Origin of the sequence: Flagellimonas sp. HMM57 (genome assembly GCF_021390175.1) — a bacterium.
Lineage (GTDB): Bacteria > Bacteroidota > Bacteroidia > Flavobacteriales > Flavobacteriaceae > Flagellimonas.
This window is the reverse complement of sequence record NZ_CP090004.1, coordinates 3,632,462-3,690,132: the sequence shown is the minus strand read 5'-3', so window position 1 is coordinate 3,690,132 and position 57,671 is coordinate 3,632,462. Positions and strand designations below refer to the sequence as shown.

Genomic DNA, 57,671 nt, shown 5'->3' with positions numbered 1-57,671 from the left:
TTTTAAAATGTGCTCTTCAGATTCTGGGTGGGCAATAATTACCGCACCAAAGTTTTTTTGGTACAGATCCAATAACTTATCCATGCAAAATGCTTCGTGTACAATACAACTACCATCCCACAATAACATATCCCTGCCTGTCTGTTTGATGATATATTTGCCCAAGTTCCTGTCCGGCGCAAAAATAATAGGTTTGTCCTTTGGTACGGACCGTACTATTTCTAGGGCGTTTGAAGATGTACATACTAAATCGCTCATTGCCTTTATTTCTGCCGAACAGTTGATATAGGTAATTACAATATGATTTGGATGAGCATCTAAAAAGGCTCCAAAAGCTTTTGGTGGACAAGAATCGGCCAAGGAACAGCCTGCTGTAAGATCTGGCAATACAACTTCCTTTGTGGGGTTGAGAACTTTTGCCGTTTCCGCCATGAAGTGAACCCCAGCAAATACAATGATTTCCGCGTCAACCTCAGAAGCCTTTCGGGACAATCCCAGACTATCCCCAACATAATCCGCAACCTCCTGTATTTCGGGACGCTGGTAATAATGTGCCAGAATTATAGCGTTTTTCTCTCTTTTTAATTGCTGTATTTTTTCTACTAAGCCCACTGTTCAAGGAAAATAAATATATAACTGGGAAAATTAAGAACCTCCCACAAAGGCAACAATGATAAAAATCATAATAGAGTATAAAATGGTCTTTTTATTATATTTGGCCCTTAAAAAAGTTAGATGCTCTCCAATGCCTGCAAATATGCCATAAGGGCAATATTATATTTAGCAATACACAGTGATAAGACCCATAAAATAGGGGTGAAAAAAATTGCTGATGAAATAGAGATTCCAAAAGCTTTTTTGGCGCAATTGTTAAGACAACTTACCGCCAACAAATTGATATCCTCCGCCATGGGGCCTGGTGGTGGATTCTTTCTTGATCCAAAAAACAGGGAGAAATCAGTTTGGGATATCATATCCTGTATTGATGGAACCTATAAACTGGATCAGTGTTTTTTAGGTCTTTCCGAATGCAATGATGAGAACCCCTGCCCTGCCCATTACATTGTATCTCCTTTCAAAAAAAAATTATTGAGCGATTTTAGGGATAAAACAATTTCCAAGCTAGCAGAAGAAATAGAAAGAAAAGGAACGTTACTCTCTTTAAAGGGTTTTGAACCTAGCTGATACCAATTTAAATGTTATCCAATTCTGAATCTATCTGGCCCAAGGTATTTTTTCCCTTTTCCAAATCCTTTAAAATTTGAAGCCTGGAACTTTTAAAAGTAGTTTTTAAGCTCCCAAAAATATGCTGATAGTAGGAAATTCCTTCATTAAGGTTCTTTACAAATGTTGACAGGTATTTTTTTCGTCTGTTATCCATAGAATCTTTTACTTCATCTAGTTTACTTTGTAGAAAGTCAATATAAATATGAAGTTCTTTTATAAACATATTTGGACGATCAGTTCTTGTAACCACATTGGATGCTCCATAGATATGATCTGTAATTTCTTTTAAACTCATCTCCTTTGAGAAATATGCCATGTTTGGCCCTGGGCAAACCGAAACGCCGTCTCCTTCCTTTTTTGTATCCAAATCATACTTTAACAGCGCAGCCGTTCCCAATCCGACACAGGCACATGTTTTTTGCACGATTTTATCGTATTCCTTGCTGTAGGTTTCTTTGGAAAGCCCTTTCGTATCCAATTCCTTGATCTTTAGGTATTGATATTGACGCGATGCGGTACAGATGCCTTTTTCTGTAAATTCCTTGTTTAGGGCAACATGTTTTTTAGGACAGGAACTTCCTGGCCGACCCTTCACTATTAAAGCTAACTTTTCATCGTCTTTTGTATTTCCCCTAAGGTTATTAAAGGGTACGCCCAACGGAGATACATCACTCAGGTATAGATCATCTTCTTTAGCGCTGACCAATTTATCCAATGTACTTTTATCTACAGTAGTCGCTTCGGGTACCAAAAGAAATGGAGATCCCCAACCTACTGAATCTACCTTGTAATGATCTAATAAAAACTGATGTTCCTCTGCTGTGCCCACGCCTCCTTGTGCAGTAATTTTAACTGGTAACGGCGATTTGGGGACAAAGGCTTCTTTATGGGAAAGGGCTTCGATGAAAATTTGATGTATTTCTTGAATCAATTCTTCTTTCTTGTCCCTAAACTGGGCCAATATAGGTCCCATAAGATATCCATCCGTCGCAAATGCATGCCCCCCACAATTAAGTCCGGATTCAATTCTATATTCTGAAACCCATAATCCTTTCTTTGCAAGAAACTTTCCTTGTATCAAAGCAGACCTGTAATCACTCACTTTTAAAACTATTTTCTTTTTGATTTGCCCTTCCATGTCAGGATAAAAATCCTCGAATTCTTCCATATAACTATATAGCCTTGGGTTCATCCCTGCAGAAAGTATTACCGAAGAGGATAGCTTACTATTGGCATATCCCCTTAGAGCAGCATGGGCATCATTATATTCAGTAGGCAATTGCTTGTCTTTTACGTAGTTTTCCTTATCCACTTTGGTCATAATATTGACATCTATACTACCCATGGAAAGATTTGTTTCCAATACATCCCTAAGCTCTTCCAAATTAAACCCATTTGAGGTCAAATTCTTAAATTTCTCTTTTAGAACCGAAGTATCCGGCAAGATATTAAAGTGCTGTTTTAACTCATTGCTGTACCCTGAAGTAATATCTTTAAGTTTTTTAAACTTTTTTTCTGCTAGATCGTTAATCAAATTAAGGTAGGAAGTAATCCTTTTGGCTCTGAAATCCTCTATGCTTTCTGTAATTTCGTGATAGGGTACTTCGAACATATCACAGTACATTTTTCGTATTTTTTCCAATAAGATATCATCGACCAAGGAAATAACCGAGTCTATGCCCAAATGAGAAACTTTTAAGGGAGTGTCAATGGTAAAGCCTATCCCCATCACAGGAATATGAAATGAATGTAATTGCATTGGGACTAATTTGTTTTTAATTATGTAGTCGCGGATTTTCCGTCAGACCCTTGTTATAGCAGTCTCGTCTTATAATTCAGCTCACATTTTTAAAGGGCTTGAATCCTGGTTAATACGAATACCTTATTGCTCCCATCAAAAATCATGAATGGAATCAGGATTAAACACGACAATTATCATGTTTTAAAACCTACTAAATTTTAAACAAGCTGGTCTAATTATGCTTCCTGTGTATGGTAATGTCTCAATTGATGCTCTTTCTGCCGATTGGAACTAAAACTGGACACGCGTTTTAAATAGCCTATCACCCGGGTAGCATGATCTACATTTTGGGAGTTGCAGTTACTGCATTTCAACAAAGTACGTTTGTCGATATGCGAACATTCGTTGCAAACCGTAATCTTTATGTTAAAACAGAAGTAATTACATCCTGCCGCTGCCGTTGCATGGATAAGCTTTATAAACCCTTGTTTATTGGGAGTTTCCTCCAAATTAAGGTGTAATGCCGACCCCCCGTCCAAGTATTGTATGATTTCCTTACCGTGCAACATAATTTTATCCAACGAATTGGTTTTAGGGTCTTCAACTACATAGAAATAGGAATTGTAACAATCCCTGGGAACAAACAAACCGTCTTCCCTGTCCCATTTGGCATTTTTTACACCTAAGTTTTCGGCAGGAACGAATTCAGTATTGAACATATATCCATATTGTTCCTTTGCCGCCCTATTCTCTTTATAGATAGCTTTAAGGTATCTATTCACAAAACTTTTATACGATGCATGATTGCCCACTTTTATGCCTTGGCTTTCGGCCGCTTCTACCATACCATTGATTCCTATAGTCAAAAATTGTTTGTCCATAGCTATAAAACCGGCACGGTACACAGGAAGTAATCCCGCTTCATCGTATTCATTCATAAGCTTTCTATAGGCTACTTGATATTTATGCACTTTCCGAACTTCTTCAACGATATCAGCTTTTTTTTGAATTAGCCTGTTCATGTTCAACGTTATTACGTTTATAGATCCCGTTGCCACACCACCGGCTCCAAGGGAATAACTAAAAGTACTGTCACTGATTTCGTTTCGTAGTCGGCAGCAAGACGCCAGACTATCCGCATTTTCGGATTGGTAGATGAAAAAAGAATTTCCTTCGCTCAATTCATGTGCACACATATCGGTAAACTGTGTATCAACTGGAGTACCATTTTTCACCAACATCGCCGCTGTGACGACTGGAAAAGTCAGTATAGCTTTCTTACGTTCTTTATTGAACCATCTCATAAAAAATGCCTGTAGTTTTCGTATACTTTTCCAACTTGGTCTGGTCATATCGGGAAATACAAAATCCCCGAACATACTTTTAAAATAGGCTTCATCATAAATGGAGAGATTCCAAAATACAGACTGATATCCTCTGGCAGCGGCGGGTTGATTAATCGCATAGATTACATGTTGTAAGTGATTTTCGATTAGTTTTTTGTGAGTATTCAGATAATCTACACCATAGTCCTTGGCTGCAAAATGGTCAAAATACAATAAGAACTCAACTGTGGCCAAGGCACCTGCGAATTGGGAACTTACCGCAAAAACTAGATTCACGAATTCGCCACAATAGCTTTCCAAATGTTTGGGAGCTTTACTTTCTCCCCCAAGCTTTGTAAGTCCGTCCAACAAAAATGGGTACATGCTTATGGATACACAATATGGTTTTAAAGAAGTTTCGTCGTGTATATATATTTCATGGGATTCTATTTGTCTTGTATATTCATTTGCCAGCTCATCCCCGAACAAGGAAGCTATCTTTTGTTTTACCAGTGCCCGGTTCACCTGTATGTTAATATCCTTATTTAGTTCAGCTTCCATAGTCGCAATGTTTTTTGAAGTTACATTGGCATTGGCATCCATTTTAGAACCATCCGCAGCATTGGCTGAATGTAAATAATCGTTAATAAAGTTGATTTTTTTTGCTATTTGACCGTCTGAAAGTCGTAACATAGATTTTAAGTTTTAAGGAATAGATGATTAAGTCGTTTTTTTGTTTTTACTTCGATAAACTCTTGATTGGTAGTCTTGCTCTCCAAACCTCCTAAAGATTTGTCCCATCTTCCAGTCTTGACCCAGGTCAGGTGCTTTAAGATTTCTAGATCTAATTGGTCTTGACCCGTGTAAACACAAGTTTTATATCCTTTGTCTTGGGCATATTTCAAACTGCTGATCAATTCATTTTTATGCCATTCCCCTCCCATAAAAATAACACAGGTTGCAAATCCATAATATTTATGGAGTATGTCTTCATATAGTTTTTGGGTCAATTTTGTACCACTTCCCTTCTTCCATAAAAACGGAGAGTGACATCCTTCGCACCTCAGAGGACACCCAGAAATTGAAAAACAAAGGCTTACTTCGCCCGGAACCTCTTGAAGTACAACATTGAAATTATGACAATACATAATAAATTAATAAATGACCTTTTAATCATTTATAAAATTAAAAAATAGAATCTCCTATTTTTTTAGTACGGAAAACTAGTTATGAAAAGTGTTATTAACATTGAATGGTTTTTATAATCTCAAAAGTTCCAATTACAATCCGGCATCTTTGCCTCACGAGACATGGGATGTAAAACTGTAAAACCCATAGTTTAGCAAGAATTATTCTTTCTATACAATGATGGTGTTGTACCTTCAAATTTCTTAAAAGCTACATTAAAGGAAGATAGGCTGCTAAAACCTATATCAAAGGCAATCGATGAAATGGTATATTTTTTATTGGCAGTGTCCAAAAGCATTTCTTTCGCTTCTTGAATTCGATAATGATTAACAAAATCGTTGAAGTTGCGCTTGGCATATTGGTTTATAATTTCTGAAGTTTTTTGAGTGCTTTTCTCCACCATCTTACTTAAACGAACCAGAGAAATATCCGATTCTAGATATAATTTTTCAGAAACCATCAATTCGCGGATACGTTGAAACAACGCAACGTTTTCATTCTGTGCAAAAACAGTTCCATCTATATGGGTAGCGTTTAATTTAAATGCCTTGTAACTCAAATAATAGATAACCACGGAATACATAACAGGTCCTACAATGTATGGGACAGTGTCCTCTATGAGGTTCAAAACATATGAAATCCAAATCATACCAAAACCAACAATTAGAATTCGTAACCATTGAATTATAACCATCTGATATTTTGTTCGTTGCATCTTTGTATGGATATTGATAACCTTACGCACCAACATGCCAGATTGAAAAATGTAACACGCTAAATGTAGATAACTGAAAATAATTGTGCTTGCAAACAATGCAACCGCCATGCTATTATTTTCATTGAACCAATTATTACTTACAAACAAGCTGATGACAAAAATCACAACAAACGGCGCTAATTCCAATATATAAAAACTGGGTAGTTTAAAGTCTGATGTTGTCATTGCCAAAATATACCATCGTAACAAAGGTCCTATGACCAGAAGAAAGGATAATCCAGCAAATATAAAAATGGGCTCGAGGTCATTTCCAAAATATAACATGACCGATTTACCAACGCGAAATGCCATAAAGATCAATAGCAATCCCAGCAAAAGATTTGATTTTGTTCTTTTTTTATTAAAAAAACATAGGTAAAAGGCAAAAAAAATACCATGCAAGAGCCCAGAACCACTAACCAGTACAAGAAGTATATCTAGAAAAGGCAATCTATTATTTTTCTCGAATTTAACAATATCTTGGTTTCTAGGCTTCCATTTGCTTAATAAAAGAGACTAAGGCTATGATATCAACAAATCGACCAATATCTCCTTTCATTGCCGCAATTATGCTATGTTTTGCAATGAGAACTCGATTAATGGGCATTTTCTCGTCTTTTAATATTTTCGTTATTAGTTCCTTTGCGCTTTGTGCACCATATTTCTCATATGTAATCAAAATGTTGACCGCATTTTCTTCATCAGTAATTTCCCTGAACTTTGGTTTATGTCCCATTTGTTCTATCATGGTTTCCGCAACTGACCAAACGGACCAAGGGTTCTGACCCGTTACCAAGTTGGCATCGTGACTGATCTTATCCAGATACATCTCCCCTTTCTTGAATCTAGCACCTTGGGCTATCAACTTATCTTGCAATAAAAATGGAAATATTGATGCTGCTTCCGGAATAAGCAACAATTCTTCATCATTGGTAAAAGCGCTCACTCTTTTGTTTTCCAAAAGGGAACGACCATTGTCCAAAGTTACATTGACCAAAGCCGCTGGACCATGACATACGGCACCAATAACTTTATTGGATTGATAATAATCACGAACCATGTCTTGAATGTTTTTATTTTTTGGAAAATCGAACATTGCTCCTTTGCCCCCAACAAAGAAAACTGCTTCATAATTTTCTTTGACCACGTCTTTTAATGGAATGGTGTTATCAACTTTATTCTGAGCTGTGGCGTCATTTAAAAAGGCAAAATCATATACGCCCATATCTTCATCATCGATAACCACAGGAGGTTTTCCCCCTAATGGACTCGCAATGTCCACTTCAAAACCGTTGGCTTTGAACACATAGTACGCACGGGCCAACTCGGTGAGTTCGTAGCCAGTGCTCTTATCGCTATTCCCCATGGTCTTGGTACTTGTTACGACCGCAAGAATCTTGCCCCGTACCGGTAGGATGTTTTGCGATAGATAAGGTAGGTCTTCTATTTTTGTAGCTGCTATTTCAGTATTCTTAGGAGGAATTAAACTTTTAAACCATAGCCCAAAAGAAAGAATCAATACAAACAGTACTGTTAAGACAAGTAGCGTCCATTTAAAAATTGGATATTTTTTAAGCATAACATTATTTTTTTGATGTGGGGCTAAATACGCCGTTTCACACCAAAAAAACATTGTAAATGATAATTCCGTCAGAATTAAGTTTGTTTTAAATTCCACAAAGGAAGAAAGATTGTTTTTTACCTAGACCATGATGCGCTTCTACGACTGCAACTAGTTGGAACCAACATTCAATCTTATCTGGATAAAATTCGTATCTCCACTCTTCGATTTATTTTTCCCTTTTCTACATCCCTTGTTCTAATCAAGGGCTTTGTCTGTCCCCAACCTTTTATTTGAATATTGTCTTTGGATACACCTTGTTTCACGAGATAGTTTTTGGTAGATTTTACCCTTTCTTCGGAGAGTATCTGATTTTCTTTGGCATTCCCGATAGCGGTATGCCCTTCAAGCAGAATTTTCATTGAAGGTTTTGTTATCATAATTTGGGCAAGCTTGTTCAACTCCTTTTTAGCTTCTGGCTTAATAATAGCCTCGTTCAAATCAAAAATCAGATTTTTTAGAACAAAGCCATCCTTATTTTCAATCATTAAAGCCATATCTCCATCGCCAATTAGTACTAGCTCCTTCTCTTTTCTAGTATCTATATTTTTTTCAATGTTCGTGGAGTAATCCAAAGAGTCAGCGACACTGGTAAAGCAATTCGACCATACGACTTTGTATTTCCCAGAACCGGTAATGGGTATTTCGGTTTTATTGTCAAAATTCAATTTCTCTTCATTTAAAAACCAGGTAATTTCATTTAAGTCTCCAAACCCACCAGGCTTGATCAATGTTGTCTTTAAGAATGTACCAGTATCCTTTGTTACTCTTTTTAGTGTGATTCTTTTCTCTAAGTCGGGATTGCCAACTTTTAAAACAGCAAAAGCGTAATCTGCAGAACACCCAGGTCTTTGTAAACTATTTTCACAGGAATATTCCAATGACCCACCATAGGTAATATAGTACATACCATCTTGAAGGGGCGCATTAAAAATAAGCTTGGATTTTTTCTTCAGGGATTCATATCCATAAAAGCTCTTGGTACATAATGAAATGTACCCCTAAGTCCCCAATATATCTGAACAATACAATCTGGGCAATAATCTCCCTTTCGTTTAGATTCGATTCTGGTGGTAATGGTTACTACATCCCCTTTTTCCACCTCCAAGAATGTAATTTTCTTACCATTCATGGTTACATTCGAAAATGTAATTTCCCTATCGGCATAATTCATTTTCTTGATTGATGGTGGAATGTTAAAGTCGTTCTGTGACCATACGTTTTCGAAGCTGAAAACGGATACTAGCATCAAACAAAACAATACAACTCTCATAACCATACATAATAGTGCCCATACCAGTATGCGTAGGTAGAAATTCGCTTTTGTAATTATAATTAGCCTAGTACATATCCCTTAAATAGATTGGACTGAACAATTGCCTAATTAGGTAATAAGGATTTAAGCCGCAATTATGACTTAGCTCCATCGCTATCTAGAATGAACCAACTTACTAAATTATCTATTGCTGATCGTGTAGCTCAATAAAACAGATTAGAGGTTAGATTATTCGTTTTAATACTTAAAGAACATCGCTTTTCTAAGCAAGAAAAATTCAAAATTGTCAGTTGATCAAAATCTTTTGTTCATAAATACCATCTTTTACAGTAAGCTTAAGGATATACATGCCACTTGGTAAAACATTTTCCAAAGTATGTGCTTCAACATTATCCTCAAGAACTGTACTATGTACCAATTGGCCTGAAGGCGTAAAAATCTGTAGCTGTTTTATACCATCCACTTTTGGTAGTATAACAGTAAAATTACCATCATATGAAGGATTTGGAAAAATAAACATATTCAAAGACTCTTCTCCTTTAAAATTTTGAGAGACATCTTCGTTAAGATTAGTTATGGTCAAAAGTTGTGGTGTAAAAACCAAATCTTCAAACGACGGAACAATTGAACCCGACCAATTCTCGTTTTCAGTAACTGAATATTCCCCATTGGCATTGGTAGTAACAGGACTGCTGAACCCGCTCAGAATTACGTTTTCCAAAGGATTCCCTTTTTTGTCTCGTACTGTTCCAGAAATGGTATATTGTTTGGCTGCTACAGTACCTATAAAATTGTTGCCGGTGCTATCCACTTGAATGTTGCTTACCTGTCTGGCCGAAGGCGAAAAAGTGTAGCCCTGCAATGAAGCCGAAATGCTCCCCGACCAACCCTGGCTCTCCGTTGCTGAATATTGTCCGTTCGCGTTGGTGGTCACAGAGGTGCTGAACCCGATTAGGATGACGTTTTCCAATGGGGCTCCATCGTTATCGGTCACCGTTCCCGAAACAGTAAACCGATTTGTTACGGCCGTACCCGTAAAATCGTTGCCGCTGCTATCCGCTTGAAGGTTGCTCACCTGTCTGGCCGAAGGCGAAAAAGTGTAGCCCTGCAATGAAGTCGAGATGCTCCCCGACCAACCTTGGTTCTCCGTTGCTGAATACTGTCCGTTCGCGTTGGTGGTCACAGAGGTGCTGAACCCGCTTAGGATGACGTTTTCCAATGGGCTTCCACTGTTATCGGTCACCGTTCCCGAAACGGTAAACCGATTTGTTACGGCCGTACCTGTAAAATCGTTGCCATTGCTATCCGCTTGAAGGTTGCTTACCTGTATCATCGAAGGCGAAAAAGTGTAGCCCTGCAACGATGCCGAGATGCTCCCCGACCAGCCCTGGCTCTCCATTGCTGAATACTGTCCGTTCGCGTTGGTGGTCACAGAGGTGCTGAACCCGCTCAGGACTACGTTTTCCAATGGGCCTCCACTGTTATCGGTCACCGTTCCCGAAATGCTGTAACGGTTGATAATAGGCGTGCCTATAAAGTCATTGTTTGTACTGTCCCCCTGCAGATTGTTGATGGATATATCTGTGGGCGTAAAGGTATAACCAGGCAAAGAAACGGAGATATTTCCGGACCAATCTTGTTGTCGAGATGTCCAATACCGGCCTGTCACATCTGTCGTTATTGAAAAGCCAAAACCACTCACCGTAACATTGCTTAAAGGGTTGCCCTTATCGTCCTTGACCATACCCGAAATCTGATGCACAATTCGGGTACCGACAAAATCATTACCGCTATCATCTCCTTGTAAGGCATTAATCTGTATGCTGGTAGGTGAAAATGAATATCCTGGCAAGCTAACTGCGATAGTACCAGACCATCCAACGGCTTCCAAAACGGAAAACTCGCCATTGGCATTCGTGGTCACTGCGTTGCTAAAACCACTCAAAACAGCGTTTTGCAACGGATTACCATTGATATCCTTTACAGTTCCTGAAACACTGAACTGATTTACCGTAGGTGTTCCAACAAAATCGTTACCCGATAAATCCCCCAGAAGATTGTTAACGGATACATTGGTCGGCGAGAAGGTATAGTTTTGAAGCGTAGGGCGAATATTGCCCGACCAGCCTTGGACCTCCTCTGCCGAATATCGACCATTGGTATCCGTGGTCACGGTTGTACTGAACCCGTTTAATATGACATTTTCCAGTGGATTTCCGTTGTTATCGGTCACTGTGCCCAAAACATTGAATGTAGGTTGATTTTGTGATTGGAGTACCACGGTTTCTGTAACGGCATTGCCATTAACGAACAACGAACCTTTAACCGTTTGATACCCCAAAGCATTCACCGTAAAGGGGTAGCGCCCATCGGGCATTTTCCCTATAACTACCATACCGTTTGCATCTGTATAGTAGGTGTTTCCCTCTAGTAAAATCTCAGCATATAGTATTGGTGAAGACATTACATCTTCAACCCTAAAATCAACATCATATTGACTTGTTTTTTGAACAAAGACCAGTTGTCCTGTATACGTTGGACTACTCAGTACAAAACCACCACTTTGTGAATGATAGCCATCAATACTTGCAAAATAGCGATATGCAGATTGTCTTATTCTTAGGTTTGGTATATGAATTTGACCTTGACTATCTGAAATGTATTGTTTTCCTTCTAAATCCAACTGGACACCTGCCAAGGGCATTGTTCCATCACTGCATTCAAAAGTTACACTTGCAGGTTTTGCCAGAGGTATACTATAAAAAGTTACGGTAGGGTCAACTAAAATCTTTATAGTGTTGGGAAGATATCCTGTAGCTGACACAGTGAACTCATATGTAGCCGATTGTACCAAATTAAATATTGTTACCAATCCATTGGCATCGGTAGTCAACGATCGTCCATAAAATTCAACAGTCGCATTCGGTATTGGGTTTCCGTTGAAATCCCCAACAGATAACCTAATATTTACCGTAGGGCCCGATAGCACTATTTCTATGATATCGTCTTTGGTAACAACTATACTAGGTTCAACCGTACCATATGGCGCTGCAAATACACGAAGGGTATAACTTCCATCAACCAATTGAACCAAAGCTTCTCCTTGGGCATTTGTATTTGTAAACAGTATATCTGGTCCAGTTATAATGATTCCTGCATTTTCAATAGTACGTAAACCATCGGTAACCCGTATGGTAATAGCTCTTAGCGGACCTGTTGGTGGTGCCAAGACAATGGTTTCCGACAGGTCGTTACCCTGTATAGTACTGGAATGGGCAATGGAAGTAAATCCAGATGCCGACACCAAAAAATTATACGTATCGTTAACCAAATCTTGAAACAATACCACACCTTGGTTATTGGCTTGATACGTAATACCATCAAAGGTTATTTCTGCCATTGGCAAAACATTGGCACCATCTGTAACCGTCAGTTCCAAGTCGTACACTTTTGAAAGCGCTATCCTTTTAAATAGGTTATTTGTGGACAATGTAAAAGTATCCGTTTTGGTCTCATATCCCGGAACGCTTACGGTATATTCAAAAACCCCGTTCCCAGTGAAAGTAAATTCACCAAAACTATCCGTAAAAAATGTTTGGGGCGTTTCTCCCTGCTTTTGAATAACGATTTGGGCATTGGATATGGGTAATGCTCCTTCTGTCACTAAAAAAGTACAGTTTTGGTCCTTGAATTCGGTTCCACTGTACAATACTACTTGGATGTCAACATCACTCCCGTTTACTTCCAGTATATCGTTCAATGGAACATAAGAAGAGGAGTGGCTTATGATGTAGGAATAGGTTCCGTCAGATACACCGCTAAGCTCTACAACACCATTGGAGTCCGTCCTGAATAGGTTTCCCTCCCACTCTAGCAATGCGTTCGCTACTGGTACTTGAACAGTGTTAATGACCGTTATCTTCACTTTTCGATTCCCCACATTGGGCACAAAAACGGCCTTGAGGTTATAGTTTCGGTCTACCTGATTTATATTCAATGGGTTACTGGTCCATTGTTCTTGGGTATCTTCGTCCAGCCAGTGACCAAAGGTATGGCCTTCATTGGGATAGGCGGTTATGGGAGGGAAATCCACTCCTGGGAGAATCCGTTCAATAGGTTCTTTGTCGATAGTGCCGTTACCATCATCGGACAGGTTAAAAACGAAAGGATTTTCCCATTTTAGGATAGGACGTTTGATACCATCTTGACCATAGGCAAATTGCCAAAGGTTGACCATATCAAATTTTTGGTTCATAAGAAAAGCATAAGAGAAGCGGTCGGTCGAATAACCTTCTGCACCTCCATCACCAGAATTTGTGCCTTTTTGTAGACCAGTGGTATTACGGTCATAAATTGATCTTGGGGATACGTTTCTACCTATATGGCTTACGATGGCCCCAGCTGTAGCATCGGAGAGAATCCTACCTGCAGTATAACTACTGTTGACCCTTACAATAGTATTACCAGATGAACTAAGGTATCCAGCCATTCCCCCTATAGCATCCTTTCCATAAGTTCTGGCCAAACTATAGGAGTTGTCAATACCACTATCGATTCCGTTCCCCAAAAAGCCCCCTACTTCGCTGTTTCCTGTAATTAAGCCAGTAACATAAGATAAAGAGATTTTAGTACTTTTTATATCTTGACCTACAAAGCCAGCTGTTTGGTTCTTACCTGAAATATTCACGTTATCCAGACCCACTTTGGTTATCGTTGCGCCATGTGTATACCCAAAAAGTCCAATACCACTTTCTCCAAGCCTGTTGATATGCAGATTTTTTATGAGATTTCCATTTCCATCAAAACTGCCCGTAAAAGGTCGGTTTTGATTGCCTATAGGGATAAATCCTTTACCATTGTTCCAGCTTTTTGTTGGGGAAGCATCAATATCGGCCGTAAGTACATAATGTCTGTTCAGTAAAGAGGGTATGGTATTGATGTCCTGCAATTGGTTTACGTTTGCTATTTGATATGGGTTTGCAGCTGTACCGTCACCACCTTCAAATGCAGTATCTTCTGTAAAAATAGCATTATAGGTTTGGCTCTCGGTAATCGTAAATGCATGCGGATTCGCAGTTGACACTACATTCCCATCCCGCAGCCAACCTGAGAATGTATACCGTGATGCTGGTGTATACCCCAAATTAACCTGTTCATTGGGTTTGTAATACCCAATACCCGATACGGATGCTGCTGGTTCTGGTAATACGCGAATATGGACATAATACGGAGCAAGTTGCATTTTTAAATAAGGTCTAGCCACATTATCAATACTAGAGATAATGCTCATTTCCCAAACTTCATCCAGTTTCCAACCTGCAGTTACAAAGTTTTGTCGTATGGAGAAATCCCCAGTATCTAAGGCAGTGACACCTTGACCATCACCTTGACCCACTGCTTGAGATTGTCGCGTGCTGTTCAAATCAAAAAAAGAATTTGTGATATTACCGCTAGAATCATTAAAGCCACAAAAACCTCCAGCGAGTTGTTGACCATTGACTTCCCCAATGGCATAACAATTTTTTAAGGTTCCCGAATCCAAAACACCCACAAAGCCTCCTGAAATTTGTGACCCATCTATAATACCTCCCGCCCAACAGTCATTGATTTGATCACTATTCGAGACTCCTATGAATCCTCCAGCAATGGTTGCGGATACTTCCACCATAGCATACGATTCAGCGACATCTGAGTTTAAGGAAATACCTATAAGACCACCACTTGTGGTATTTTGTCCAAAATCACTGACTTTACCACTTACATGGCAGTTTTTAATTTTTGAACTACGGCTTTCAACCACCAATCCAGCTGCACCATTTTCACCCGTTAAATCAACATTGGTGAGTTTTAGATTTTCTATGATAGCATCTTCAATATAGCCAAAAAAGCCTATGAAGGACTCTCCAGGACGATTACTATGTATGCTTGTTATATTATATCCCAGCCCATTAAAATAACCAGTAAACGGAGTCTTTTGCCTTAAACCGTTAGGTGAGTCACCAATTGGAGAAAATCCACGGCCAGAATTCCATGTTGTCGTATTTGAAGCGTCTATGTCTTGGGTCAATACAAAATGTTTATCCCAATGCTCATCATTCTCGGAAAGAAAGCGAAGATCTGTAAGGTTACTGATCTCAAAAGGCGATTCGTAGGTACCGTTTCCACCAGAGAATTGGGCATTGCTATGTATTGGAACAAGCAGTATTAAAAACAGAAAAGTAAAAAATGTAACTGTCTTTAGCGGGTAGTTTTTGGTTATAGTTTTCATGTTTAATAGGTTATAATACTTCAGATTTGGGTATTTCTTCATTTATCTTAACCGTGTTCTAACAACTAGTGTATACTCAAAGTTTTTAAATTGTCAATTAGTAAGATGCCTTTCATTTATTTAGGTTGCTTTTTCTTTCTTCTTAATTAGAAAAATCTTATACTATTGATTGTATTAATACTATTTACTAACCATCATTTATTCTCATCAATAAAATCGATTACCACTTGTGCAAATAAATCGGGCTCAAGGAACATTGGTGAATGACCTGAATTTTCAAAAATGATCAATTCTTTAGAACTTGAGCCAAGATTTTCAAAAGCGTCTTGGGCAAATTTTGGCGGTACTACCATATCGTATTTCCCCCATAATATTAAGGACGGTATTGTTATTTCGTTGAGTCTATCCGTGTATGAAAGCTTTTCAAAAATATCTTGGTCCCTGACCAATATGGCTTGTGTATCCCTTCCATTCCAACCGACTGTTATGGGATTGTTTTTGAAAAAGAAAGTAACTGCCAGCTCACCTTGAATACCACTACCAACCTTAAAAACTACCTTATCATCGGCCAGTTTATCTTCTGCTTTATAGGCTTCTCTATTCATTTCATAAAAATCGTCATCGGAATAGGTAGTAGTATCCAGCTCATTAATCTTGTTTTTTGCGCCTTCCCAATACGAAATACTTCTATTTGCTTCGATTTGTTCATTGGCCACTCGTTCAAAATTTTTGGGATATTCAAAATAAACTCCTTTAGGGTCATGCGCTCCATCCACATCTATCCAACCGCTAAACGCATCTTGGTCTTTTAACATGACTGCAGTCCCCAATGTTCCTCCCCAGCTATGCCCCATTAAGAATATTTGGGAATCATCCCCATATTTATGCCTGATTACTTTTACCAAGGCCAAAACATCTTCGGCCATAATATCTACACTAATACCATCTTCCGAATACCTACCTTGGGACATACCGGAGCCGCGTTGGTCAAAATATACAACGGCGCATTCTTTTTCAATCTTACTTTTAATGGTTCCCGCCCTATAGGTTAACCCATCACCTCCCGGACCGCCATGCAAAATGACAAGAAACACCTTTTCCGTTGCATTGCCATAAATATGGGCTGGCATATCCGCACCCTCGTGCCTAACATAAAGCGTGTCCTTTAAATCACCTATTTCTTCTTGTGAGCAAGAAAGTATAAAGAGAAATGAAAGCAAGAAGAGTGATATTACAAAGCCACTATTGATTATCCTTCGCATGTTTCTTTTTCTTTTTGATGTTAAAACGATACCCATACTCTATTGCGATTGAGGGTAAAAAACTAGCATTGTAAGGTGTCCGAAGCATGTAAGTAGCATTTAAATATCTGCCTGTTAACTTTTTCCCTTTTCGTAATTTCCCTAAACCGAATGAAATCGAGGGCGCAAAATAATTTCGCCCGGGCAGAAAAACCTTATCCACCCTATCACCCGAAACTTCATAGGTTTCAGGTAAAAACGACCTATAGTAGCCCAAAGGATTAAATTGGATATTAATTTGTTTTCCCTTTGTATTAGTCCTACGCCAAAGAATTCCATAATTGGTAAAAACACCAAGTTCAGTTCTTGGGTCCCAACTCAAGCCAACAGTTCCATTAAGCAACCATTGTTTCGTTATAATTTTTGTTCTCTTTTTTTTCTCTTTGGTTCGTACCTTTTCTTTCCAGAGATATTCGGCTCCAAAAGTTAGACCAGGGTTCCAATAAAAATTACCGTAATAACCTGCCCTAAACTCAGTCTTGTCCATAAAGCTGTTAGGCTTATCTTGGACTTCATTCTCAGAATCCACTGAATTTTGACCACAAAGGCCACTGCACACAAGGCACAGCAAGGAAAAAAACCAGCTTTTTTTCATTTTTGATTGATGATTGACCAATAAAAGAACTACTTATATTCCAAAATCACTTGTCAAAAAATCAATATTTTATAAAATCGATTTTTGACCTAGTGGAACTTTTGGCATTTTGAAGTCACAAGGCTACTTTAACCCCATCATGATGAATGGTAAATCATCCTTAAAAAAAAGCAGCCTTTCAACTTAATAAAAATTGAAAGACTGCTTCAGGTTATCGTAATCCTAAACCGACTAGTTCATCTGGGCTTTTATGGCCGCTTGTGCAGCGGATACCCGTGCAATCGGAACCCTAAAGGGTGAACAGCTCACATAATTCATTCCATTTTTATAACAAAACTCTATGGAACTAGGTTCGCCACCATGTTCGCCACAGATACCTACTTTTAGATTTGGTTTTGTACGCCGACCATAAGATGTTCCCATTGTGACCAACTTACCTACGCCTTCTTGATCTAAAGCCTCAAAAGGATCTACCTTCAAAATTCCTTTCTCTAAATAAATGGGAAGGAATTTACCGGCATCATCACGACTGTAGCCATAAGTGAGCTGGGTAAGGTCATTGGTTCCAAATGAGAAGAAATCTGCATGCTCAGCAACAGTATCGGCCAATAGGGCAGCCCTAGGAATTTCAATCATTGTCCCCACTAAATACTCAACTGTGTTTCCATATTCTTCAAAGACTTGTTGTGCTGTGGTTCTTATAATTTTTTCCTGTTCCAAATACTCGTTCACAGTACTCACCAACGGCACCATAATTTCTGGTTTGGACTCAATTCCTTTTTCCTTCAGATTTAATGCAGCTTCGATAATCGCTCTTGTCTGCATTTCTGTTATTTCTGGATAGGTATTTCCTAAACGACAACCGCGATGGCCCAACATAGGATTGAACTCCTGGAGCTCAGCCACTTTGTTTTTAACCGCCGTAAGCGAAATATGCATGTCCTCGGCAAGTTCTTTTTGCGTGGCCAATTGGTGTGGAACAAACTCGTGCAATGGCGGATCGAGCAAACGAATGGTAACAGGAAGGCCTTCCATAGCTTCAAAAATACCTTCAAAGTCTTTTCGTTGCATAGGTAAAAGTTCTTCCAAAGCCTGCTTTCTACCTTTCGTTGTATCGGCCAAGATCATCTCGCGCATGGCCTTGATCCTATCTAGCTCAAAAAACATGTGCTCGGTTCTTGTAAGACCAATACCTTTTGCACCAAAACCTAAAGCAACTTTTGCATCTTTGGGTGAATCGGCATTTGTCCTTACATCCATAGTGGCATATTTGTCCGACAATTTCATGATTTCGGCAAACTCTCCACTCAACTCAGGTTCGCGGGTTGCTACCTTTCCTTCAATGATGTTTCCTGTTGATCCGTTTAGGGAAATCCAATCCCCTTCTTGATAAACTTTGCCATCAACGGTAAGCGTCCTGTTTTTATAGTTAATTTTTAAGGCACCAGCACCAGATATACAACATTTCCCCATTCCACGGGCAACGACTGCGGCATGAGAAGTCATACCCCCTCTTGCGGTCAAAATACCCTTGGCAATATTCATTCCTTCCAAATCTTCTGGAGATGTTTCAATTCGTGTTAATATGGAATTCCTAAACTTTTTTGCTTCATCTGCAAAGAATACGATTTGGCCCGTTGCAGCTCCCGGAGAAGCAGGTAATCCCTGTGCAATGACATTTGCCCTTTTTAGTGCATTTGTGTCAAAAACTGGGTGCAACAGTTCATCCAATTTATTTGGCTCGATTCGCATCAAGGTTTCGTTTTCATCTATGGAACCGTCTTTCAACAAATCCATGGCAATCTTGACCATTGCTGCACCCGTCCGCTTACCGTTTCTGGTTTGGAGAATCCAAAGCTTTCCATCTTGCATCGTAAACTCCATATCCTGCATATCCTTGTAGTGGTTTTCAAGGATTTCTTGGTACTTATTAAGCTCTTCAAAGATGGATGGCATCAACTCTTCCAATGAAGGATAGTCTTGTATTCTTTCGTCCTCCTCTATTTTGGCCAATTCCGCCCATCTTTTCGACCCAAGTTGAGTAATCTGTTGCGGCGTTCGTACTCCTGCCACTACATCTTCACCTTGGGCATTAATAAGATATTCCCCATTGAATACATTCTCCCCAGTTGCGGCATCTCTTGTAAAGCACACTCCAGTTCCTGAATTCTCGCCCATATTGCCATATACCATGGCCTGAACATTAACAGCGGTACCCCAATCGGCAGGATATCCATGCATGTTTCGGTAATAAACCGCTCTATCTCCATTCCAACTGTTGAATACGGCAATTACACTGCCCCATAGTTGTTCCCATGGATCCATAGGAAAATCATGCCCTACACGTTTCTTTACGGCATCCTTGAAATCATAAACAAGATCTTTTAAATCCTGAACCGAAAATTCGGTGTCCAATTGAATTTCCCGCTTCTCTTTAAGATGTTCCATAATTTCCTCAAAAGGATCTATATCGTCTTTTGATTCAGGTTTCATTCCTAAAACAACGCCACCATACATTTGAATAAATCGGCGATATGAATCCCAGGCAAAACGTTCGTTCCCCGTTTTTTCAATAAGCCCTTTTACAATCTCATCATTCAATCCTAAATTAAGGACAGTATCCATCATACCGGGCATTGATACACGAGCTCCTGAACGAACCGAAATTAAAAGTGGATTCTTTTTGTCACCAAAAGTTGCACCCATTACCTCTTCAATGTTGCGTACGGCATTTTGAACATCCTCCTTGATCAAATCCAACACTTTTTCTCTACCAAGCTCATTATATTCGGTACAGACCTCTGTAGTTATGGTAAAACCAGGTGGTACTGGAATACCTATAGTGCTCATTTCGGCAAGGTTGGCTCCTTTTCCTCCTAGTAGATTTCTCATTTTGCTATTTCCATCGGCGGACTTGTTGCCAAACCGATAAACCCTAGTACGGGTTTTTTCCAATACTTCCATATTCATTTTAGTTTTAAGGTATGCTTTCACAAAAATTCGCTTATAAAATTAGGTTCAACCAGCACCAATTTTCATGATTTATGTCATATGTGAACGGAAAGCTTTGTAAACCAAGCCAAATATGTAATTGGAGTGCCTTTTTGGCTTTGAAAAATAGAAAAGACCTTTACATATCTTAACTTTTATTTGACATTAGATTTCTTGAATATGATAAAACTGACAGATGTTTTAAAACAATCATGCTTACTTTTCTAAAGAACAGTATAGTGTCGAAATCACTTCACAATATTCTCTTTTTCAACAAATAGTAAAAGGCTTACGTGAAATCGACAATTTTAAGAAGCATTTTGTATTTGTCTTCATGCAGGATATTATTTAAGCCATATTTTTGCACACAGTTTAAAAATAAGTTCTTGTTATGGACAAAAAATATGGTCGCCTGCTACATGACTATCTACTGAAAACGGGAATCGAGGAAAATATAGTTTCGTATGTAAACCTGTTCATACTTTTTATTGGTATTCTTGTGTTTGCATGGTTGCTCGACTTTGTTATCTGGAAGGTGCTTAGATCACTTTCCGTGCGTACTGCAAGACGAACAAAAACCAATTTTGATGATTTTTTAGTCGCTAATAAAGTCCCTAGATATATTGCACACATTATCCCTTTGTTATTGCTTTTTGAATTAATGCCCCTTGCTTTTTTAGATTTTGAGTATGGCGGCTCGTTAATGCAAAAAGCTCTTTCCATACTTGGTGTTCTGTTAGCGTTGTTTTTAGTAAAAAGTTTATTGTCCAGCATCAAGGATTTTTTAAGGACATTGCCCCATTTGAAGGACAAACCTTTGGACAGCTATATTCAGGTTTTCATGATTTTTGCTTGGATCGGTGGGATTTTGACTGTTTTTGCCATTGTTACAGATACTACTATATGGAAATTCTTTACGGCACTTGGTGCAGCATCCGCCATTATTCTTCTAATCTTTAAAGACTCAATTTTAGGGCTTGTAGCAAGCATACAGGTTAGCATAAACGATATGGTACGCATTGGTGATTGGATAACTTTTGAAAAATATGGGGCAGATGGTGATGTTATTGAAATTACCCTTGCGACCGTTAAGGTTCAGAATTTTGACAAAACCATTACCACCATTCCAACCTATGCATTGATTTCCGATTCATTCAAAAATTGGAGAGGGATGCAAAACTCTGGCGGAAGACGGATTCGTAGGGCATTGATCATTAGACAACAAAGCATTAAATTTTTAAGCCCTGAAAATGTGGCGTCTCTCAAGAAAATTCAACTTGTAACGGATTATTTGGAAAATAGAACCGAAAAAATAAACTCGTTTAACGAAGAGCGGGGAGCCAATAAAGATTTGGCAATCAATGGAAGAAACCTAACTAATCTTGGCGTTTTTCGAAAGTACATCGAAAGCTATTTAGAGGGACACTCAGCTATCAATAAGGATATGACTTTAATGACTCGTCAACTGAGTCCGACATCACAGGGAATTCCTTTAGAAATTTATGCTTTTAGCAGCGATAAACGATGGGAGAATTACGAGTATATTATGTCAGATATCTTTGACCATTTGTTAGCCGCCCTACCCTATTTTGACTTAGAAATTTTTGAACTGCCCACATCGATGAATCTATCTGCAGAATAAGAACAAAAACATTTCCCACAATTGCAATCTTGTATTTTAAATGGATATGAAAGTTAGTTACGCCACCATATACCATTTTGTGTTGAAAGTTCAGCTAAAAGTATAGATTCACCTATTCTAGGGGTAATTAGATTTACGTCCAAAGCTTTACTCTTTTTGGTTGCACGCTCTACAGGGTCTGTCCAAGAATGCAACGATAATTTGAAACCACCCCAGTGTATTGGCATGATACATTTTGCCTTAACATCTATACCTGCCTGCACGGTTTCTTCTGGAAACATATGAATATCTGGCCATGACTCATTGTACTGGCCACATTCCATCATTGCAAAATCAAAAGGACCATACTTCTCTCCTATAACCTTAAAGTGATCACTGTATCCACTATCACCGCTAAAGAATATGTTTTCGCTTGTAGATTGAATCACCCAAGAACTCCATAACGTACTTTGCCTGTCATTGAACCTTCTTCCCGAAAAGTGCTGTGCCGGGGTACAAACGAACGTCAAGTCACTAAAAACTTCTTCTTGCCACCAGTCCATCTCTGTTATGGCAGCAGAAGATACTCCCCAAGCTTTTAAGTGCACATCAACTCCCAAAGGCACATAAAAATGCCCAACTTTATCTTTTAGTTTTCGAATGGATTCATAATCCAGATGATCATAGTGGTCATGAGAAATCAAGACTGCATCTATTATTGGGAGCTTAGCTATGGCTATTGGTAGCTCTTTGCTAAAACGTCCGCTTCCCAACCATGGATGCGGTGCTGGCACATCACTCAGCATAGGATCTATTAAAATATTTTTTCCGTTTATCTGTAAAAGAAAAGCAGAGTGCCCAAACCAAATTAATCGAGTATCTCCATTGTAGTCAGCAATCGCTGTTGAATCTATCTTCTGAACTTTCAAAGGCTTATCTGGGCTTCCATTAGGAACTTTGGTAAAAAAAAACTTGCGCATTATTCCTAATGTCTCAACAAAACTCAAATTTTTGGGAACATCTTTTTCGTTTACAAATTGCTTTTTCTTATAGTTCTTTGATTGCGCATATTCTTTTTGGAGTTCCTTTGTAATTTTCCCTCCAAAACTTGGGTAGAAATTAACAAAGATTACATAGGTCACTATTAAAATCCCAATAATGGACAGAACGGTCAGGAGCATTCGTTTAAAGTATTTTTTTAGTCTTTTCAATTGAATCTGTGTTCAATCAATTAACACTTGCAATGCTGTTTTCATCGTAAGATACACGATAAATGGCATCACCAAAATCATCAGATATGAGCATAGAGCCATCTTCTAGGAACAGTATGTCAACAGGTCTACCAAATCGCTCTTGGCTTTCCTCGTCCAACCAGCCATCCAAGAACGTCTCATAGCTTACGGCCTTATCACCGTCCAACTTTACCACGGAGATTTTATAACCCACTTTCGAAGAACGGTTCCAAGACCCATGTTCGGCAATAAATGCATAATCCTTGTATTTTTCTGGAAACATGTCACCAGTATAAAACTTAACCGCCAGTGGTGCTACATGGGCTCCCAAAGCTTGTACTGGTGGAACGAAATCAGAACATGGATGCTTGTCACCAAATTCAGGGTCCTTTACAGTGCCGCCATGACAATAAGGGTATCCAAAGTGTTCACCAATTGTGGTTACTTTGTTTAACTCACATGGGGGAACGTCATCTCCCATCATATCCCTGCCATTATCGGTAAACCAAAAGTCTTTTGTTTCTGGATGCCACGTAAAACCGACCGTATTGCGAACACCTTTTGCAAAAATCTCCCTATTGGTTCCATCGGGGTCCATTCGTGTGATGGAGGCAAAACGTTCATCTTCACTCTCACAAATATTACAAGGTGCGCCAACGGGAACATATAACTTACCATCTGGTCCAAATGAAATGTATTTCCACCCATGATGGAATTCCGTAGGGTAATCGTCATAGATAATTTCTGGTTTTGGAAGGTTCGATAAATCCTGTTCAATATTCGAATATTTGAGCAATCGACCGACTTCAGCAACATAAAGCGCACCATCTTTGAATGCAACGCCATTGGGAACTTCTAAAGTTGAATCCAAGACCATTACCTTTTCAGCTTTATAATCCCCGTCCAAGTCCTGAAGGGCATATACTGTTTTTTCATTTCGGGTTCCTACGAAAAGCGTCCCATTATCCCCAAGTGCCATAGATCGGGCTCCATCTATTCCTTCAGCAAATACGGATACCCTAAATCCTTCGGGCAGGTTTAAGTTTTGAATTGGCAAACTGGTTGAGTCCACTTGTTCCTCTATACTTTCGCTGACAGTTTCTTTTGGTTCGTCTTTTTTTCCGTTGCATGAAACTATAAAGGAAAAAAGTAAACAATTGAAAATCAGTTTTAGCATCGTAAGAGTTAATTTCATGACATTTTTATTTAAGCTAATCTAATTGGACAAATATGGATAGTAAAGCTATAACAAAATCACCAACGTTTCACTGATCTCTTTTAAGTTGCGAATCAGTGAAAAGAAAAATCGAGGACTATTTCTATTAATTTACAGTAATTACTTCTTTTAAGGATACAGGTTTTCCTTCCTCAGTAAAACCTTCCAAAGATATTTCAAAGTCGCCTTGCACGTCAGAGGTATAAAAAGTTATCTCATTTTCTTCTTCTTCAATCCGCAAGTTAGGCATCCATAATAGCTGTCGTCTTTGATCAGGGATTCTTAGTAACTTGACTGAAGAATCTTGACTGTAAACTTGACGAAAATAACTCTTTACCACAGCAGGTTTATGCAAATTCACAATCATTAAGTTTTTATTGTTTGAGATTTCAGGGTAATTCGAATCAAAGGTTTGGACATCAATTACACCATCAAAAATCTGTGCCCCTTTTCTGTACTGATTTCTAACTATAGTAATGCTTTTAATCTTGGTAGCATTGAAATTACTTATAAACTGATTTTGATTTTGTAAAACCAGCCCATCGACTAGCAATAAAGAGGGGTACTCGGAAAGGGCAAATTCACCGTTCTCACTTCGCAAACCAAATTCATACTTATTATCCTTTCCTTTGTTTATCCAAACATTCTTTAATATTTCCAATGCAGTTTCTCTAACCGTGGCAAACCTAGTGTAATCGTCCAACACAAAGGTTTCACCATGTTTACCATAAAATTTTTCAGATAATGAAGATGTAATTATGGTATCTGGCTTCACTTTAAAATATGCATTTTCTATTTGATTTTGAATACTGTACTCTAAGATTTTTGAATTCATGTCAGACATTAATTCAAAAGACTGGAATTTGAGTTTTTTATAATCGATAGCATTGGGCATATCGACCATCTCGATCTTGTACTCAAAACCCTCTACATCAAGTATTTGTAATAATGCTTTTTCACTTTGATATTCTTTACTTACATTAAAATAAAATCTTCCGTCCTCATCTGTCCGAGCAATTTTAAGTTGATAATCTTCTCCTGGAATAGAAAGACTTACTTTTAAATTATGAACCGGTTGCTCTGGACTCGTTGAAATTACCTTACCGGAAATAAGTTCACCTCGCAATTCGGGAAGTATTAATTCATCAATCAAATCATTAGATCTTGAACCTTCAAAAATATGACTTTGCGTACTGTTTTTTAAATCTGGAAAAAAATGCTCTGTCTTATGTACCGATAGTGAATAATTACCTTTAGGTATTTTTTGAAAGTCATTGTTCAATGTCATACTTACCGCTTCTCTTTTAGAAAAATTCTTTTTCCCATCAAAAAGCTTGAGCTGTTTTTCGCTGATTTTTAAATCAACATCATAAGGTCTATTTTGCTTTGCTTCAATGTCGCTTTCGCGATTCATCACTCTTTTTTGATTATTATTATAAGGATTTATTATTACGATATCAGCCTTAAAGAAAGTATCCTGTCCCCAATTTCTCATCCATTGAGTATAAGCGACAAGCTTATAGTTTCCAGAAATTGTGGAAACAGGTAAAAAGAAATCTCCTTGCCCCAATCCTTTATCCAATCTCACTTTTTGTTTAAAAACTCTTTCACCATTTTCAGCAATAAGTTCAATATAACCAATCTTGCTAATGTTGCTAAATCTATTGGTTTTTGTTTCTAAACAATAAAACTTATAATACAAATATTCACCTACCAGAGCGAATGATGTGTTGTAATGAATAAAAACTCTTTCTCGCCCCGTATCATCCAATAGGTAATTGTTATCGATGTTCAGAATATTTTTCTGAGCATGACCAACACATAAAATTAAACCAAAAAAAGCTATAATAGTAGTCTTCATATTCTTGAAGTTTTAGTCAATCCAAAAATCAGGTTTGACATTTGTTCCATAAAAAGTACAATCCACGCAACCAATTGGTACAACAATATAGGATACAGGAAAAGGTGGCAGAAATCCCCTAATCTCAGTTGATACATATTGATACGTACCATTCTTGATCAGTTCAAAAAGGGCCAAATCATTGTCAGGAAATTCTTCGGGAGTACAATCAATAATGTATTCGGGCTGGTTGTCATCAGGGAAAAAGTCCTCTAGGTTTATAAAAATCCTTTTAGAAGTCATGGAAGAGACCTCAAAAAGACCCAATACCCTCTCACTTGCATTATTCTCGGAAACAATGTTGCCCCTCACAAAACCCGGTTGCGTCTGTGCGAACAATGTGGTTATGTTCGAGAATTCCTGTAGGTCCTCATAAAACGTTTGCGCTGCGTTCGATTGCACATATTGGTTTACAAGGATGCTGTATCTACTCCGTAGAACAAAGTCTGTCTTGGGTATGAATCTTACCTGAAAATTCTCAATCCTACTTTCAGAAAGGTTTTCCGATGTAGTTATCAAAATCGAATTCGATAAATTAGTCCCATAACATACACTTTCTTCTCTTGTTTTGGGAACAACATCCAGTTCTGGAGGGTTCTCTGAAACCACTACAAGTTCCATATCAGAAGGAAACGGAACATCTATCCTGTAGGTTTCTTCGTAATCATACCTGTAAAAAACAGATTCATTTTCCACATCAAAACCATTGGCCATAATCGCGATGCCCTCCTGTCCATTTTCCAAAACGGTCCTTTCAGCTGTAATGCTTTCCAGTTCGGCATCGGCCGAAATTGAAATCGGGCCAGAACTGAAAACACTGCCTCCTGAGGTTGTCAGCTTCAAAGAGTAAGAAACGTTAGGTTGCGCACCGAACATTTGGTCCGATACATAGGTGCCCGGTTCTGTTTCACTAAAAACATAGCTGTTCCCCGTATCATCGACAACCGTAACGAGTGCATCGTTTTCCTGTTGCACGGCATTGCCCGTGATAAAGGTTCTTGAAACGAAAATCTCTTGTTGCTTTATCTCACTGGTTATGAAGGCATCTATGACCAGTATGTCCTCGAAATCTTCCAAAGATGTATTGAAAGGCTCCGTGCATCCAAGAACAAGGAAAATAGAAGCTATAGCAAAAATAGATTTGATCAAACTTAAATTCTTCACCATACAAAACAAAAGTTATAATAGCTTGAAAGTGCAAAAAATGGTATGACACATACAGCACCCGTGCGTTCTGTTTCCCATTCTTGTTTCAGCCTACAAGAAAATTGATAAAAATTGTTTCTAGTAGAAATCCTCTCCAATAATTTCATTAAAAATATATTCTTACCCTTAATCAAATTAATCCAGCAATTAAATAACATTTTCATAATCAATTAGATTAATCTATCCAAAAATCAGGTTTGACATTTGTTCCATAAACATTGCAATCCGAACAACCGGTTGGTACAACAAAATATACACCAAAGTCCTCTCCTGCGTATTGACGTGCACCATTCTTGACCAGTTCAAAAAGAAAACTGTCATTTTGAGGGAACTGTTCTGAAGCACAATCAATGATATATTCGGGCTGGTTGTCATCAGGGAAAAAGTCCTCTAGGTTTATAAAAATCCTTTTAGAAGTCATGGAAGAGACCTCAAAAAGACCCAATACCCTCTCACTTGCATTATTCTCGGAAACAATGTTGCCCCTCACAAAACCCGGTTGCGTCTGTGCGAACAATGTGGTTATGTTCGAGAATTCCTGTAGGTCCTCATAAAACGTTTGCGCTGCGTTCGATTGCACATATTGGTTTACAAGGATGCTGTATCTACTCCGTAGAACAAAGTCTGTCTTGGGTATGAATCTTACCTGAAAATTCTCAATCCTACTTTCAGAAAGGTTTTCCGATGTAGTTATCAAAATCGAATTCGATAAATTAGTCCCATAACATACACTTTCTTCTCTTGTTTTGGGAACAACATCCAGTTCTGGAGGGTTTTCCGAGACTATCACAAATTTTCCACCTGTAGAAAACGGAACATCTATCCTGTAGGTTTCTTCGTAATCATACCTGTAAAAAACAGATTCATTTTCCACATCAAAACCATTGGCCATAATCGCGATGCCCTCCTGTCCATTTTCCAAAACGGTCCTTTCAGCTGTAATGCTTTCCAGTTCGGCATCGGCCGAAATTGAAATCGGGCCAGAACTGAAAACACTGCCTCCTGAGGTTGTCAGCTTCAAAGAGTAAGAAACGTTAGGTTGCGCACCGAACATTTGGTCCGATACATAGGTGCCCGGTTCTGTTTCACTAAAAACATAGCTGTTCCCCGTATCATCGACAACCGTAACGAGTGCATCGTTTTCCTGTTGCACGGCATTGCCCGTGATAAAGGTTCTTGAAACAAAAATCTCTTGTTGCTTTATCTCACTGGTTATGAAGGCATCTATGACCAGTATGTCCTCGAAATCTTCCAAAGATGTATTGAAGGGCTCCGTGCATCCAAGAACAAGGAAAATAGAAGCTATAGCAAAAATAGATTTGATCAAACTATAACGTATTTCCATTTAAACTAAAACTTAAAGTTATAGGTTATAGCAGGAACTGGAATTGTAAATATAGAAGTTTTTTGACCTCTTACCTCGCCATCCTCGGTCAAGAAGAATACTGAAAAAGGATTGTTCCTCCCCAAAACATTATAGACAGATATTGTAAAAAAGCTATGGGCCAGTTTTTTTACTTTATGGTTCCCCTCAATATTTAACCCAATATCCAACCTGTAAAAATCAGGAATACGGAAACTGTTTCTGTCACTAAAAACAACGAACTCCGAATTGTCAAAAGTGAAGCTTCCTACAGGAACCGTGACCGGTCTCCCGGTTTGATAGGTAAAGTTGGTAGAGAAACTAAAACGTTTTGAAAATTTATAATTGGCCACTAAACTCAAATCATGTGGCTTATCAAAATTTGACGGAAAAAAATCACCATTGTTTATTTGATTTTCTGGAAACTGACTATCAAATCTAATAAGTGAACGTGAATAGGTGTATCCAAGCCAACCATTTAGTTTTCCCGTATTTTTTCGAACCAAGAATTCTACTCCGTAAGATTTTCCTTCACCCTGTAAAGTTTCTAAAACTATATTTTCATTTAATAGCACTTGAGCTCCTGTCTTAAAATCCAATATATTATCTGATTGCTTATAAAACCCTTCTAAACTCAGTTCATATTTGTTATCGTCGAAATTTTTGAAGATCCCCAAGGTAAATTGATCTGCACTTTGTGGTCTAATATTTAAATCTGAAATTTTCCACGTATCTATAGGTGAAACCGTCGTATTATTCGAAAGCCTATGTATATATTGATAGGTTCGACCATAGCCAGCCTTAAGAGATAAGCTTGGATTAATTAAATATCTTGCGGAAATACGTGGTTCGGGATTAAAATAGTTTTCAACAATCTCATTTTTGGCGAAACTTAATGTGTCTATGGCTGTGGCTTGATTTTTTGGCTGACCTTCCTCAAAAATCACTTGAGTACTCTCACCCAGTGATGCAAAATGAGATACTCTTATTCCAGCCTCTAGAGAAAGTTTTTTTGTCAAGTCAATGTTTGCCGATAAGAAAGCTGCAGATTCCAATCCTCTTTCTCTTGGAATGGTTCTTGGTTCAGTAATTGAATTACCACTTCCTATTGGGTCTAAGTTCCCAGGATCTATATTATATAATTTACTTGCAAGACCGTAAGCATATGTTAGTTTGGATTTATTTGTATGGTTCACTTTTAGCTTAACCTCACTCTCATTGACTCGATAACCAAAGATGAAATCATTATTTGAATTTCCATCAAACTCAATGTTAAAGTCATATTGACTGTTAGATGCCACCAAACTCCCAGTTGTTTTATCATTAAAAGCATGGTCCCATTTAACGGATACCAATCTATTTTTATAAACGAAAAGTGAATCCGAAGTAATGCTAAAATCATCCCTACTGTAGTAACCTGTAGCCTTAATATTATTGTTGCTGTTGATTTTGTGGCTGTAACTACCTAAAAAGTCATAGAACGATGCTTCACTGTTTTCTAAAGAAGGTTCATCAAGAGATCTTAAAATCCAATTGGCATACGCACCCCTACCGCCTAACAGAAGAGAAGATTTTTCTTTTAGCACTGGAAGTTCAATCAAAGCGTTACTTGTTACTGGACCAATCGATCCTTCCGCTTTAATTTTTTGAGTATCCGCATTTTTTGTCTTTATATCAAAAACAGAAGATAATCTACCACCATATTCGGCTGGGAAACTTCCTTTGTAGACATCAAGACTACTTATGGCAAAAGGGTTTAGTCCAGAAAATATGCCAAAGAAGTGCTGCGGATTATAAACTACTGCATCATCCAATAGAATCAAATTCTGGTCGGATTTACCACCTCTCACATTGAAACCGGACGAACCTTCACCAGCAGTAGTGATTCCAGGGAGTGAGGTAGCTACTCTTAAGACGTCTCTTTCCCCTAAAACCAACGGAATGTTTTTGGATTCCTCTGCGTCAATACTCTCAGAGCCACTTGTAGTATTAGCAACATTTTTGTTTGCGTCAGCCTTGACTACAACTTCATCCAATAGTTCTATACTTTCATTCAATTTAAAGTCTAGATTACCATCATTGTAAATAACAATACGCTTTTTTGTGTTCTCAATACCTAATGCTATCATTTCTAGCATGTGGGTGCCTATAGGCAACTCTATTTCATAATAGCCATTTGCATTAGTCAAAGCCGTCAGGTTTTGCTCCCTAACAATGAGTTGTAAATCAGGTATAGGTTCTTTGGAAGTAATATTAGAAATTATTCCCTTTAAAGTAGCTTTGTCAGAGCGTTGGACCTTACTTCTTTTCCCTATCCTAAAGGTTTCTATTCGTGACGGTATATCAGAATCGGCTTTTGTGGAAAAAATGGGGGTATCAGTTATAGTAGACACTATATTGTCAGTGTCGGTCGAGTCATGGGCTACACTATTGTCAAAAACTTCTGGAAGAGAATCGTAGATTATCGTGTTTTTTGTCAAAACCACCATATCCTTCTGAAACATAAAAAAGTTCACTTCAACCTTCTTTAAAACATCTTCAATTATGGTTTCAATGGTCCTGGATTCATAGTTGCCTGATATCAAAGCATCGTCAAACCACTCTTCCAAATAATAAAAACGATAATTCGTTCTTTCTTCAATTATGGATAGAGCTTGAGGAATTGTTACTTCATTAAAGGATATAGAAATTTCTTTTCCATTCACCTGAGCAATGCATAAATTACTGATCAGGCAAAAAAATAATAGTATTGTTAATCTCATGTAGTGTACTCTATATAGTGTTTGATTCATTAATTTCGTATAAACGCTTTAAGAGTAATTCAAGGAAAGTATCATGGTCGGATTTTAGAAGATTTCTATAACTTTTAAAATAATCTTTGATTACATTTTTTCTATCAGGAAATATTAAAATCAGTTCACTTCGGGTATTTACAGGCAGGAAGTTATCCCCATAGTTTAGATAATATGACTCCTTAAGATTGAATTCAAAAAAGACCTTGCTATTTTTTGATTTCTCACTTCCTTTTTTGATGTACTTTTTATAAAGGCTAAAAATATCTTTACTAAGCAACACCTCACAAAAACCAATATTTTCTGTGCTATCTAAATTATTTTTTGTTGTATTGACAAAAAGCCTGTCATTAATAACAAAACGATTGACCTTACTATTAATAAGTCTGAATGTAAGACTTCCTGAAGCATTTTTCGGGCTTACAATAACATGGTCATTTAGTAAATCGTATTTAAGGGAGATGTCATAATAATTCTGTCCATCATACTGGACGTATCCTTTTATAAATTCATTTGCACCAAAGAATTGGTGCTTTTCCTCTAAAACAATGAACTCATTGTTATATTGAACACCGTTGTAAAGACCTGAAACCTCTTCACCAACTATGCTATCGAAAGTTTTATATAAATTTTCATTTTTAGTATCCAACTGAGCTGTGATAGTATTGGTGAAAAAGCCCAAAAAACCAAAAGTAAAAACAAAGAACGCTGAATTAGTCATGCCCTAAAAATAGTGTAAGAATTTAAACCTTTTTAACATAAACAATTTATTAACACTTTAAAACCCATTAATATTCCTTATGACCACTAACAGGAATATTTATATATAAAATTTTACATAGTATTAAGATTTGAAAGTCCTATTTAATAAAAAATATATGTATGCACTTGTCAAAAAATCACTTTTTTAAAATATTATTAATTCAATCCAAACTGAGTATATAAACTAGAAGAAAGTAAAGTAGGTTTTAAACAAGATTATTTGGTAGAGTATGCATAAGCTTGACCACTATACGATATCATATTCCTGTGAGAGCTATTGACATTGATGCGGCTTTGTAAATTAGGATGTAAATTTACACTTACATTATACGTTTCCGTATTATTATTGATTTGAAAGTCAATTTTATAACCCTTGCCGCTATCTTGCTTCTTTATTTTTAAATTCTTAGGTATTCCACTAAACTGAATACCACCATTAGTGCTATTGTAAGCTGCTCCCATTTGTCTTTCACCAAAATAAGGTAGTTTTGCCATTACACTGTCACCCAGAATTCTAAAATGACTCGAAGTACCCATCAAATCAATTTGATTTGCAGTGCTGCCCAGAGGAAGTAAGCCAGCGTTAGCAATGCTGTTAAGACTATTACTTACCAGAGGTCTAGCCCAGCGGGGCCTGATTTCAAATGATTTTTTCGCAATTAGTTTATCCAGCTTCTCTATTTCTTCAACAGTATTTTTTTGCTGGGAAGCACATCCAACCAACATGAACGACAATAAAAAGAATCTGTATTTAAAAAAAATGTTCATGAGCAATAAAAATTAAAATTAGACTTAAAAAAAGCTAATAAAAGAGAAGTGACAGTTTTGGAGTTCTTAAAATTAAATCTTCTTTACACGAACTGCATTCATGCCCTTCATACCTTTTTCGAGTTCAAAAGATACTTTATCGTTCTCAGCAATTTCGTCAATCAAACCACTGACGTGACAAAAATATTTTTCTTGAGTCTCAGAATCAATAATAAAGCCAAACCCTTTTGAACTATCATAAAAAGAAACTTTACCATTTCGTATTGGGTCAAACTCCTCCTCTTCAATGTCTTCCTTTTTAGGAATACCAAGAGTGATGTTCTCCGCCTCAATAGCAACTTTTTGTGTAGGGTCTGGTGGTGTATCCGTTAGATTTCCGTTGTGATCTACATAAGCAAATTGAATTCCGGATTTACCACTTTCTTTGGCTTCGGCCTTTCTGGCATCCTTCTTTTTTTGCTTCTCTTCCCTTTTCTTTAAACGCTTTTTTTCTCTCTCTGATTTGTTATAAGTCTGTTGTGATTTAGCCATAAATGTTACTCCTGATAATATATTATAAGTTAGTATATGTTAATAAGAGTCTAAAGATAGCAAATGGTTGGGTCGAAATATTTGTTTTTCAGGATATTCATGCAATAAAATATCCTGAAACGTTCATTATTAACATTTCTCTATCATTAATTGGGACTAAAAATGATAAGATTATTAAAATGTTAAGATGGCAGTATTCCAAAACTATCGCTTAAATCGCTCAAAAATAGCCAAGGTCTTTTTTGTGTTGATAAAGTAAACACCTGTAAGTAAAACTATTGCTGCAAAAATGGATTGGACGGTAATTTGTTCGTTCAAAAAATACCATCCTAGAATTAGGGCAACTATAGGGTTTACATAAGTAGAAGTAGCGACTTTCTCAGGAGATACCGATTTTAATAAATAATTGAACGAAGTAAATGCCAAAATACTTCCAAAAACCACAAGCAACAGCATAACAACCTGTACTTTTACGCTCCAGACCAGTGGAGAACTCCAACTTTCGCCAAAACCTAAGCTCATCAATGCCAGAATTATTCCCCCTGTGAACATTTGATACCCCGTATTAACAAAATAATTGGTAGGTAAATCTGCCTTGGCCACAAAAAGGCTACCATACCCCCAACTTAGCATGCAGAAAAATATCATTACCATACCTAAAATAGAACCCTCTTTACTAATTATCTGCTTTTGGCTCACCAATAGGTAAATACCGATAATTCCAAAAATGACACCTATCACAGACATGGGCTGTATTTTCTTACCTTGAAGAATTCGCATCAACAGCAAAATAATAAGCGGTTGTGCTGATATTTCCAGAGCTGCAAAGCCGGTATCAACATACCGTAATGCCCATACCACCACTCCATTACCGAAGCTTAAAAACAAAAAGCCTGCAATAGTCGAGTTCAATAACTGTTTTTTTGTAATCGTAATTTTGATACCCAAAATTTTGGCAAGAACAAATATTAAAAGGCCTGCAGTTATAAATCTAAACGAAGCCAACATAAACGCAGGTAGCTCCAATACTGCTATTTTATTCAGCAAATATGTAGAGCCCCAAATAACATAAATAGCAAAAAAGGCCAAGATAACCAATGCTCCGTTTGAAGACTTTCCCATTAAAACAAAGTTGATTATTACATTGCAATAATACGAATGTTTGGTAGCGTATAAAATTTAATGAAAATGACCTTCATTTCTACTTTCTGAAAGCCTATTGAAAGATTTAGGAATATTGGTCCATGTCCAAAAGGTAGGCGGCCATATCACTTTCCAATTGTTTAAAGCGTTCTAGGTGCAACTGCAATTCTTTATTTAAGTTTTCTGCCATTCCTTTTTTTTGATTCAACAACCTCATAATTTGATTTTGTTGCCCTGAAAAAACCTTGAAGTTATGTTTTAGGTCATACATTTTTTCAAAACAATAAGAATTATGTGGTTCACAAGTATATGAGTTTAGTTTTTTGGAAAGTCTTTGAATGATATTATTATTTCGCTCAATTTTAATGAGTAGCTCTTGAATATGTACAGTTTTTGTTTCATTAATATCATTCATGGCATTTTGTTTATACTTTCATAATCTCTCAACTTTACTTAAAGTTAATAATTATCCTACACAACTCTAAAAAATTAACTTCATTTTAAATATTTAACATTTATACTTGTAATATTTAAGAATTATAAAAAACTGATAAACAAATATTTATGATTTTAAAATTATTAAACCATTAATTATAGCAAATCAATGACAAATATCGTAGGATTTTTTGTAGGAAAGATAAAAGGTTAAACAAAAAAATCTTTTCTCCATAAATCTTTTAAAAAGAATTCTTATTAAAATCAAATCTGTAATTTTAAAAGCAAAATATAGTATGAAGTCGCTCTTGTTTTCGCTATTTTTTGCCGTTAGCTTATCCATATCCTCCCTATTTGGTCAAACAAACAAAATCGTTGATGCGGAAATTTCATTTGAATTCGTTTCCAAAGAAACTAAAGGAACTATTGCTGGTTTTAAATCGGAATCAGTAATAGACTTTGACAACCTCGAAAATTCCGTTCTTAGAGGTTCCGTTGCTTCGGAAACTTTAGATACCAATAATGGCCTACGAAATTGGTCTCTAAAAAGTGGTAAGTATTTTGATGTTGATGACTATCCAAGAATACGATTTGAAAGTAAACAAGTGAAATCTGAAGGTGAAAAGCTAATCGTCATTGGCAATCTTACTATTAAGGATATTACCAAGTCCATAACCATAACTTTTAACCAAAGTGGAAATCAACTTATTGGCACCACAAGTCTTTATTCTATTGATTATGGCATCAAAATCAAGAAAAATAGAGCTGATAATCTAGTAAAGGTCAAAATGGTTTTTGATATTGATTAGCATATACTGATTTACCTCTCAAATAAAGCATTATAAATTTTAGAAACGCCCCAATTTCCCAGTGGGAAATACAATGCAAAAAAAAGGGCCATTCCTAAGCTAAAATTACGGATGTTAAAAAGTTTATCTAAAATATTGTTTGGATAGGCATAGGAAGTCTCCAAGGCGTACCCTCCAAACTCAAGAAGTCCCATTGCTATCAGTCCATAAGCATATTGCGTATGAAATGGTAATCCTCGCAAGAGCAATGAAATGGGTATCATATAGATGATATAACAAGTGATCACTTGCCACCAAAACGTAAACTTAGCTATTTCCATTTGAGCGCCAAACCAGTTCATGCACATTCCCCAAATAAAATAAACCAAGCAGTATGTTAGTGCTAATCGTTTATCTATCCTAAACTTGCTCGATGCATAGTTCAAAAAATCTTTCATTTTTCAGCTAGTTTGCCATCTATAATCAGTAACGCGTCCTTAACAGTCTGCATGCCGTCCATATCTTCATTCTCCAGCATAATGTCAAAAGCATCTTCAACATCCAAAACAATATCTACCAAATTAGCGGAATTGATGTTTAGTTCTTGCGTGAAATTACTTTCCAACGTGATGTCGTTTACGGAAACATCATCCGGCAAATAGGTCTGTATGATTGCTTTTAATTTTTGATATCGTTGTTCGTCTTGCATCTTAGATATTTGGATTTAATCTTGATTAAACGCCTTAAAAATAATACAGGCATTTACATCCCCAAAACCAAAACTTGCTTTGGCTATGATTTTAGGCTCAAAATTGATTGTAGCTTTTGGAATTTTTGAATCATCCACCACTTTACTTATTTCTGGATGTACATCTTCACAATTAATGGTCCCAAATAACTGTTTTTCTCGAAATTGCAATAACGTTGCGATACACTCGATACTACCAGCTGCTGCTAAACAATGCCCAAACAAGCCCTTGAAAGAATTGATATATGGAAAGTTGATGTTTGAAAGTCCAAGGGCATTACTCCAATTTTGTATTTCTACTGTATCCTTTGTCGTAGCAGTCAAATGACCATTAATCGCATCTATTTCTTTAGAAGTAACCCCTGAATCATTTATGGCTGATTTGATACAACGAACAACGGCCTCGTTATTTGGGGCGGTCATGGTACCGCCTCCGCGTTGGCCACCGCTATTTACGTTCCCGCCTAAAATTTCCGCATAGATGGTGGCATTACGTTCTAGGGCACTTTCCAAGGATTCTAAGACAAGAGCCCCAGCCCCACTACCAGGGACAAACCCAGAGGCAGAGGCACTCATCGGCCTACTCGCTCGCTCTGGGTCAGTGTTGAATTTTCTGGGGAGTATGCGCATAGCATCAAATCCGCCCCAAACATAAGGCCCACTATCGCTACAACTGCCTACCAATACACGAACAGCTTTTTTGGATTTTATACGTTCATACCCCATTAATATAGCTTCGGTACCCGTGGTACAAGCAGAAGAGTTTGTCGTAACTTGATTTCCACACCCCAACATACCGCCCAAATAAGCGCTGATTCCACTAGCCATGGTCTGAATTACCGAGGTACTCCCCAATCGTCGCACATCGCCTTCATCAACTTGATAAATTGCCTCCCGAAACTTATCTACACCCAGAATTCCGGTTCCGAATATGATTCCACTATCCCAATCGGGGCCAGTTTCAAAAACTATGGGCAAACCTGCATCTTGCCAAGCATCCTTACCTGCTATAACACCGTAAATTACACCACTTGCATTAAGCCTTTTCAATTGCAAATCAGTAAAGTATTTATTTAATTCAACATCTTCAATATTCGGTTTACCAGCAATTTGACACCCAAAGTTTAATTGCTCTAATTCTTTGTAAAAACGTATTCCACTAATTCCATTTTTTAACGCTTTTGTGAATTCAGGAAGACCGATTCCGTTAGGCGCACATACGCCCATACCGGTTACTACAACTCTATTTTCCATTCTTCCCTTGTTTAAACATCCCTGCCAAAACACCCTTGCACATCAGTTTGCCTTCTGAGTTAAAGAGCTTTACTTTACATTTTAGCTTATTGAACCGGAAATACACCTTTTCTGAAACAACCCTTATCATTTCATCTGGGAATACAGGTAGATAAAATTCCATTTCCGAACTGCTTAAAGCTATTTTTAAATCTTTTTCAGCTCCGGTTATATTCTCATTTTTAAGCAGGTATATACCAAGGCACACGACACCTATTTGTGCACAGCACTCAGTTAGAATAACCCCTGGCGTAACAGGGAAGTCTTTAAAGTGGCCTTCGTAAAAAGAAGAGTTCTTATCAAAAGTGAACGTACCCTCAACCCCATTTTCATCAATGTCATTGATACTATCAACAAAGAGGAAAGGAGCTTTGTAGGGCAATAGTGCTATTATTTCTTTTGTTGTCATCCTTTATTGCAAACTTTCCCCTCCATCTACTTTTAAAACAGTTCCTGTTATCCATTTAGCCTCTTTCAATGTTAGAAGGTACGTTGCATCTGCTACATCTTCTGGAGTCGTTAGGCGTTGATTTGGGTTTCTTCGTATGGACTTCTGCATAAGCAAATCACTATTGGGAATCATCTGAAGGGATTTTGTATAGGTAACACCGGCTTGAATACAATTTGCTTTAATGCCTTTTGGTGCAAATTCCAATGCTATACTACGGACAATGGATTCTAAAACAGCTTTAGCCGCGGATACCGCCGCATAGCTTCGCCAAGCTTTAGAGCTGCCTTCACTGGTATAAGCAATCACACGTGCGTCCGTTGCAAAGAGATTTTTTTCATCCAATCCTTTCACCCAATCATAAAGACTTATCGCCATTGCATCAATAGTCAAATGAAAATCCTGATTGCCCAATGCATTTCCTTCTTCATCCAACATAGGCTTTAAGTTGCCTTTTGCGATACTATGAACCAGCACATGAATCTTTTGGGCCCCAATGAGTATTGCAATTTCTTTTATTAGTCCCTCTCTTTTTTCCGGATTTATAGCATCGATATTAAAATTATACAGCGTTTTTTCACTTAAAGTAATTTCTCGAAAAGTATCATTAATTTTTTCTAAATCAGATTTTCTATCCCTATGAACAACTATTATATTAAATTGTTCCTCAGCTAATTTTTTTACAGCCGCCAAACCAAGTCCACTACTACCTCCCAATATCAATGCCCATTTCGCTGTATCACCCATTATTACTAATCCAATCTAATTACCATTCCAATAAAACACGCTGTGCTGAAAACCCGGGACCAAAACTTAGAACCATTCCCTGTTCTCCAGTTTTTATATCCTTTTCTAAAAATCGCTTTAGGACATAGAGCACGGTAACGCTGCTCATATTACCGTACGCCCTTAAAACTTCTCTAGTATCATCTATGTTTTTGCCCAATTTACCGAATAATTCCTCCACAGTTTGAACAATTTTCTTTCCGCCGGGGTGAAAAATTAAATGGTTCACTTTCTCAATGCTCGAATTGAATTTCTGTAAAAACGGATGCACAATATCTGGGAAATGTTCTGCTATCACTTGGGGAACAGCAGGGTCTAAAATCATTTTCAACCCAGTATTGGTTAGGTCGAAGCCCATTAAATGTGTAGCATCTTTAAAATGATACATTTCTTCTCCAACCACTTTCGGTCCTTGAGCGTCAGCTTCCGAAGACAGTAAAACACATGCCGCGCCATCACCAAATATTGCGGCACTGACCATATTTGCCATGGAAAAATCGTTTAGCTGAAAGGTGGCCGTAGGGCTTTCAACGGCAACTACGGCCGCACGTTTTCCGGGGTTTGCCCTCAGAAAATTAGTGGCGTATATAAGACCTGAAACTCCTGCTGCGCATCCCATTTCGGTAACAGGAAGTCGAACAATATTTTGCTTTAACCCTACCGTATCGACCAAATAGGCATCCAACGAAGGAATCATGATACCCGTACAGCTTACCGTAATGATAAAATCCAACGATTCGCTTTTCCAGTTGGCTTTTGCCAATGCTTTAACCAAAGCTTTCTCTCCTAATAGTTTCGCTTCTCTAGCATAAATAGCATTTTTTTCTTCAAAAGAGGTAGCCATAAAGACCTCATCAATATCCATAATGCCATAGCGGCGATCAACACCCGCTCCCTCAAATATTTTCACCACCTTTCTACAAAAGCGATTATCTTGTCCGGAAAGCCATGTATTTATAAAAGGTATTATATCCGATGTATCTCTGCTATACTTGGGCACCTGTTTAGATACCTCCACAACACGAACTGAATTCATTAACTATACTGTCGTTTAAAGTTCATTATCCAAACATATCTAAAAGCCCATTTCCATTGAATGGTATGTGAAACGTTCGGTATATTTTTTGAAAACTCAACAAGCTCTTTTTTCCTAAATCCTTTGGTTATAGAAACAAGACCGTCATGCTTGGCAACTTTTGTGTTAATAAAGAATAGTCCAAAAATATGGAAAAGCCAATAGGCCAGTTTACTACGCTGCAAATCATTAATGACCACACCAACTCTTGCGAGTTTTACAAACTGCCGTAAAAAGACATCGATACGGTCTTCATCGAAATGGTGCATTGTTAATGTATTGATCAAAATATCACAGGTAAACTCAGAGTCAGCCTTTAAGATATCCATTTTCTTAAATTGGAGACTCCGAAAATCACTGGATTTTTCTTTTGCAATGCGCAGCAAATCTTCTTTTAAATCTATGCCGACCAAACTATGCGAAATTCCTCTTTTATCAAGAAAAGTAGACAGCTTTCTAAGTATTTCACCATCTCCGCAGCCCATATCCAAAATCGTATACGATTTATTTGTGTTGGGTTTTATTAAATTCCAGACCGCATTTATGGTTATTCCATCTCCACCCAGCATCTTATTGCACCTATTGATATCCTCGTACGCCTCACTGAGCTTATCGTACTCCAGATTAGCATCGTCCATAATCTCAGGCTGTATACTTCTGACCGAAAAATCCATCAAATCGTAATTGGGTTTCCATGAGTGCTCCGAATCAAACCACGAAGAACCATTCTTGAATTTGCCACCGTATTCATCCCAAAATTAAACCATTTGGTATGCATCATAAGCTTCTGCAATTGTCTTCCCATCCACAATCGCTCTTTAAAATTCTTCTCCCATAGCTGTTGATATTCATTTTCCATGTTCTCCCGCGTAAAACTGGCTTTTTCCAAAAAGTGGATTACGCTTTCAACAGCCAATTTTGCACTATGTATAGCCATGGCCATTCCATTGCCACAAAGCGGATGAATCAATCCTGCGGTATCTCCACACATTAATATATGATTTTCAACCGCCTTTTTCTTTTCAAATGAGATCTGGGCAATACTTATCGATTTCTCGAATTTTGGTGCTGCCTTGGATAAAAACTCTCTCAAAAAGGGATTTTGCGAAACTATTTTTTCATTAAAAGCAGTAATATCCCTTTCTTTTTTAAAGCTTTCATAATTAACCAAACTACAGAAATTCAAACTCCCATCTTCAACTTGGGACAATCCTCCATAACCGCCAGGAAAATTATGCAATCCGACCATATTGGAAGGATGACCGCTATATGTATAATGACATTTTATACCCAGCCACTGGGACTTTTGTTTTATAAATCCGCGCTTAAGCTTAACATCTAAGTTAGAACGTTTACCAAAAGCTCCCAAAACCACCATAGCCGAAATCGTATTCTCAGCAGAGAGGGTTACCAAAAATTCATCATTAATAAATTGAATATCGGTAACCGTATCAAATTGAAAAATAACCCCCTTTTTTTTGGCCAGCATGTAAAGATGGTAGTCCAATGCGTACCTACTTATTCCGAAGCCACCCAATGGTAAATCAATTTGTGTGACCCGCCCTTTTTGGGTGCTTATTTGCAGTGTGTCGATTTCTGGTAGGCTAAAATCTGATAAGGATAATCCCAAATGTTCCAAATAGGGCTTGACCTCATTAGAAACATACTCCCCACACACTTTATGATTTGGATAGGTGTTCTTTTCAATGACCAAAACCTGTTTTCCCCGCTGCGCTAAATCCAACGCCGCAGTCAATCCGGCCAATCCTCCACCTACAATTAGTATTTTAGGGTCATTCACTCTATGAAGATAACTCTTTAAAAATAAAAATCCCGACCTTAACAAGTCGGGATTCTAAAAATAAATACCACCTGGGTTATTTACCTGTTCGTATTTTGATATGCTTCTTGTTTAAGTTCTTCGCTAGCTACAATGGCCAATTCAACACGTCTGTTTTTTGCCTTGCCCGCAGAAGTCTCATTACTTTCTCTAGGTTGGGTCTCACCATACCACTTAGTAGTAAATCTTCCGCTAGAAATCCCTTTGGAAACCAAATATTTCGTTACTGATTCAGCTCTTTGTTTGGAAAGGCTCCAATTGTATTCTTCACTACCTGCACTGTCGGTATGACCTTCAACAAGTACGTTGGAATTAGGATACTCTTTAAAAATTCCAGCCAACTTGTCCAAAGTAGATGCAGATGTACCTTTAACATCAGATTTATTGGTATCAAAATAAACACCGGCATCTTCATTAAATGTTACATTGATTCCCTCACCCACTCTATTTACTTCTGCTCCCGGAATCTCCTCTTCAATACGTTCCGCTTGTCTATCCATTCGATTACCAATGTAACCTCCAGCAGCCCCGCCAACTACAGCGCCTATAATCGCGCCCAGTGCAGTATTGCCCTTTCCTACATTATTACCTATCACTCCACCGATTACGGCACCTCCTGCAGCTCCTATTCCTGCACCTTTTTGAGTGTTGTTGGCATTCTTGATAGCATTACAGCTTAGCATCAAACTCAATGTCAAAACAACGGTTGTGCTCTTTAAGATTATTCTTCTCATCTGTTTATTTTTTTGTGAATTCATATACTATGGTTACTGGCTGTCCATCTACGGAGACATTTGACTTAAGCGTCATTGATTGTTCATTGATACTGGCAATATTAAGTCGATATCCAAATCCCCCAGAAATGTCCTTTCGCTTTTCATCAATGAACTTAAATTGCAACTGACTACTGTAGTTTTGGGAAGGTTCCACAACGGACCATCTAAAGAAACGATCACCACCCTGACAAAGTGTGCTGGATGAAATCGTATACCTACCTGTACTGTTATTGTCCCTAAAGAACCAATCGCTGCCTTCAAAGCAGATATCTTCAGCATCATTGAAAATGACGGATTTAAAATTACCCGTATTGTTTTCGTAAGATACATTGTTCAACGTCCAAGAACCACTAAAAAGATTCCGTTGTGTCCTAGCACTTTTTGAAACCGAACAGGACGTTAGCAAAAAAGTTGCTAATGCCAGAAATAAAAATGTTTGTTTTACCATAAGAAATTGGAGTTTTAATATTGGATTTACATTAATTATATACGGTCGTAACCGCATAATGATCTGTTTGCCTTGTTAAAAGTTAGTTAAAAAGGTAAAATTTAATAGTCTAAAATTTCTTTCAACGCTTCCTCAAACCTTTTTTGGGGCAAGTAATTTTCCTCCAATCCTTTTGCGAAAGGAATGGGAGTTTCCAAGCTTCCAACACGTTTAATAGGTGCATCTAAGTATTCAAAACAATTTTCAGTTACCATTGCCGAAATATCGCTCGAAATACCACCAAACAAGGTATCTTCCTGCAATATCAATAACTTTCCTGTTTTCTTCACCGAAGTGTAAACAGTTTCAATGTCCAGAGGTTGAAGTGTTCGCAAATCTATGACATCTGCATGTATTTCTTTGTTTTTATCCAAGAAATCTGTAGCCCATTTAACAGCTGCACCATATGTTACAATAGAAATCATGTCCCCTTCAGTTATAAGGTTTGCCTTTCCAAAAGGCAATGTGTAGTAAGCTGTTGGCACATCTCCATAAACGCTTCGATACAAGCCTTTGTGTTCAAAGAACAAAACGGGGTTTGGGTCGTTTATGGCAGTAATCAACAGACCTTTGGCGTCATATGGAGAAGAAGGGTAAACCACTTTAAGCCCAGGTGTTTTGGTAAACCACGCCTCATTGGTCTGCGAATGAAAAGGACCTGCACCCACTCCACCACCACAGGGCATGCGAATAACCACATCGGCTTTTTCTCCCCATCTGTAATGCACTTTTGCCAAATAATTGACAATGGGGTTAAATCCAGAGCTGACAAAGTCGGCAAACTGCATTTCCATTACCGCTTTCATTCCATTTATGGATAACCCCATAGCAGCAGATACAATGACAGATTCACAAATAGGGGTATTCCTTACCCTACTTTTACCAAATTTTTTGGTAAATCCTTCGGTGATTTTAAAAACACCTCCATAATCCGCTATGTCTTGTCCAAGGATAATCAGCTCATTGTATTTCTCCATGGATTGCTCAAGGCCTTGCGAAATTGCGTCAACGAGTCGAATATTTTTTACTTCTGAATTGGATTCAATATGTTGATATTCAAAATCTTCATATACCTCGTTTAATTCTTTAGTTTGAATACACTCTACTGGAGGCTCGTCAAACGCAAGCTGAAGATTCGAATTAATCTCTTTGGTGATTTTAGACTTAAGCACTTCTATTTCTTCCGCGGAAATTAATTGCTCTTCCAACAAAAAAGCTTCGTAATTGGCAATTGGGTCTTTTTTTGCCCATTTTTTCATCAACTTATCTGGAACATACTTTGTACCGCTCGCCTCCTCATGCCCGCGCATTCTAAATGTCTGGAACTCCACAAGTATAGGTCTCGGCCTTTTTCTGATAGCTTTACAAAGTTCATCGATCTTGGAATACACCTCTAGAATATTGTTCCCATCAATAATTCTAGATTCCATCCCGTACCCTTTGGCTCTATCTGCAAGATTTTCACAATTATATTGCTCTTTGGTCGGTGTTGAAAGTCCATAACCATTGTTTTCAATACAAAAAAGCACGGGTAAGTTCCATACCGATGCAACATTTAAAGCTTCATGAAAATCACCCTCACTGGTAGCACCTTCACCAGTAAAAACAGCGGTGACCCGTTTTTTTCTCCGAAGCATGTCAGCTAAAGCAATACCATCAGCGACACCCAATTGTGGGCCTAAATGTGATATCATCCCTACAATCTTGTACTCTTGGGTGCCAAAGTGAAAACTGCGATCTCTCCCCTGTGTAAATCCATTTTGTTTTCCCTGCCATTGACTAAAAAGTCGATTTAACGGAATCCCTCTGGAGGTGAAAACACCAAGGTTACGGTGCATCGGCAAAATATATTCCTCAGATTTTAAAGCGTGCGTTACACCAACGGAAATAGCTTCCTGCCCTATCCCGCTAAACCATTTGGAAATTTTTCCTTGCCGCAATAAAATGAGCATTTTCTCCTCTATCATTCTGGGCTTCAGCATAGCTGCATACAAATCCAGTAATTTTTGTTGGTCTAAATCGCCAATATGGTATCTCATTTAGGTAAATTCAGTAGGGGTAAAAATAGTAAAAAGGCATCTATGGACTATGTAAATCCTTAAAACGTTTCGCTTAATTCATTACTTTTGAAATTAAACTAAAATGAATCGTATGAGTGCTATTCCAAGTGTAAATCTCGAAGATTTTGTATCTGGTGATGCATCCAGAAAAGAAAAGTTTATAAAAGAAATAGGGGCAGCTTTCGAAGATATCGGATTTGTGGCCTTGAGCGGTCACTTTCTTTCCGATGATTTGGTAGAGCAGCTCTATAAAGAAATCAAACGGTTTTTTCATCTCCCACAAGAAGCAAAAGACAAGTATGAAATTGAAGGCATAGGAGGCCAACGGGGCTATACTTCCTTTGGAAAGGAACATGCCAAAGGGAAAAAGGAGGGCGACCTGAAAGAGTTTTGGCATTTTGGACAATATGTGAAAGACAATCCTGCACTTGAAGCTGAATACCCAAAAAACGCATTGGTAGACGAGTTACCTGAGTTTAACAAGGTTGGGAAGGAAACCTACCAAATGCTGGAAAAAACAGCTCAATATGTACTCAGGGCCTTGGCACTTCACTTGGGACTTGATGAGCTATATTTTGATGAGTGGATAAAAAATGGAAATTCCATTTTAAGACCCATACATTACCCGCCCATTACAGCGGAACCAAAAAACGCAGTAAGAGCTGCTGCACATGGGGACATTAACCTTATTACGCTGCTGATGGGTGCTCATGGCAAAGGCCTACAGGTAAAAAACCATGAAGGCGAATGGGTAGATGCCATTGCAAGGCCAGACCAGCTTATGATCAATGTTGGAGATATGCTTTCACGTTTAACGAACAATAAATTAAAATCCACAATACACCAGGTTGTGAACCCCCCAAAGGAGCTCTGGGGAACTTCTAGGTATTCTATTCCTTTCTTTATGCACCCCGTGAGCGAAATGCCCTTAAACTGCTTAGAAAATTGCATAGATGAAGAAAATCCAAAAGGTTTCGAAGATATTTCAGCAGGAGAATATTTGCATGAACGCCTCATAGAACTTGGACTGGTAAAAAAATAGCTTGTGGATTTACAGGACCAACTTAAAAATTTATTTCCGGATCATGTACCCGAAGAAAGTGAAGCTCCAAAAGCCGACCCCCCAAAGTACTGGATACAAGATTCGCCCATACTTTGTAAATACGAGAAGCGAAAAGGCAAGCCCGTTACCATTCTAGAAGGCTATACAGGTGCTGATTCAGATTTTAAAAAATTGACTAAGGACTTAAAATCGTATTTAAGCGTAGGTGGCAGTTATAAAAATGACATTATACTTATCCAAGGGGATTACCGCGATAAAATTATGGACTTTTTAAAGGAAAATGGTTTTTCGGTAAAAAGAGTGGGGGGATAATAAGTTCTATATGGATAAATCCCTTAGTTTTTTTGCACCTTGTTAAAATCTTGGTTTGACAACCAATGTTTTACGAAAAAATTTTTGTGTTCTTGGTTTAAATCTTACTTTTAATCACTCTAACTGACGAAAAACTGAACTGAAAATGAAATCACTGTTGCATATTACCAACGGGGACAATTTCACGTTAAAACTACAAACGCTAAAACTTAAGGGAGACATTATTACTTGGAGAGAAATGCTCTGTGAAGGCAAAACCCTCTGTAGTGTTGGCAGTGAATCCTTTTGGAAAACGCGTTTTGAGTTTTTAAACAAAAACTACAAGGTTTCTAAATCTTGGTTTGTTGAAAAAACCCTAAAAGAGTATAGGTCCCTCTGCAATCATAAGCAACAGGACCAGATTGTCCTATGGTTTGAATATGACCTTTTTTGCCAAATAAACATGTTAGCTGTATTGAGCTGGTTAAAGACACACAGACGACATGCAGAAATATCCTTGGTTTGCAGTGGAAAAGAAGATGAAAGTGGCAAATTATACGGATTAAATGAATTAAGCGACGAAAAACTGCTCCAGCTCTATAAAAACAGGACTATTTTATCCCAGGATGACATCGAATTTGCTGATTATGTGTGGCAGCTCTATTGCAGTGACAATCCTATTCGACTGGAAAATCTGGTAGCGCACAATAATTTTCAGTTTGAATATCTATCAAGTGCCCTAAAAACCCATCTCAAGCGTTTTCCTACCATTAAAAATGGACTAAATGAATTGGAAAATAGAATTTTGACCCTTTCCGAAGAACAAAAACCAGAATCAAAAAAAGCATTGTTGAACCAATTGATATCCAATCAAGGGTATTACGGTTTTGGGGATACACAATACGAGCGCATTATCGGCTCTTTGAAACCGTTGTTCAATTCCTTTAATCCAGTAAAGCTTACAAAAAAAGGAAGGGAAGTTCTTAATAATCAAACTAATTATTATTCTCAAATACGTGATAATCAATTATATCTAGGAGGTTCTTTAAAGTATAACTTCCTATTTAATTCTACTGCTGACCGTATTTTAAAACTCTAAAATGGTATTAGGCGACTCAGAATTAATTCTGAATCCTGATGGAAGCATCTACCATCTTAATCTTTTACCACAGGACATTGCGTCTACAATCATAACAGTTGGTGACCCTGACCGTGTGCGTTGTATCAGTGCATATTTTGACTCTATCGAAGTCGAAAAAGGAAAGCGCGAATTCCTTACTCATACCGGTAGCTACAAGGGAAAACGAATAAGTGTCGTCTCTACGGGCATTGGCACGGATAATATCGACATTGTTTTTAATGAATTGGATGCACTTGTAAATATAGATTTTACTACAAGGCAAATAAAAAGTAACAAGACCCAACTCAATTTTATACGGATTGGTACATCCGGTGCAATACAAGCGGACATTGCGGTAGACACCTTTTTGTTGAGTGAGATTGCTATTGGTTTTGAGGGGTTGTTACACTTTTATAACACGAATGAAGCCACTGAAAAAGTACTGGAGGCAAAGCTAAATGAATATCTTGGTTGGAAAAGCCATAATATTACTGCCTATGCGATATCATCAGACGAATCATTACGAAATGAATTTCTATCAAATCGTATACGATTAGGCATAACAGTAACAAATTCAGGATTTTATGGCCCACAAGGCAGGAAGTTACGATTGATGCCACAAATTCCTGACTTTAACGAGAAACTAGCCGCATTCACCTATAAAAATCAAAAGATTACCAATCTAGAGATGGAAACTGCCGGTATTTATGGATTATCCAAACTATTGGGACACCGTGCAATTTCATTAAACGCCATCCTTGCCAACAGGGCAACAGGTGATTTTTCTAAAAATCCAGATAAAACCATAGATAATCTAATTCAGTACGCCTTAGAGAAACTTACACAATAAATTTGGGCTTAACATTACCTTTAAATACATGAAGGTCTCTTTACTTATTTTTAGGAAAAATATAAATTATGGAAGATAAGCCCTTAAAAAATAGGGATATCAATTGGCTTTATTTTAATGAACGTGTACTACTGGAAGCTTCGGACCCAAAAACTCCACTTCTCGAACGCCTAAAATTTCTTGCCATATTCTCTTCAAACCTTGATGAGTACTTTAAAGTTCGTATTTCACAACTGAGACAGCTTAAAAGTGTGGATAAAAGCCTGAGAAAGAAACTCATTCTCAAACCCAATAAAAAATTAAAGTTCATATTAAAGACTGTTGCAAAACAGCAGCAGCAATTTGGGAGTATCATTCAAAACACTTTTGAAGCACTCCAAGAGCATGACATATACCTCAGAAAAAGAAATGAAATCAATGCAGACCAAGCTGCCTATTTGAAAGATTTGTTCAAGAAATCGTTTTTGAAAGACTGTACGGTTCTAAAGGACAAATCACCGGAAAGCTTAAAAGACGGGGCACTTTACCTTGTAGTACAATTTTCGGAATCTGCTTTTGACATCGCTACAATTCCATCGGACAAACACCCCCGCTTTGTTGAAATCCCAGGAAAAGGACGCCAATACCTCTATTTGGACGACATTATTAAAATGAATTTGGAGCACCTCTTTCCCAATAAAGAAATACAGGGCAGTTACGCCATAAAAATGTCGAGAGATGCTGAACTCTATTTGGAGGATGATTACGAAAACACAGAATTGGTAGAAATCATCTACGAATCACTGGGGAAACGAAAATCTGGGCAACCTACCCGATTTTTGTACGATATGAATATGCCGGAATCATTGATTGCGTTAATAAAAGAACAACTGGGCTTAGGTGATGTAGATATGGTCATGGGAGGCGAATACCACAATCTATCGGATTTCTTCGATTTTCCCAACCCTTTTGAAGACAATAGCGTGTCATACCAATCAAAACCACCACTTCCCCATCCCGCTCTATCCTTCTCTAAAGATATCTTTCAAAGCATATCAGAAAAAGACCAATTGGTTCATTTTCCGTATCAACAATTTGATGTAGTGGAAGAATTTATTAAATGTTCCGCTCTTGATGAACACGTAAGTTGTATAAAAATGTCCTTATACCGTATTGCTAGGACTTCAGTGCTTACGGATGCATTGCTAAAAGCCCTTGACAATGGTAAAGAAGTAATACTTTTTATTGAGGCACAAGCCCGTTTTGATGAAGAGAACAATATAAAATGGGGACGTATTTTTGAGGAAAAGGGCGCTACAGTTTTTTTTAGTGTTCCCCATATAAAGGTGCATTCCAAGATAGCCATGATAGAGCGTAATGAACCTGAAGGACTAAAACGCTATGCCTACATTGGAACAGGCAATTTTAATGCAAAAACATCGAAAATATATTGTGACCACGGATTGTTTACAGCACACAAAAAAATTACTGCAGACCTGGCTCAAGTGTTTATGGTCTTGGAAAGAAAACTCATCATTCCAAAATTAAAGCATCTGTTAGTTTCCCCGTTTACAACACGTAGTACATTTTTGGATTTGATTGCCAAGGAAATAGCGAACGCACAAGCAGGAAAAAAAGCCAAAATAACGCTTAAAATGAATAGCTTGGAAGATACCCGGATGATTTTGGAATTGTATAGGGCTAGTGAAGCAGGTGTGGAAATACGGTTATTGGTAAGAGGGTTTTGCTGTCTTGTTCCCAAAGCTCCAGAAGATTTGACAGCCAATGAAAAAACAATTAAGATTACCAGTATCGTAGATCGTTACTTGGAACACGGGCGCATCTATCTTTTTGAAAATGGTGGAGATGAAAAAATGTATATAGGCTCCGCTGATTGGATGACCAGAAACTTGGACAAACGTGTGGAAGTTTTGGTTCCTATTCTAGATACGGATATCTTCAAAGAATTGAAGGATATTCTGCAAATTCAACTTAGCGATAATGTGAAGGCCCGTATTTTGGATAAAAATGATACCAATCAACGTGTACCACAGGAAAATGGAGCGCCCATAATACGCTCACAATATGCTATTTATGAATATCTGAAGAGAAAATTAAATGAAAAAAGTTAAGATAGTTGGCGTACCGGAACATTTCAATCTTCCGTGGCACCTCGCTATTTCAGATGGTGCCTTTGAATCTAGGGGAATTCAGCTAGAATGGACGGATATCCCCGAAGGTACCGGTAGAATGTGCCAACTTTTGGCGAAAGGGGAAACCGATTTGGCAATCATACTAACGGAAGGCATGGTAAAAAGTATCGCACAGGGCAATCCTTCCAAAATCGTCCAAGAGTATGTATCCTCTCCCCTTCTTTGGGGAATACATGTTAGTGCGGACAGTATCCGAAAATCTATAACAGAATTGGAAAATGACAAGATTGCGATAAGCCGTACGGGAAGTGGAAGCCATTTAATGGCCTATGTCCATGCACAGAATCAAAACTGGGATACCAATAAACTTCAATTTGAAATTATTAATAATTTGGATGGTGCCGTTGAAAGTCTATCTGGGAAATCAAGCGCTTATTTTATGTGGGAGCATTTTACGACCAAGCCATTGGTAGATTCTGGTGTTTTTAAACGACTAGGTGATTGCCCCACTCCATGGCCTTGCTTTGTGATCGCCGCTACCGATACTTTTTTGGAAACAAAATCAAATGTATTGACACACATACTGGAAGTTATTAATACTTACACCTTGGAATTCAAAAAAATACCGAGCATCGATAGGACTTTGGCCAATAGATATGAACAGAAATTGGAGGATATTCAAGATTGGTTGTCCAAAACTTCTTGGGGACAGTCTCAACTTACGACCGCAACTTTGAACGAAGTTCAAAATAGGTTGCTTAGCCTAAAGCTAATAGAAAAAATCGAGGACCCTAAAGTATTTCTCTACGCATAACCTACGAAAAATATTTATTGATGAGCACTCTAAATTTTAGATCCGAAAGAGGTTTTTGAGCAGTATCCGTAACGTTTGGATTGGACATGGCCATGGCTGTTACCGCTTCGGTATCCAGGGCAGTAAGCATGACTATAATCACATTTTTCTTAAAATCTTTATCAAATTTCTTTTCATATACGTCTAAAAACTCCCAACCGTTCATGATGGGCATATTCGTGTCAAGTATAAGTAGACATGGCATGTGTTTCTTATATGGAACAGCTTCTAGAAACTCAATGGCCTCTTCGCCATTTGTAACTGTATTGACAGTCAAGTCGTTATCGAGTTGCCTAATAAAAAACTTATTTAAAAAATTAGTGGTTTCATCATCGTCTACAAGTAAGATCGATTTCAGTTTTCGCAATTTATTCAGAATTTTCTTAATGATTAGTTTTACTAAACGTACGAAATAATCTTAAATTTTAGGAAAATCCTTCCAAAAAATATTTTACCAACTTATCAACTGTCTCCCTTTTTGCGATAAAATTGCATTTGTCTTACTGAAATGTTGGTTGCCGAACCAAAGTCCACGATTAGCACTCAAAGGTGATGGATGTCCAGAAGTTAAGATATGATGTTTTGTTTTATCAATGAGTGAAGCCTTCTTTTTGGCAAATCCGCCCCATAACAAGAAAACCACACCTTCAAGTTCTTTGGATATGGTATGGATGACCGAATCCGTAAACTGCTCCCAGCCTTTATTTTGATGGCTCCCAGCCTGATGCGCTCTCACTGTTAACGTCGCATTTAGAAGCAATACCCCTTGCGATGCCCATCGTTCCAAATTACCGCTTTTAGGATAGGGCTTTTCCACATCGACCTTGATTTCCTTAAAAATGTTCACTAACGATGGTGGATGCGGAATACCATCTTTTACAGAAAAGCAGAGCCCATTGGCCTGATTGGGCCCATGGTACGGATCTTGACCAATAATGACCACCTTTACCTCTTGAAAAGGGCAATGGTCAAATGCCGCAAAAATGTCCTTTCCTTTTGGGTAGCAGGTATACTGCTTATAATCTTGCTTCACAAAATTCGCTAACTGTTGAAAATAAGGCTTTTCAAATTCTGGTTGTAAGTGGGCTTTCCAGCTTGGGTCTATTGCAACGTTCATTATTTATATCTGGACTAAAATGGTATCTTTCGTTTACGAAAATACTTTAAAAGCCGTAGCCATGAAAATTGTAATTATAGGGGGAAAAGGAACTATTGGGAACAAAGTCACCGACCACTTTTCAAGAAACAATGAAGTATTGGTCGCGGGAAGAACATCGGGATCGGTAACCGTGGATATTGCAAACCCTGAATCCATCAAAAAGATGTTCGATGCCATAGGTATGGTAGATGCCATCATTTGTATTGCGGGCGAGGCCAAATGGGCACCCTTTAACGATTTGACCGAAGACGATTACTACATCGGCATAAAAAGTAAACTTATGGGCCAGGTCAACCTCATACGTATTGGACAACACTTTCTAAATTCTGGCGGGTCCATAACCTTATCCACTGGTGTGTTGGCAGACGACCCGGTGGTAAAAACAGCGAGTGCGGCAATGGTAAATGGCGGAATACACAGCTTTGCCCAGGCAGCAGCCTTGGAATTAGAACAAGGACATAGGCTCAATGTGGTCTCGTTGGAACTGGTCATTGATGCTTATGAAAAATACAAGGATTACTTTATGGGCCATACCCCAATTTCTATGGAAAAAGCGGTCAACGCCTATGTGAGAAGTGTACTTGGCAAAAAAAATGGAGAAATTATTAGGGTTTACACCTAAATTGATTCGCTAAAAACCCCATTCCGTTATCTTTGCCCTGCTAGAATAGGAAAATGCAGAAAATACATCTAAAAACGCTTCAAGATTTAGAATTTCCAACCGTATTGGAACAACTGTCCGCACGTTGCAACACGGAATTGGGAAAAGAACATGCCTTGGGAATACATCCTATAATTGAAAAAGAACTCCTTTTGGAAATTTTAGGACAGACCTCTGAGTATCTGGCCTCGTTTTCCAATGACAATCGGATTCCCAATCATGGTTTTGACAGTATAGATGGTGAACTCAGATTACTCAAAATAGAGAATACCACCTTGGAGATTTCTGGCTTTCGCAGAATTGGAGCTATCTGTAAGACTACGGCGATACATCAAAAGTTTTTTAAGAAGTTTAAGGAATACTACCCATTACTTTTTAAAAAGTCCGACCAGCTGGAAGTTAATACCGGTATTTCTGATGGTATTGACGAAATCATAGATAAGTTTGGGGAAATCAAAGATTCTGCTTCCCCAGAACTACGGCAAATCCGCATGAGAATGAACGAGGTTCGCGGGAAAATCAACCAAAGCTTTGGTGCTGCTTTGACCCGCTACCAATCCTCTGAATTTTTGGATGAGATTAGAGAATCCGTAGTGGAAAACAGACGTGTGCTCGCAGTAAAAGCGATGTACCGCCGAAAAGTGAAGGGAACGGTCATGGGCACTTCAAAAACGGGCAGTATCGTTTATATCGTACCCGAAACCACACTTACGTATACCAGGGAGCTTAGTAATCTTGAGTTTGAGGAAAAGGAAGAGGTCCAGCGCATTCTCAACCAGTTGACGGATTTTATTAGACCCTTTGATTACATCTTAAAGAACTATCAGGAGTATTTAATCCATGTCGATATTACCGCTGCTAAGGCCAAGTATGCATTTGACATGAACGCCATTCTGCCAGAAATCAATGACGATAAGACATTGTTCCTTCGGGATGCGCTCCATCCCTTGCTCTTTCTGAGCAATAAATTAAAGAAAGAAAAAACCTGGCCGCAGACCATTCAGTTGCATCCTGAGAACAGGATTATTGTCATTTCGGGACCCAATGCAGGTGGAAAGAGTATTACCCTAAAGACCATTGGACTACTTCAAGTAATGCTTCAATCTGGGCTTCTAATTCCTGTTCATGAAAGAAGTTCGGTCTGCTTGTTCGAAAAAATATTGACGGATATCGGCGACAATCAATCCATAGAAAACCATTTAAGCACCTACAGCTACCGTTTAAAGAATATGAATGCCTTTTTAAAACGGTGCAATGATAAAACCCTGTTCTTAATCGATGAGTTTGGTACGGGAAGTGACCCCGAACTTGGTGGTGCGCTGGCAGAAGCATTTTTAGAGGTATTCTATGAGCGTGAAGCCTATGGTGTCATCACCACGCACTACGCCAACCTAAAAGCACTGGCCAACGAGCTGCCGCATGCCACAAACGCCAATATGCTGTTCAATTCCAAAACTCTGGAACCAACTTTTCAATTGATCTTGGGCGAAGCGGGAAGTTCCTTTACATTTGAAGTGGCTCAGAAAAACGGCATCCCCTACTCGCTTATCAACAAGGCGAAGAAAAAGATTGAGCGTGGCAAGGTCCGGTTTGATGCGACCATTGCAAAATTGCAAAAAGAACGTTCCAAAATGGCACAGACAGGCTCGCGATTGCAGGACGAAGAGACCAAGGTACGGGAAGAAGCCGCCAAACTGGAAAAACTGAATACCAAGATAAAGAGCAAGCTGGAAAACTACCAAGAACTGTACGACCACAACCAGCGTATGATCCAATTGGGCGATAAGATAAATACAATTGCGGAAAAGTATTTCGTGGACAACAAAAAAAGGCCTTTGATTTCCGAGTTGTTACGGATTGTGGAAACCGAGAACAGCAAGCGCAAAAAAACTTCCGCCAAACAGGCCAAAGCAAAACAAAATCAAAAAAAGCAGGTAGCACAGGAACTGGAAAAAAAGATAGTGAAGGTGCGGGAAGAGAAGAAAATAGAGCAGAAAAAGGCCATCCAAAAAGAAAACAGCAAACCAAGACCTGTTTTTAAAGTGGGCGACCGCGTTCGTATGTTCGATGGAAAGGCCGTAGGCAGTATCGACGCCCTGGAAAAGAACAAGGCAATTGTCAACTACGGCATCTTCACCACCAATGTAAGCGTAGCTCAGCTGGAACTGGTGGAAGCGGCGAAGAAATAGCGTCTCTTGGATAGTTGGATAGTTGGATAGTTGGATAGTTGGATAGTTGGATAGTTGGATAGTTGGATAGTTGGATAGTTGGATAGTTGGATAGTTGGATAGTTGGATAGTTGGATAGTTGGATAGTTGGATAGTTGGATAGTTGGATAGTTGGATAGTTGGATAGTTGGATAGTTGGATAGTTAAATGTATCAATTTTTGATGATTGTCACGCTGAGCCTATTGAAAAGTATTCAGTTCTAAGCTTTCAGTCGTTGGTTATCAGTTTACTGTTCCGTAACATCGTACCCCTAACCTCGTACCTCATACTTATCTCCAACCTCCTGTCTTTACGATTGTCACACTGAGCTTGTCGAAGTGCTCCGGTGCAACACATATCCTTCGACAGGCTCAGGATGACATAAAAAAGTTTACATACATACCCGTCAATAACAACACTACCACTTTGCGTTATAAAAATTGTACCTTTCTTCAAATCTCTTAACACCAACAACATGAAAACTAAAAATATACTTTTGGCCCTTGGCCTTATTGTGCTCTTGTTAAGCTGTGAACAAGCGCCATCAAAAGCTGCGATTATATCGAAAAAAGGCATGGTCAAAGTAACTATCCTATATCCTAACAGCGAAGGAAAAACATTTGATATGGATTATTATGCCAACAAACACATGCCCATGTTGGCCAATCTATTGGGTGATACTTTACAATGCTACACGATTGACAAAGGGATATCGGGCAGGCTGGCCGATGACCCTATTCCCTATTTGGCCATTGGGTATTTATATTTTAACAAACTTTCCGACTATAGAAACGCTTTTCCTCCAAACGCGAAAAAAATTGTTGGGGATATTCCAAACTATACCAACATTCAACCTATAGTGCAGATTAGTGAGGTTATGGAATAATAGCCTCATTGTATATGTAGTAGTTCTTCGTAACCCTCTATTTGGTTAAGTGCCTTTAACGACAGCACATGTTACTTACAGATAGGATATATTTTAGTTAATAACTTTTTACCAATCAAAGTAAAATATCATTTTTTTAGAAGAAAAACTCAGCGAACTTAGGCATCATTGGATATGAACTCATTAAAACATATACATATCCTTCGGGTTATTCTAAAAAATATGAAAAATAAAATTATACTCCTTTTTATCCTTATAATGCTCGCTGCATGTGGAAAAGACAACGAATCGCAAGAAGAACTTGAACTTCAACCTCCAACAGTAAATATCACTTCACCTGAAAATGACATTACGTTCAATAGTGGTGATGAAATTGTTTTTCAAGGAAATTTAAATGATACAGAAGATGTTGGATCTGAACTGGAAATACGAATATCAAGTACTATTCAAGAAAATATAACCCCTGAGATTAGTATTAGCAACAACGCTTTTAGTTTAACAACAAGTAATTTGGTGGAAGGAGTCCATACAATTACCATTACAGTCATTGACTCAGACCAAATGCAGGATTCAGATAGCATCACTGTAAACATATTGCCTGTAAAAAATCCTGTTTTCAGCCAACTTGGCGATAAAATTCCTGTTAATGCTTGGCATGTTGAAACATCTTATGACGGAAATACAATAGCTATTCTAGAAGAAGTAAATGGTGCTGTAAATGTAAAGACATATCGTTTTGAAAATTCTGTTTGGACCACAGATGCAAACAATGATATCTATTATGTTGATATGGGCATAGACAATAGCTCATTGAGCATATCAAAAGATGGTAATTTTTTAGCCGTTGGTTCATCCAACAAATTCTTTAATAGTCCCAATCCTGATTTA

At 38.0% G+C, this 57,671-nt stretch carries 49 protein-coding genes (2 of these 49 running past the window's edge); 13 read left to right on the top strand and 36 right to left on the bottom strand.

What is annotated here, in order from left to right:
- Positions 1-612: the 5' portion of a quinolinate synthase NadA gene (gene nadA, locus LV716_RS16365; protein ID WP_163418850.1), read on the bottom strand. It extends 315 nt beyond the left edge of the window; only the first 612 of its 927 coding nucleotides appear in the window; its start codon is at positions 610-612; its stop codon lies off the left edge, out of view.
- A gap of 123 nt (positions 613-735) precedes the next feature.
- Here nadA and LV716_RS16360 point away from each other — a divergent pair, with 123 nt between their 5' ends.
- Entirely contained in the window at positions 736-1,185 is a 450-nt protein-coding gene (locus LV716_RS16360) for an Rrf2 family transcriptional regulator (protein ID WP_163418849.1), read from the top strand.
- 7 nt (positions 1,186-1,192) lie between these two features.
- Here the strand turns inward: LV716_RS16360 and LV716_RS16355 are convergent, their stop codons facing one another.
- From LV716_RS16355 to ppdK, 11 genes are all read right to left on the bottom strand, one after another.
- Positions 1,193-2,986: a hypothetical protein gene (locus tag LV716_RS16355; protein WP_163418848.1), complete on the bottom strand. Its 1,794-nt coding sequence runs from the start codon at positions 2,984-2,986 to the stop codon at positions 1,193-1,195.
- Between the two features lie 218 nt (positions 2,987-3,204).
- Positions 3,205-4,986, bottom strand: coding sequence for an anaerobic ribonucleoside-triphosphate reductase (gene nrdD, locus LV716_RS16350; protein ID WP_163418847.1), 1,782 nt, complete (start codon positions 4,984-4,986; stop codon positions 3,205-3,207).
- A 5-nt stretch (positions 4,987-4,991) separates the two neighbouring features.
- Positions 4,992-5,441: an anaerobic ribonucleoside-triphosphate reductase activating protein gene (nrdG, locus tag LV716_RS16345; RefSeq protein ID WP_163418846.1), complete on the bottom strand. Its 450-nt coding sequence runs from the start codon at positions 5,439-5,441 to the stop codon at positions 4,992-4,994.
- Between the two features lie 191 nt (positions 5,442-5,632).
- Positions 5,633-6,574: an AraC family transcriptional regulator gene (locus LV716_RS16340; protein WP_233759165.1), complete on the bottom strand. Its 942-nt coding sequence runs from the start codon at positions 6,572-6,574 to the stop codon at positions 5,633-5,635.
- A 151-nt stretch (positions 6,575-6,725) separates the two neighbouring features.
- Positions 6,726-7,817: a type 1 glutamine amidotransferase domain-containing protein gene (locus LV716_RS16335; protein ID WP_163418844.1), complete on the bottom strand. Its 1,092-nt coding sequence runs from the start codon at positions 7,815-7,817 to the stop codon at positions 6,726-6,728.
- Positions 7,818-7,993: 176 nt separating this feature from the next.
- A complete protein-coding gene (locus tag LV716_RS16330; RefSeq protein WP_233759164.1) occupies positions 7,994-8,767 on the bottom strand; it encodes an OmpA family protein in 774 nt (257 codons plus the stop codon).
- 44 nt (positions 8,768-8,811) lie between these two features.
- Positions 8,812-9,132: a hypothetical protein gene (locus LV716_RS16325; protein ID WP_233759163.1), complete on the bottom strand. Its 321-nt coding sequence runs from the start codon at positions 9,130-9,132 to the stop codon at positions 8,812-8,814.
- 289 nt (positions 9,133-9,421) lie between these two features.
- Positions 9,422-15,403 (bottom strand): carboxypeptidase regulatory-like domain-containing protein, encoded by a 5,982-nt coding sequence (locus tag LV716_RS16320; protein WP_163418842.1) that lies wholly within the window; start codon positions 15,401-15,403, stop codon positions 9,422-9,424.
- A 194-nt stretch (positions 15,404-15,597) separates the two neighbouring features.
- Complete coding sequence (locus LV716_RS16315; protein ID WP_163418841.1) at positions 15,598-16,665, bottom strand: alpha/beta fold hydrolase; 1,068 nt, start codon at positions 16,663-16,665, stop codon at positions 15,598-15,600.
- On the bottom strand, positions 16,646-17,299 hold the full coding sequence (locus tag LV716_RS16310) for a hypothetical protein (RefSeq protein ID WP_163418840.1): 654 nt from the start codon (positions 17,297-17,299) through the stop codon (positions 16,646-16,648). Before LV716_RS16310 ends, LV716_RS16315 begins: the two co-directional genes overlap by 20 nt.
- A gap of 231 nt (positions 17,300-17,530) precedes the next feature.
- Entirely contained in the window at positions 17,531-20,263 is a 2,733-nt protein-coding gene (gene ppdK / locus LV716_RS16305) for a pyruvate, phosphate dikinase (RefSeq protein WP_163418839.1), read from the bottom strand.
- Positions 20,264-20,681: 418 nt separating this feature from the next.
- Here ppdK and LV716_RS16300 point away from each other — a divergent pair, with 418 nt between their 5' ends.
- Positions 20,682-21,932: a mechanosensitive ion channel family protein gene (locus LV716_RS16300; RefSeq protein ID WP_163418838.1), complete on the top strand. Its 1,251-nt coding sequence runs from the start codon at positions 20,682-20,684 to the stop codon at positions 21,930-21,932.
- 53 nt (positions 21,933-21,985) lie between these two features.
- On the opposite strand, the gene LV716_RS16295 is transcribed toward LV716_RS16300, so the two are convergent.
- From LV716_RS16295 to LV716_RS16245, 11 genes are all read right to left on the bottom strand, one after another.
- Entirely contained in the window at positions 21,986-23,122 is a 1,137-nt protein-coding gene (locus tag LV716_RS16295; protein ID WP_317167653.1) for an MBL fold metallo-hydrolase, read from the bottom strand.
- A 16-nt stretch (positions 23,123-23,138) separates the two neighbouring features.
- Positions 23,139-24,338 carry a sorbosone dehydrogenase family protein gene (locus LV716_RS16290; RefSeq protein WP_163418837.1) on the bottom strand — a complete coding sequence of 400 codons (1,200 nt, stop codon included), beginning with the start codon at positions 24,336-24,338 and terminating at the stop codon, positions 23,139-23,141.
- 127 nt (positions 24,339-24,465) lie between these two features.
- Entirely contained in the window at positions 24,466-26,220 is a 1,755-nt protein-coding gene (locus LV716_RS16285) for a hypothetical protein (RefSeq protein ID WP_163418836.1), read from the bottom strand.
- Between the two features lie 12 nt (positions 26,221-26,232).
- On the bottom strand, positions 26,233-27,426 hold the full coding sequence (locus tag LV716_RS16280) for a DUF4249 domain-containing protein (RefSeq protein WP_163418835.1): 1,194 nt from the start codon (positions 27,424-27,426) through the stop codon (positions 26,233-26,235).
- A gap of 214 nt (positions 27,427-27,640) precedes the next feature.
- Positions 27,641-28,810, bottom strand: coding sequence for a DUF4249 domain-containing protein (locus tag LV716_RS16275; protein WP_163418834.1), 1,170 nt, complete (start codon positions 28,808-28,810; stop codon positions 27,641-27,643).
- A gap of 5 nt (positions 28,811-28,815) precedes the next feature.
- A complete protein-coding gene (locus tag LV716_RS16270) occupies positions 28,816-31,533 on the bottom strand; it encodes a TonB-dependent receptor domain-containing protein (RefSeq protein ID WP_370637433.1) in 2,718 nt (905 codons plus the stop codon).
- 67 nt (positions 31,534-31,600) lie between these two features.
- Positions 31,601-32,341, bottom strand: coding sequence for a hypothetical protein (locus tag LV716_RS16265; RefSeq protein ID WP_163418832.1), 741 nt, complete (start codon positions 32,339-32,341; stop codon positions 31,601-31,603).
- A 257-nt stretch (positions 32,342-32,598) separates the two neighbouring features.
- Positions 32,599-33,150 carry a DUF4251 domain-containing protein gene (locus LV716_RS16260; protein ID WP_163418831.1) on the bottom strand — a complete coding sequence of 184 codons (552 nt, stop codon included), beginning with the start codon at positions 33,148-33,150 and terminating at the stop codon, positions 32,599-32,601.
- Between the two features lie 72 nt (positions 33,151-33,222).
- A complete protein-coding gene (locus tag LV716_RS16255; protein ID WP_163418830.1) occupies positions 33,223-33,681 on the bottom strand; it encodes a cold-shock protein in 459 nt (152 codons plus the stop codon).
- A gap of 204 nt (positions 33,682-33,885) precedes the next feature.
- Positions 33,886-34,803: an EamA family transporter gene (locus tag LV716_RS16250; protein WP_163418829.1), complete on the bottom strand. Its 918-nt coding sequence runs from the start codon at positions 34,801-34,803 to the stop codon at positions 33,886-33,888.
- A 106-nt stretch (positions 34,804-34,909) separates the two neighbouring features.
- The gene (locus LV716_RS16245) at positions 34,910-35,239 is read right to left on the bottom strand and encodes a hypothetical protein (RefSeq protein ID WP_163418828.1); all 330 of its coding nucleotides are present in this window, start codon (positions 35,237-35,239) and stop codon (positions 34,910-34,912) included.
- Between the two features lie 316 nt (positions 35,240-35,555).
- Between LV716_RS16245 and LV716_RS16240 the strand changes: the two genes are divergently transcribed.
- Positions 35,556-36,068, top strand: a complete 513-nt coding sequence (locus tag LV716_RS16240; RefSeq protein WP_163418827.1) for a YceI family protein — start codon at positions 35,556-35,558, stop codon at positions 36,066-36,068.
- A gap of 11 nt (positions 36,069-36,079) precedes the next feature.
- Here the strand turns inward: LV716_RS16240 and LV716_RS16235 are convergent, their stop codons facing one another.
- The 11 genes from LV716_RS16235 to LV716_RS16185 all read right to left on the bottom strand — a co-directional run bounded on the left by LV716_RS16235 (position 36,080) and on the right by LV716_RS16185 (position 45,539).
- On the bottom strand, positions 36,080-36,505 hold the full coding sequence (locus LV716_RS16235) for a hypothetical protein (RefSeq protein ID WP_163418826.1): 426 nt from the start codon (positions 36,503-36,505) through the stop codon (positions 36,080-36,082).
- Positions 36,502-36,756, bottom strand: a complete 255-nt coding sequence (locus tag LV716_RS16230; RefSeq protein ID WP_163418825.1) for an acyl carrier protein — start codon at positions 36,754-36,756, stop codon at positions 36,502-36,504. The genes LV716_RS16235 and LV716_RS16230 overlap by 4 nt, the downstream gene beginning before the upstream one ends.
- A gap of 15 nt (positions 36,757-36,771) precedes the next feature.
- Entirely contained in the window at positions 36,772-38,049 is a 1,278-nt protein-coding gene (locus LV716_RS16225; protein ID WP_163418824.1) for a beta-ketoacyl synthase, read from the bottom strand.
- On the bottom strand, positions 38,039-38,497 hold the full coding sequence (locus LV716_RS16220; RefSeq protein WP_163418823.1) for a 3-hydroxyacyl-ACP dehydratase FabZ family protein: 459 nt from the start codon (positions 38,495-38,497) through the stop codon (positions 38,039-38,041). The genes LV716_RS16225 and LV716_RS16220 overlap by 11 nt, the downstream gene beginning before the upstream one ends.
- Positions 38,498-38,500: 3 nt before the next feature.
- On the bottom strand, positions 38,501-39,283 hold the full coding sequence (locus LV716_RS16215; protein ID WP_163418822.1) for an SDR family oxidoreductase: 783 nt from the start codon (positions 39,281-39,283) through the stop codon (positions 38,501-38,503).
- A 19-nt stretch (positions 39,284-39,302) separates the two neighbouring features.
- Positions 39,303-40,358, bottom strand: coding sequence for a type III polyketide synthase (locus LV716_RS16210; protein WP_163418821.1), 1,056 nt, complete (start codon positions 40,356-40,358; stop codon positions 39,303-39,305).
- Complete coding sequence (locus LV716_RS16205; protein WP_233759162.1) at positions 40,358-41,071, bottom strand: methyltransferase domain-containing protein; 714 nt, start codon at positions 41,069-41,071, stop codon at positions 40,358-40,360. Before LV716_RS16205 ends, LV716_RS16210 begins: the two co-directional genes overlap by 1 nt.
- On the bottom strand, positions 41,071-42,198 hold the full coding sequence (locus LV716_RS16200) for an NAD(P)/FAD-dependent oxidoreductase (RefSeq protein WP_163418819.1): 1,128 nt from the start codon (positions 42,196-42,198) through the stop codon (positions 41,071-41,073). The genes LV716_RS16205 and LV716_RS16200 overlap by 1 nt, the downstream gene beginning before the upstream one ends.
- 80 nt (positions 42,199-42,278) lie before the next feature.
- Positions 42,279-42,971, bottom strand: a complete 693-nt coding sequence (locus LV716_RS16195; protein ID WP_163418818.1) for an OmpA family protein — start codon at positions 42,969-42,971, stop codon at positions 42,279-42,281.
- A 4-nt stretch (positions 42,972-42,975) separates the two neighbouring features.
- Entirely contained in the window at positions 42,976-43,461 is a 486-nt protein-coding gene (locus LV716_RS16190) for a lipocalin family protein (protein ID WP_163418817.1), read from the bottom strand.
- A 101-nt stretch (positions 43,462-43,562) separates the two neighbouring features.
- Positions 43,563-45,539 (bottom strand): thiamine pyrophosphate-dependent enzyme, encoded by a 1,977-nt coding sequence (locus LV716_RS16185; RefSeq protein ID WP_163418816.1) that lies wholly within the window; start codon positions 45,537-45,539, stop codon positions 43,563-43,565.
- Positions 45,540-45,651: 112 nt separating this feature from the next.
- Between LV716_RS16185 and LV716_RS16180 the strand changes: the two genes are divergently transcribed.
- The 6 genes from LV716_RS16180 (at position 45,652) to LV716_RS16155 (ending at position 51,830) form a co-directional block, all read left to right on the top strand.
- Positions 45,652-46,602 carry an isopenicillin N synthase family oxygenase gene (locus tag LV716_RS16180; RefSeq protein ID WP_163418815.1) on the top strand — a complete coding sequence of 317 codons (951 nt, stop codon included), beginning with the start codon at positions 45,652-45,654 and terminating at the stop codon, positions 46,600-46,602.
- 3 nt (positions 46,603-46,605) lie between these two features.
- The gene (locus LV716_RS16175; protein WP_163418814.1) at positions 46,606-46,935 is read left to right on the top strand and encodes a translation initiation factor; all 330 of its coding nucleotides are present in this window, start codon (positions 46,606-46,608) and stop codon (positions 46,933-46,935) included.
- Between the two features lie 145 nt (positions 46,936-47,080).
- Entirely contained in the window at positions 47,081-48,013 is a 933-nt protein-coding gene (locus tag LV716_RS16170; RefSeq protein WP_163418813.1) for a DUF1835 domain-containing protein, read from the top strand.
- A gap of 1 nt (position 48,014) precedes the next feature.
- Positions 48,015-48,884, top strand: coding sequence for a nucleoside phosphorylase (locus tag LV716_RS16165; RefSeq protein ID WP_163418812.1), 870 nt, complete (start codon positions 48,015-48,017; stop codon positions 48,882-48,884).
- Positions 48,885-48,952: 68 nt separating this feature from the next.
- A complete protein-coding gene (gene ppk1 / locus LV716_RS16160; RefSeq protein ID WP_163418811.1) occupies positions 48,953-50,995 on the top strand; it encodes a polyphosphate kinase 1 in 2,043 nt (680 codons plus the stop codon).
- Entirely contained in the window at positions 50,982-51,830 is an 849-nt protein-coding gene (locus LV716_RS16155; protein ID WP_163418810.1) for a substrate-binding domain-containing protein, read from the top strand. The genes ppk1 and LV716_RS16155 overlap by 14 nt, the downstream gene beginning before the upstream one ends.
- Before the next feature lies 1 nt (position 51,831).
- On the opposite strand, the gene LV716_RS16150 is transcribed toward LV716_RS16155, so the two are convergent.
- Positions 51,832-52,236 carry a response regulator gene (locus LV716_RS16150; RefSeq protein ID WP_163418809.1) on the bottom strand — a complete coding sequence of 135 codons (405 nt, stop codon included), beginning with the start codon at positions 52,234-52,236 and terminating at the stop codon, positions 51,832-51,834.
- Positions 52,237-52,320: 84 nt separating this feature from the next.
- The gene (locus tag LV716_RS16145) at positions 52,321-52,986 is read right to left on the bottom strand and encodes a uracil-DNA glycosylase (protein ID WP_163418808.1); all 666 of its coding nucleotides are present in this window, start codon (positions 52,984-52,986) and stop codon (positions 52,321-52,323) included.
- A 61-nt stretch (positions 52,987-53,047) separates the two neighbouring features.
- Here LV716_RS16145 and LV716_RS16140 point away from each other — a divergent pair, with 61 nt between their 5' ends.
- The 4 genes from LV716_RS16140 to LV716_RS16125 all read left to right on the top strand — a co-directional run.
- Entirely contained in the window at positions 53,048-53,650 is a 603-nt protein-coding gene (locus tag LV716_RS16140) for a short chain dehydrogenase (RefSeq protein WP_163418807.1), read from the top strand.
- Between the two features lie 53 nt (positions 53,651-53,703).
- Entirely contained in the window at positions 53,704-55,878 is a 2,175-nt protein-coding gene (locus tag LV716_RS16135; protein WP_163418806.1) for a DNA mismatch repair protein MutS, read from the top strand.
- 494 nt (positions 55,879-56,372) lie between these two features.
- On the top strand, positions 56,373-56,783 hold the full coding sequence (locus LV716_RS16130) for an EthD family reductase (protein ID WP_163418805.1): 411 nt from the start codon (positions 56,373-56,375) through the stop codon (positions 56,781-56,783).
- A gap of 222 nt (positions 56,784-57,005) precedes the next feature.
- On the top strand, positions 57,006-57,671 hold the beginning of the coding sequence (locus LV716_RS16125) for a WD40 repeat domain-containing protein (protein ID WP_163418804.1). It continues 846 nt past the right edge of the window; 666 of the gene's 1,512 nt are visible here — the first part of the coding sequence; its start codon is at positions 57,006-57,008; its stop codon lies beyond the right edge, outside the window.

What these genes read in the sequence shown, in the direction of transcription:
- LV716_RS16240 (WP_163418827.1), top strand. Translation starts at nt 35,556, where the DNA reads ATGAAGTCGCTCTTGTTTTCGCTATTTTTTGCCGTTAGCTTATCCATA.
- LV716_RS16195 (WP_163418818.1), bottom strand. Translation starts at nt 42,971, where the DNA reads ATGAGAAGAATAATCTTAAAGAGCACAACCGTTGTTTTGACATTGAGT.
- LV716_RS16185 (WP_163418816.1), bottom strand. Translation starts at nt 45,539, where the DNA reads ATGAGATACCATATTGGCGATTTAGACCAACAAAAATTACTGGATTTG.
- LV716_RS16220 (WP_163418823.1), bottom strand. Translation starts at nt 38,497, where the DNA reads ATGACAACAAAAGAAATAATAGCACTATTGCCCTACAAAGCTCCTTTC.
- LV716_RS16250 (WP_163418829.1), bottom strand. Translation starts at nt 34,803, where the DNA reads ATGGGAAAGTCTTCAAACGGAGCATTGGTTATCTTGGCCTTTTTTGCT.
- LV716_RS16130 (WP_163418805.1), top strand. Translation starts at nt 56,373, where the DNA reads ATGAAAACTAAAAATATACTTTTGGCCCTTGGCCTTATTGTGCTCTTG.
- LV716_RS16260 (WP_163418831.1), bottom strand. Translation starts at nt 33,150, where the DNA reads ATGAACATTTTTTTTAAATACAGATTCTTTTTATTGTCGTTCATGTTG.
- LV716_RS16205 (WP_233759162.1), bottom strand. Translation starts at nt 41,071, where the DNA reads ATGGATTTTTCGGTCAGAAGTATACAGCCTGAGATTATGGACGATGCT.
- LV716_RS16335 (WP_163418844.1), bottom strand. Translation starts at nt 7,817, where the DNA reads ATGCTTAAAAAATATCCAATTTTTAAATGGACGCTACTTGTCTTAACA.
- nrdG (WP_163418846.1), bottom strand. Translation starts at nt 5,441, where the DNA reads ATGTATTGTCATAATTTCAATGTTGTACTTCAAGAGGTTCCGGGCGAA.
- LV716_RS16190 (WP_163418817.1), bottom strand. Translation starts at nt 43,461, where the DNA reads ATGGTAAAACAAACATTTTTATTTCTGGCATTAGCAACTTTTTTGCTA.
- LV716_RS16285 (WP_163418836.1), bottom strand. Translation starts at nt 26,220, where the DNA reads ATGAAGACTACTATTATAGCTTTTTTTGGTTTAATTTTATGTGTTGGT.
- LV716_RS16300 (WP_163418838.1), top strand. Translation starts at nt 20,682, where the DNA reads ATGGACAAAAAATATGGTCGCCTGCTACATGACTATCTACTGAAAACG.
- ppdK (WP_163418839.1), bottom strand. Translation starts at nt 20,263, where the DNA reads ATGGAAGTATTGGAAAAAACCCGTACTAGGGTTTATCGGTTTGGCAAC.
- LV716_RS16280 (WP_163418835.1), bottom strand. Translation starts at nt 27,426, where the DNA reads ATGGTGAAGAATTTAAGTTTGATCAAATCTATTTTTGCTATAGCTTCT.
- LV716_RS16315 (WP_163418841.1), bottom strand. Translation starts at nt 16,665, where the DNA reads ATGCGAAGGATAATCAATAGTGGCTTTGTAATATCACTCTTCTTGCTT.
- LV716_RS16145 (WP_163418808.1), bottom strand. Translation starts at nt 52,986, where the DNA reads ATGAACGTTGCAATAGACCCAAGCTGGAAAGCCCACTTACAACCAGAA.
- LV716_RS16275 (WP_163418834.1), bottom strand. Translation starts at nt 28,810, where the DNA reads ATGGAAATACGTTATAGTTTGATCAAATCTATTTTTGCTATAGCTTCT.
- LV716_RS16235 (WP_163418826.1), bottom strand. Translation starts at nt 36,505, where the DNA reads ATGAAAGATTTTTTGAACTATGCATCGAGCAAGTTTAGGATAGATAAA.
- LV716_RS16355 (WP_163418848.1), bottom strand. Translation starts at nt 2,986, where the DNA reads ATGCAATTACATTCATTTCATATTCCTGTGATGGGGATAGGCTTTACC.
- LV716_RS16290 (WP_163418837.1), bottom strand. Translation starts at nt 24,338, where the DNA reads ATGAAATTAACTCTTACGATGCTAAAACTGATTTTCAATTGTTTACTT.
- LV716_RS16170 (WP_163418813.1), top strand. Translation starts at nt 47,081, where the DNA reads ATGAAATCACTGTTGCATATTACCAACGGGGACAATTTCACGTTAAAA.
- LV716_RS16225 (WP_163418824.1), bottom strand. Translation starts at nt 38,049, where the DNA reads ATGGAAAATAGAGTTGTAGTAACCGGTATGGGCGTATGTGCGCCTAAC.
- LV716_RS16310 (WP_163418840.1), bottom strand. Translation starts at nt 17,299, where the DNA reads ATGAAAAAAAGCTGGTTTTTTTCCTTGCTGTGCCTTGTGTGCAGTGGC.
- LV716_RS16320 (WP_163418842.1), bottom strand. Translation starts at nt 15,403, where the DNA reads ATGAAAACTATAACCAAAAACTACCCGCTAAAGACAGTTACATTTTTT.
- LV716_RS16180 (WP_163418815.1), top strand. Translation starts at nt 45,652, where the DNA reads ATGAGTGCTATTCCAAGTGTAAATCTCGAAGATTTTGTATCTGGTGAT.
- LV716_RS16325 (WP_233759163.1), bottom strand. Translation starts at nt 9,132, where the DNA reads ATGAGAGTTGTATTGTTTTGTTTGATGCTAGTATCCGTTTTCAGCTTC.
- LV716_RS16255 (WP_163418830.1), bottom strand. Translation starts at nt 33,681, where the DNA reads ATGGCTAAATCACAACAGACTTATAACAAATCAGAGAGAGAAAAAAAG.
- nrdD (WP_163418847.1), bottom strand. Translation starts at nt 4,986, where the DNA reads ATGTTACGACTTTCAGACGGTCAAATAGCAAAAAAAATCAACTTTATT.
- LV716_RS16230 (WP_163418825.1), bottom strand. Translation starts at nt 36,756, where the DNA reads ATGCAAGACGAACAACGATATCAAAAATTAAAAGCAATCATACAGACC.
- LV716_RS16140 (WP_163418807.1), top strand. Translation starts at nt 53,048, where the DNA reads ATGAAAATTGTAATTATAGGGGGAAAAGGAACTATTGGGAACAAAGTC.
- LV716_RS16245 (WP_163418828.1), bottom strand. Translation starts at nt 35,239, where the DNA reads ATGAATGATATTAATGAAACAAAAACTGTACATATTCAAGAGCTACTC.
- LV716_RS16210 (WP_163418821.1), bottom strand. Translation starts at nt 40,358, where the DNA reads ATGAATTCAGTTCGTGTTGTGGAGGTATCTAAACAGGTGCCCAAGTAT.
- LV716_RS16135 (WP_163418806.1), top strand. Translation starts at nt 53,704, where the DNA reads ATGCAGAAAATACATCTAAAAACGCTTCAAGATTTAGAATTTCCAACC.
- LV716_RS16330 (WP_233759164.1), bottom strand. Translation starts at nt 8,767, where the DNA reads ATGTACTATATTACCTATGGTGGGTCATTGGAATATTCCTGTGAAAAT.
- LV716_RS16215 (WP_163418822.1), bottom strand. Translation starts at nt 39,283, where the DNA reads ATGGGTGATACAGCGAAATGGGCATTGATATTGGGAGGTAGTAGTGGA.
- LV716_RS16155 (WP_163418810.1), top strand. Translation starts at nt 50,982, where the DNA reads ATGAAAAAAGTTAAGATAGTTGGCGTACCGGAACATTTCAATCTTCCG.
- ppk1 (WP_163418811.1), top strand. Translation starts at nt 48,953, where the DNA reads ATGGAAGATAAGCCCTTAAAAAATAGGGATATCAATTGGCTTTATTTT.
- LV716_RS16265 (WP_163418832.1), bottom strand. Translation starts at nt 32,341, where the DNA reads ATGACTAATTCAGCGTTCTTTGTTTTTACTTTTGGTTTTTTGGGCTTT.
- LV716_RS16165 (WP_163418812.1), top strand. Translation starts at nt 48,015, where the DNA reads ATGGTATTAGGCGACTCAGAATTAATTCTGAATCCTGATGGAAGCATC.
- LV716_RS16360 (WP_163418849.1), top strand. Translation starts at nt 736, where the DNA reads ATGCTCTCCAATGCCTGCAAATATGCCATAAGGGCAATATTATATTTA.